The organism is Pseudomonas sp. FW306-02-D09B (genome assembly GCF_058782685.1).
Genome location: NZ_JBYSXY010000001.1, coordinates 55,340 through 113,010, shown reverse-complemented (window position 1 = coordinate 113,010; position 57,671 = coordinate 55,340). Strand labels below are relative to the sequence as shown.

Below are 57,671 nucleotides of genomic sequence, written 5' to 3'. Positions count from 1 at the left end.
TGGCGGCGTCCTTCATGTCGGTGACCACCGGACACAGCAGGTGCGGAATGCCTTCGTAGATCGACAGTTCAAGCATTTTCGGGTCGATCATGATCAGTTTGGCGTCTTCCGGGCCCGACTTGAACAGAATCGACAGAATCATCGCGTTCACGCCCACCGACTTACCGGAACCGGTAGTACCGGCCACCAGCAGGTGAGGCATTTTTGCCAGGTCGACGATGATCGGCTTACCGCCGATGTCGTGACCCAGGGCCAGGGTGACCGGAGACTTGGCGTCATCGTATTCCGGCGTCGACAGCACTTCAGAGAAACGCACGATCTGCCGGTCTTCGTTGGGAATCTCGATACCGACCGTGGTCTTGCCGGGAATCACTTCCACCACCCGCACACTGGTCACTGCCAGCGAACGCGCAAGGTCTTTGGCCAGGTTGGAGATACGGCTGACTTTTACCCCGGCCGCCGGTTGAATTTCGTAACGGGTAATCACCGGGCCTGGGTGAATCGAATCCACCGAGACTTCGACGCCGAATTCCTTGAGCTTGATTTCCAGCAAATGGCCAACCGCAGCCAGCGACTCAGGCGAATAGTTGAGCTGTTTCTTTTCTGCCGGGTCGAGAATCGAGATCGGCGGCAAGGTGCCTTCGACCGCGCTGTCAACGAACAGCGGCGCCTGTTTCTCTTTTTCGACGCGTTTGCTTGGCGGCGGCGCTTTCGGCGGTGCTGGAGCAATCACCGGCGGAACCTGCTTCTCGCGCTCGGACATGTGCTTGCTCAGGGCTTGCTCGCGCTCGATCAGGCGTTCCTTGACCTTGGCTTGCTCGCGCTTGTCGGTCACGGTCGGAGCCACGACTTCGTGCACCCGATCGTCGACTTCACGCAATTGTGCAACCAGTTGCTTGCGTTCGGTGCGCGCAGCCCACCAGCGATTGGCAGCTCCCTGGAACAGTTCGAACAGGTCGAGAGTGATCTTGCCGGTGACGTCCATCACCTTGAACCATGAAAGGTCGGTGAACACGGTCAGGCCGAACAGAAACAGCGCGATGAACATCAGGGTGCTGCCCTGGATATTCAGCGCGTTCTTCGCCAGATCGCCCAGGCTTTCACCCAATGCACCGCCAGCGCCGGCCGGCAAACCGGTCGGGGCGTGGAAATGGATATGCGCCAGGGCTGCGCCCGACAGCACCAGAAACACCAGGCCGATCAGCCGCCAGGAAAACAGCCAGCCGCTCCACTGCCAGGGTTCGTGGCGCTGGCGGAAGATCTGGTAAGTCTTGATCGCCAGCAACAGCGGGAAGATATAGGCGAAGTAACCCAGCACCATGAACAGGATATCGGCGCTGTAGGAGCCGGCCGGCCCGCCGAAGTTCTGTACATCGTCGATTTTGCTGTTATGACTCCAGCCCGGATCGTCCTTGCCATAGGTCAGCAAGGCCATCATCAGGAACAGGCACAAGGCACCGATGGCGATCAGTGCACCTTCCTTGAGCCGGTAGTGCAGATGCTGACGCCAGAGTGGAACTACTGTTTTAGGTGCTGCGGTGGATTTCTTCAAAACGCGTCTTTTCCTGCGCCTGTAGCGCGTCCAACTGTTGATTGACTACAAAAAACTGCCCACTCCGGGCAGGTAACAAAGTTAACGGGCGCAACAGAGACTACTTTTAACACTCTGACATCGAAATCTGAAACCGTCGGAGATGCCGAAGACAGCGATCTTTTATAACGAAGATTTCGGAACATCCTGATACAGACCGGCATTGTACGGGTTTGCCCGCACGATGCCACGCCAGAGCAGCTAAGGTGTAGCATAGCCAAAAGTACGTTGCGTGCGCTTCAATTTGAGCATGCATTCTCTTTTGTGACAAAGGCTTATGAGGTGTTTTTATGAGCGAAGCTAAGCATTCACGCCTGATCATTCTGGGTTCCGGCCCTGCCGGTTACAGCGCCGCCGTTTATGCCGCTCGTGCCAACCTCAAGCCGACCGTTATCACCGGCCTGCAAGCCGGCGGTCAATTGACCACCACCATTGAAGTCGACAACTGGCCAGGCGATGTTGAAGGCCTGACCGGCCCGGCGCTGATGGAACGCATGCAAAAACATGCCGAGCGTTTCGACACCGAGATCGTCTACGACCACATTCACACCGCAGAGTTGCAGCAGCGGCCGTTTCGCCTCACTGGCGACAGTGGCACCTACACCTGCGATGCATTGATTATCGCGACCGGTGCTTCGGCACAATACCTGGGGCTGCCTTCTGAAGAAACCTTCGCCGGCAAAGGCGTTTCCGCCTGTGCCACCTGCGATGGTTTTTTCTACCGCAATCAGGTGGTCGCAGTGATTGGCGGTGGCAACACGGCCGTTGAAGAAGCGCTGTACCTGGCCAACATCGCCAAGGAAGTGCATCTGATTCATCGTCGCGACAAACTGCGCTCAGAGAAGATTCTTCAGGACAAACTGTTCGAGCGTGCCAAAAATGGCAACATTCGCCTGCACTGGAACCAGAACCTTGAAGAGGTATTGGGCGATGCCAGCGGCGTAACCGGTGCACGCCTGCGCGACAGCCTGACCGGCGCGATGAAAGACCTGGAGCTGACCGGCGTATTCATCGCCATCGGCCATAAACCCAATACCGACCTGTTCCAGGGTCAGCTGGAAATGCATAACGGCTACCTGCGAGTTCGCGGCGGCAGCGAAGGCAATGCCACCGCCACCGAGATCGAAGGGGTGTTTGCCGCCGGCGATGTGGCCGACCACGTCTACCGTCAGGCGGTGACTTCCGCGGGCGCCGGCTGCATGGCGGCACTGGACGCAGAGAAGTACCTGGACGACAACTGATAAGACATTCATTGCGGCAGGCCAATGCCTGCCGCTGCCCTCCCCTTCTGCAAGCCTGGATACCATGCTGACCTGGTTACAACGCGACTCCCTGAAATTCCCGCCGCTGGAAAAAGCCATGCGCGACCCCAACGGCCTGCTTGCCGCTGGCGGCGACCTGAGCGCCGATCGGCTGATCCAGGCTTACCGCCACGGTTGTTTCCCGTGGTTTTCGGAGGGCCAACCGATCCTCTGGTGGTCTCCTGACCCACGCACCGTATTGTTTCCCGACGAATTGCATATTTCTCGCAGCCTCGGCAAGCTGTTGCGCCAAAAGCGTTACGACGTGACGTTCGATCAGGACTTCCCGGCCGTCATACGCGCCTGCGCAGCTCCGCGGGAGTACGCCGATGGCACCTGGATCACCGAAGCGATGCAAACCGCCTACATGGAGCTGCACGCTCGCGGATACGCCCACTCGGTCGAAGTCTGGGACCAAGGGGTATTGGTGGGTGGGCTCTATGGCCTGGCCATGGGTCAGCTGTTTTTTGGTGAATCGATGTTCAGCCGGGCCGACAACGCCTCCAAGGTCGGCTTCGCCACGCTGGTCAACCACCTCAAGGACGCCGGTTTCGTGCTGATCGACTGCCAGATGCCGACCGGTCATCTGCACAGTCTGGGTGCCCGGGCGATCCCGCGCCGAGAGTTTGCTGGCTATCTGCAGCAACACCTTGATCAAGCCAGCGGCGCCCCATGGGTTTGCTGAGCGACTTTTGCGCTCGTGGCTTACACTTAATTGAACAGCTATTCCCGAGGGTTGATTCATGACCGAGTTGGCGCGCCTCAAGTTCTATGCCACTCAGCCCCACTCTTGCAGCTATCTGCCCGATGAACAGGCCACCACGCTGTTCCTCGACCCTAGCCAGCCCATGGATGTGCATGTCTATGCAGACCTGTCGGAAATGGGTTTTCGTCGCAGTGGCGATCACCTGTACCGGCCGCATTGCCAAAATTGCAATGCGTGTGTGCCTGCGCGCATTCCGGTTGCACAGTTTTCGCCAAACCGTCAGCAAAAACGCATTTTCAAACGCAACGCCGACCTGCAGGTTCGCCCGGCCAAACCGGGTTTCAGCGAAGAGTATTTCGAGCTTTACCAACGCTATATCGAACAGCGCCACGCCGATGGCGACATGTACCCGCCCAGCCGCGATCAGTTTTCGACCTTTCTGGTCCGCGACCTGCCGTTTTCGCGTTTCTATGAGTTCCGCCTCGAAGGCCGTCTGCTGGCGGTCGCCGTGACGGATCTGCTGCCCAACGGCTTGTCGGCGGTCTACACCTTCTATGAGCCCGAAGAAGATCGCCGCAGCCTGGGCCGTTACGCGATTCTCTGGCAGATCAACGAAGCCCGGCGCCTGGGACTGGACGCGGTTTACCTCGGATACTGGATCAAAAACTGCAAGAAAATGAACTACAAGACCCAATATCGCCCCATAGAGCTGCTGATTAATCAGCGCTGGGTGGTACTGAACTAGGTTCAGCCCTAAAGCCCTTGGCTTAAACCCCACTTTTCGGGCACAATGCACGCCGCTTTTGCCTGGCGCAGTTGCACCGGGCCATTCATTGGATACCGAGGGCTTTACTGCATGTCGAAAGAAGACAGCTTCGAAATGGAAGGCACTGTCGTCGACACCCTGCCCAACACCATGTTTCGTGTGGAGTTGGAAAATGGGCACGTCGTAACCGCGCATATTTCCGGCAAGATGCGCAAGAATTACATTCGTATTCTTACCGGTGACAAAGTGCGCGTCGAGCTGACGCCCTATGATTTGAGCAAAGGGCGGATCACTTACCGCGCTCGTTAATCAAGTCAATACAAAACGCCCGGCTCTGCCGGGCGTTTTTGTTTGTCTGGGATCTTTCGGCTGGGGTGTATATCCGTTGCTGCGGTAACGGCTGCTTATGGTTTCGCTCTTACAGCGACTCACTTTTCCAGACGCCGAAAAGTAAGCAAAAGGCTTCGCCCCGGCGTACGGCACCTCGCCAAGGCTCGGTGTTCCCTCCCTACGGTGCCCATCAGGGGGCATCGCCTACGGTCTGCTTCGCGACGACCTCCTCTCGATGTGTTCGACTTCGTCGAACGGCGCTGCGCGCCTACCCCCTGATGGACACCTACGCTCGGCCTGCCGATGGGGCGAAAGATCAAAAGCAGATCAAGATCAAAAGCCAAAGCCAAAGCCAAAGCCAAAGCCAAAGCCAAAGCCAAAGCCAAAGCGTTTTGTAGGCCCACTGTAATTCGAGTACATCCATCAGAAACCGATCAACAGTCAGGCCGCCATCACAGGCAAGCCAGCCCCCACAGTTTTAATTGGTGTACATCCGCAAGAGATACGCCGGCTGTCAGATCGCCATCGCGAGCAGGCTCTCCCACAATGGATTGGCGTGCATCTGCAAGAGATTGGTCGGCTGTCAGGCCGCCATCGCAGGCAAGCCAGCTCCCACACTTTTGAATGGCGTACATCTGTGAGTGATTGGTCGGCTTTCAGGCCGTCATCGCGGGCAAGCCCGGCTCCCACAAAAAAGGCAAAAAAGGCAAAGCAGCGCATCCCCCCACCACTCAACAGGCCGAGCGTTAGCTCGCCTGCCGCTGTTGATCTTGATCCGCCCGCCCCTTCGGGAGGCCGAGTGGAGGTGTTCATCAGGAGGTTGGCGCGCAGCGCCGTACGGCGTAGCCGGACACATCGAGAGGAGGTCGTCGCGAAGCAGACCGTAGGCGATGCCTCCTGATGAATACCGTAGCGAGGGAACGCCGAGCCTAAGCGAGGTGCCGTACGCTTGGGGCGAGCGTTTTTTTGCTTACTTTTTTTAGGCGCTTGTAAAAAAAGTGAGTCGCCGTAAGGGCGAAACCGCCAGCCGCCGTTACCGCAGCAACGGATATACACCCCAACCCCAACCCCAACCCCAACCCACAGACAGCAAAAAGGCGCCACCAGGCGCCTTCTGCTTTAAAGCAACAGCAACAACCGTCAGGCCATTTCAGCAGTAGTCTCAAAGTCGAAGGTCAACTCGCCATCCTTGATGTCGATGTGTACCACACCGCCATGCTCAGCCAGTTCGCCAAAGAGAATCTCCTCCGCCAGCGGACGCTTGATCTTGTCCTGGATCAAGCGCGCCATTGGTCGCGCACCCATCGTCGCATCATAACCACCGGCCGCCAGCCAACTGCGTGCAGCGTCGGTGACCTCGAGCAGTACACGCTTGTCTTCCAGCTGCGCCTGCAGTTCGGTAAGGAACTTGTCCACCACGCTTTTGATGACCTCATGACTGAGGCGACCAAACTGGATAATGGTGTCCAGACGGTTACGGAATTCCGGCGTGAAGCTCTTCTTGATCACTTCCATCGCGTCAGACGAGTGATCCTGATGCGTGAAGCCAATAGAAGCCCGAGCTGCGGTTTCGGCACCGGCGTTGGTCGTCATGATGACGATCACGTTACGGAAATCCGCCTTGCGCCCGTTGTTATCGGTAAGCGTACCGTGGTCCATGACCTGCAACAGCAGGTTGAAGACTTCCGGATGCGCCTTCTCGATTTCATCGAGCAACAGCACGCAATGAGGCTGCTTGGTGATCGCTTCAGTCAGCAGGCCGCCCTGATCAAACCCGACGTACCCCGGAGGTGCACCGATCAAACGCGAAACGGTGTGGCGCTCCATGTATTCGGACATGTCGAAGCGAACCAGTTCGATCCCGAGCGCCTTGGCCAGTTGCCGGGCCGCTTCGGTTTTACCGACCCCGGTAGGGCCGGCAAACAGGAACGAACCGACAGGCTTGTCAGGCGACTTCAGACCCGCACGGGACAGCTTGATCGCGGTCGACAAGGAATCGATCGCCGCATCCTGGCCGAACACCGTCAACTTCAGATCGCGCTCAAGGTTACGCAGCAACTCTTTGTCGGAGCTGGTGACGTGTTTTGGCGGAATCCGCGCGATCTTCGCCACGATATCCTCGACCTGAGGCACTTCGATGCGTTTCACACGCTTCTCGATCGGCTGCAGACGCTGATAGGCGCCCGCCTCGTCGATGACGTCGATGGCCTTGTCCGGCATGTGCCGGTCATTGATGTAGCGCGATGCCAGTTCGGCAGCGGCGCGCAGGGCTTCATCACTGTATTCGATATTGTGATGGAGCTCGAAACGCCCCTTGAGACCGCGCAGGATACCAATGGTGTCTTCGACCGAAGGCTCCGACACATCGACCTTCTGGAAGCGCCGAGCCAGGGCACGGTCTTTTTCGAAGATTCCACGGAATTCCTGGAACGTGGTCGAACCGATGCAACGGATATCACCCGACGACAGCAGCGGCTTGAGCAGGTTCGAAGCATCCATGACACCGCCAGAGGCGGCACCTGCACCAATAATGGTGTGGATCTCGTCGATGAACAGGATCGCCTGCGGACGTTTTTTCAGCTCATTGAGCAACGCCTTGAAGCGTTTCTCGAAATCGCCACGGTATTTGGTCCCAGCGAGCAACGCGCCCAGATCGAGCGAATAAACCACGCTATTGGCCAACAGATCAGGCACCTGATTGTCGACAATGCGCTTGGCCAGACCTTCGGCAATTGCGGTTTTACCCACGCCTGCCTCGCCGACCAGCAACGGATTGTTTTTACGCCGACGCGCCAGAATCTGCGCGACACGCTCAACTTCCATTTCACGCCCGACCAATGGGTCGATACGACCCTGGCGCGCCAGTTCGTTGAGGTTGCTGGCATATGCATCCAGAGGATTGCCTGAAGAAGAAGACTCACCGCCCTCGTCGTCCTGCATATCTTGCTCACCTTCAGAGTGTTCGCCATGCCCAGGCACTTTCGAGATGCCATGAGCGATGTAATTGACGACATCAATGCGTGCAACGCTCTGCTGTTTCAGCAGGAACACCGCCTGACTCTCTTGCTCACTGAAGATTGCAACCAGCACGTTGGCGCCAGTTACTTCGCGTTTGCCCGAGCTCTGTACATGAAAGACAGCACGTTGCAGTACACGCTGGAAGCCCAGGGTTGGCTGGGTTTCGCGATCCTCGTCATGAAGGGGGATCAAAGGCGTGGTGGAGTCGATGAACTCCTGCAGGTCATGCTTGAGTTTGTCGAGGTTTGCGCCGCACGCACGCAAAACGGTGGCGGCTGCCTCATTATCCAATAGAGCCAACAGGAGGTGTTCGACGGTCATGAACTCATGACGTTTCGAACGCGCCTCCTTGAAGGCGAGATTGAGGGTGACTTCGAGCTCGCGGTTTAACATAGCTTCACCTCATACCCAAGTGGTCGGCGTTAACCGTCCTTCTCGATTTCACAGAGTAGCGGATGCTGGCTTTCCCTGGCGTACTGGTTGACCTGCATGGCCTTGGTCTCGGCGATGTCGCGGGTAAACACTCCACATACTGCCCGTCCTTCTGTATGGACGGCCAGCATGACCTTGGTCGCCAGCTCGCGATTCAGGTTAAAAAACACCTCGAGCACTTCGACGACGAAATCCATCGGTGTGTAGTCATCATTGAACAAAACCACCTTGTACATCGGCGGCGCCTGTAACGCAGGCTTAGCCTCCTGTACAGCAATGCCTGCTGAATCGTCGTCGTGTAAATCAGGGCGATCCTGATTGAATGTTAGTCGAATCTGGCTGATAGCATGCATGGAAAGAAAGGTTCGTTAGTTGAGCTGAATACAGTGGTGGGGGCGGCCCCAGAGCTTTTCAACCCCGACTGCTTGGTCACCTTGACTATCGGCAAATCAGTGTTACAACCAATAGAGCCCACGGTGGGTAAAAAAGGTCCGCACAGCCAACCCCATTTCAGGGTTGATGCGGATTAACTGGATGATACTCCAGTGATGGAGTCTGTTGCAGAGGGATATGAGCATGGCTAGCGGTAAGGTCAAGTGGTTCAACAATGCCAAGGGATATGGCTTCATCAACGAGGACGGCAAGGAGGAAGATCTCTTTGCCCACTACTCGGCCATTAAAATGGACGGCTACAAGACCTTGAAAGCAGGCCAATCCGTGAGTTTCGAGATCATCCAGGGCCCCAAAGGCCTGCACGCGATCAACATCGACTCAGCTACAGTAAAGGCCAATGCGCCCGTACCTGCAACGACCGTCCAGCACGAGCGTGCGTTGAGCTGATACCAGCAAACTTAGAGACATAAAAAAACCGGCCGACTCATCATTTGAGTCGGCCGGTTTTTTATTTAACGCAAATCAGCTTACATGTGCGAGATCAGCGCATCGCCGAACGCGGAAGAAGACAGCAGTTTGGCGCCTTCCATCAGACGTTCGAAGTCATAGGTCACGGTCTTGGCCGAGATTGCGCCGTTGGTGCCCTTGATGATCAGGTCGGCCGCTTCGGTCCAGCCCATGTGACGCAGCATCATTTCAGCAGACAGAATCAGCGAACCCGGGTTTACCTGGTCTTTGCCGGCGTACTTCGGTGCAGTGCCGTGGGTGGCTTCGAACATCGCCACGGTGTCGGACAGGTTGGCACCTGGCGCAATACCGATACCACCCACCTCTGCCGCCAGGGCGTCGGACAGGTAGTCGCCGTTCAGGTTCAGGGTCGCGATCACATCGTATTCAGCCGGGCGCAGCAGGATCTGCTGGAGCATGGCGTCGGCGATGGCATCCTTGACGATGACGTTCTTGCCGGTTTTCGGGTTCTTGAACTGCATCCACGGGCCGCCGTCGAGCAGGGTTGCGCCGAATTCTTCGGCGGCCACTTCGTAGGCCCACTCCTTGAAGGCACCTTCGGTGAACTTCATGATGTTGCCTTTGTGGACGATGGTCAGCGAATCGCGATCATTGTCGACAACGTATTGCAGAGCCTTGCGTGCCAGACGCTTGGTGCCTTCCAGGGAAACCGGCTTGATGCCGATACCGCAATTTTGGTCGAAACGGATCTTGGTAACGCCCATTTCTTCTTTAAGGAACTTGATGACCTTGGTCGCCTCCGGCGAACCGGCCTTCCATTCGATACCGGCGTAGATGTCTTCCGAGTTCTCGCGGAAGATCGTCATGTCGACGTCGCCAGGCTTCTTGACCGGGCTCGGTACGCCTTCGAACCAGCGCACCGGGCGCAGGCACACATAAAGATCAAGCTGCTGACGCAGGGCAACGTTGAGGGAACGGATACCGCCACCGACCGGAGTGGTCAGCGGGCCCTTGATGGAAACCACGTAATCCTTGACTGCATCCAGAGTTTCCTGAGGCAGCCAGGTGTCCTGATCGTAAACCTGAGTCGCTTTTTCCCCGGCGTAGACTTCCATCCAGGAAATTTTGCGCTCGCCGCCGTAAGCCTTCTTAACAGCAGCATCGACAACCTTGATCATGACCGGGCTGATATCAACGCCGATACCATCACCTTCAATGAAAGGGATGATCGGGTTGTTAGGAACATTGAGAGAATGGTCTGCATTGACGGTGATTTTGTCGCCGACTGCTGGAACCTGAATCTTCTTGTATCCCATGCTGAACTCCATTGTTTGGATTGAACATCTGGCTTCGTCCGAGCGTACCCCAGTTGAATCGGCACGCAAACCCTATGTTCCATCGATCTGCCGCAAAGCCGCACAGTTCGCGACGTACAAGCCTGAAAGCAAAGGGAAAAGCGCCAAACTCAAGCACGGTAGACGACTCTACGCCGCACGCACGCCTGCGACCTTTAGACCAATGGACGATATTCGTTGCATATGAACCATCGGCAGATTGCCAGCTACCTATGTATAATGCCGCCGCTGACCGCAGGGTCACATAGGCGAACCTCTCTATTACGAGACTTTCCGCCCGATTAAAGCCGGGCTGTTACCGCAGTCCACCCGCTTGACGCTCGACTGATGCACCCAACATCACCGCGAAGAAACCTCGACATTCGGCTCATGGATGACTTTGAACGAACGCGCTTACCCGGCGCCCCTCGAGTTTCTGCGCACGCTTTAGCAAAGAAGAGAGTTAATCCGAATATGCCCAACCGCTCGAAGATCATCTACACCTTCACCGACGAAGCCCCAGCCCTCGCCACCTATTCACTGTTGCCTATCGTAGAGGCTTTCACCGCCTCCGCTGATATCGCCGTGGAAACCCGCGATATCTCTCTTGCAGGGCGCATCCTGGCCAGCTTCCCCGAGCAATTGGGTAATAAAGCCGTAGCCGACCACCTCGCCGAACTGGGCGCGCTGGCCGTCACACCTGAAGCCAACATCATCAAACTGCCGAACATCAGTGCTTCGGTTCCGCAACTGCAGGCCGCGATCAAAGAACTGCAAGCCCAGGGCTATGCACTGCCGAACTACCCGGAAACCGTCACCAGCGACGCTGACAAGGACGCCAAGTCCCGTTACGACAAGATCAAGGGCAGCGCGGTAAACCCGGTTCTGCGTGAAGGCAACTCCGATCGCCGCGCACCATTGTCGGTCAAGAACTACGCTCGCAAGCACCCGCACAAAATGGGCGCCTGGGCAAAAGACTCCAAGTCTCACGTCGCTCACATGAGCACCGGCGATTTCTACGGCAGCGAAAAAGCTGCCCTGATCGACGCCGCTGACGCCGTGAAAATCGAACTGATCGCCCAAGACGGCACCACCACCGTCCTGAAAGAAAAAACCACCGTGCAAGCCGGTGAGATCCTCGATTGCGCCGTGATGAGCAAAAACGCCCTGCGCAGCTTCATCGCCGCAGAAATCGAAGACGCCAAGCAAAAAGGCGTTCTGCTGTCGGTTCACCTGAAAGCCACCATGATGAAGGTCTCCGACCCGATCATGTTCGGCCAGATCGTTGCCGAGTTCTATAAAGACGCCCTGGCCAAGCACGCTGACGTGCTGGCACAGATCGGCTTCAACCTGAACAACGGCATCGGCGACCTGTACGCCCGCATCAAGGCGTTGCCTGCCGAGCAGCAAGCGGCGATCGAAGCGGACATCCAGGCGGTCTACGCCGCTCGCCCTTCGCTGGCGATGGTCAACTCCGACAAAGGCATCACCAACCTGCACGTGCCGAGCGACGTTATCGTCGACGCCTCGATGCCAGCCATGATCCGTGACTCCGGCAAGATGTGGGGCACCGACGGCCAGCTGCACGACACCAAGGCCGTGATCCCGGATCGCTGCTACGCCACCATCTACCAGGCGGTGATCGAAGACTGCAAGCAACACGGCGCCTTCGACCCAACCACCATGGGCAGTGTGCCAAACGTTGGCCTGATGGCGAAAAAAGCCGAAGAGTACGGCTCCCACGACAAGACCTTCCAGATCAAGGCAAACGGCGTGGTTCGCGTTTCCGACAGCGCTGGTCGCACTCTGCTGGAGCAGTCGGTTGAAGCCGGCGACATCTTCCGCATGTGCCAGACCAAAGACGCGCCGATCCAGGACTGGGTCAAACTGGCCGTCAACCGTGCTCGCGCAAGCGCAACGCCGGCGATTTTCTGGCTGGACCCAATGCGCGCCCACGACGGCGTAGTGATCGAGAAAGTTCAGGCGTACCTGAAGGATCACGACACGTCCGGCCTGGACATCCGCATCATGTCGCCAGTCGACGCGATGGCCTTCACCCTGGCCCGTACTCGCGAAGGCAAGGACACCATCTCGGTGACCGGCAACGTACTGCGCGACTACCTGACCGACCTGTTCCCGATCATGGAGCTGGGCACCAGCGCCAAGATGCTGTCGATCGTTCCACTGATGAATGGCGGCGGTCTGTTCGAAACCGGCGCTGGCGGTTCGGCACCGAAGCACGTTCAGCAACTGCTGGAAGAAAACTTCCTGCGCTGGGATTCCCTGGGCGAGTTCCTGGCCCTGGCCGCCTCCCTCGAGCACCTGGGTGTTACTTACAACAACCCTAAGGCGCTGGTGCTGGCCAAGACCCTGGACCAGGCCACCGGCCAGTTCCTGGACAACAACAAGTCGCCATCGCGCAAAGTCGGCAACATCGACAACCGCGGCAGCCACTTCTACCTGGCGCTGTACTGGGCCCAGGCCCTGGCCGCCCAGACTGAAGACGCAGCGCTGCAAGCGCAGTTCAGCCAACTGGCGAAAACCCTGACCGAGAACGAGGCAACCATCGTTGCCGAGCTCAACGCCGTTCAGGGCAAGCCAGTCGACATCGGCGGTTACTACCACGCCAACGCCGAGCTGATCAGCAAGGCCATGCGCCCAAGCAACACCTTCAACGCGGCGATTGCTGCGCTGGTTTAAGGTTGTAAGGGAACACCAGAACCCCGGTCTCGTACCGGGGTTTCTGTTTTTAGGCGCTTATAAATATCCGGCGTTGAAACCGAATCAAATGTGGGAGCGGGCTTGCTCGCGAAAGCGGTGGGTCAGTCGATATCAATGCTGAATGATGAATCGCCTTCGCGAGCAAGCCCGCTCCCACATTGGATCGAGTTTCCACATTAAAATTTATCCAACCCTGAAATAGAGGAAGTCCCATGGATTGGCTACCCCACATCACCGTCGCTACCATCGTCGAAGACAACGGCCGTTTCCTGATGGTCGAAGAGCTCAAGGCCGGACGCGTGGTACTCAATCAACCGGCCGGGCATCTGGACCCGAACGAAACCCTGACCGAAGCCGCCATTCGTGAAAGCCTCGAAGAAACCGGCTGGGACGTTGAAGCTACCGGCGTAATAGGCATCTACCTCTATACCGCCCCAAGCAACGGCGTGACTTACCAGCGCGTGTGTTTTGCCGCCAAAGCAGTGAAACACCACCCCGACTATCAACTCGACGACGGCATCGTCGGCGCAAAATGGCTGACCCGCGACGAACTCCTTGCGCAACGCGAGCACTGGCGCAGCGAGCTGATTATTCGCTGTATCGACGATTACCTGAGCGGTAAACTCTTCAGTCTCGAACTGATCCGCCCTTCTCTTTAGCCTTGCAGGCTCGGGCCTGATAGAATCGCGTCCTTTTTCAAGACACTCATTAAATCCCTATGCGTGATCCAGCCCCTTCTGACACACAAAAGAAGCGCGTCATTGTCGGCATGTCCGGCGGCGTGGACTCTTCCGTTTCCGCCCTACTGCTGATCGAGCAGGGTTATCAGGTGGAAGGCCTGTTCATGAAGAACTGGGAAGAGGACGACGGAACAGACTACTGCACCGCCATGGACGACCTGGCGGACGCCCAGGCCGTGTGCGACAAGATTGGCATCAAGCTGCACACCGCCAACTTCGCCGCCGAGTACTGGGATAACGTGTTCGAGCACTTCCTGGCCGAATACAAGGCCGGCCGCACGCCGAACCCGGACATCCTGTGCAACCGTGAAATCAAGTTCAAGGCGTTCCTCGACTACGCCATGATGCTCGGCGCCGACCTGATCGCCACCGGCCATTACGTGCGCCGTCGCGACATCGATGGCCGCACCGAATTGCTCAAAGGCCTGGACCCGAACAAGGACCAGAGCTACTTCCTGCACGCCGTGGGTGGCGAACAGATCGCCAAGACCCTGTTCCCGGTCGGCGAACTGGAAAAACCCGAAGTTCGCGCGATTGCCGAGAAACACGCCCTGGCCACCGCGAAGAAGAAAGATTCCACCGGCATCTGCTTTATCGGTGAACGACGCTTCAGCGACTTCCTCAAGCAATACCTGCCGGCACAACCGGGCGACATCAAGACCACCGAAGGTGAAGTGATCGGCCGCCACCATGGCCTGATGTACCACACCATCGGTCAGCGTCAGGGCCTGGGCATCGGCGGCTTGAAAGACGCCAGCGACGAGCCGTGGTACGTGCTGATCAAGGACCTGGAACACAACGAGCTGATCGTTGGCCAGGGCAATGACCACCCTTGGCTGTTCTCCCGCGCCCTGCTCGCCTCGGACATCTACTGGGTCAACCCGGTCGACCTGAGCTCGCCGCGCAAACTCACGGCGAAAGTCCGCTATCGCCAGAGCGACCAGCCTTGCACCCTGGAAAAAACCGCCAACGGCTACCGCGCCACCTTCGATGACCCGCAGCGCGCGGTCACCCCTGGTCAATCGGTGGTGTTTTACGACGGTGAAGTTTGCCTCGGTGGCGGTGTCATAGAAGTCGCCGAACCCTGGAGCAGCAAGGATTCGTGCGCATGAGCCCGACTCAGGAGCAACTGACAGCGCTTGGCGGCGTGTTTCTCGCCGCTGTGCTGGTCGACAAGATTGCCAAGACCGGGCAGGTCAGCGAAGCCGGCCTGACCTGCATGCTTGGCAGCTTGTTGATCATCGACCCCAAGGACACGCTGGAGGTCTACGGCGGCGACGATATCAATCTGCGCGAAGGTTATCGCGCGTTGATCGGCGCCCTTGAACGCGATCCGAGCACCTTGCAGCGCGAACCCTTGCGCTATGCCCTGTCGATGCTCGGTCTTGAGCGGCAACTGGCCAAGCGCGGCGACATGCTTGAAGTGATCGGCAAGCGCTTGCCGCAGATTCAGTCCCAGGTCGAACATTTCGGCCCGGCCCACGAAAACGTGATCGCCGCCTGTGGCGCGCTGTATCAGGACACCTTGAGCACCCTGCGCCAACGCATTCAAGTGCACGGCGACATGCGCAACCTGCAGCAGCCAAGCAACGCCTCGAAGATCCGCGCCCTGTTGCTGGCCGGCATCCGCTCGGCGCGCTTGTGGCGGCAGTTGGGCGGTCATCGCTGGCAGTTGGTGATCAGTCGCCGCAAACTGCTCAAAGAGCTTTATCCGCTGATGCGCAGCAGCTGAACCACACCCGCACAGCCAGCAACACCCTTTTGTAGCCTGTAACGCGTAAGACGCTGGTCAGTTGGCAACGGACCGGCGGATTTTTTTCATGTATGATACGCGCCCCATTTCGTTGCCCGACTGTCCGAGAACACCCCATGCAGCTCTCTTCGCTCACTGCGGTTTCCCCTGTTGACGGCCGCTACGCCGGCAAAACCCAGGCCCTGCGCCCAATTTTCAGCGAATACGGTCTGATCCGTGCTCGCGTCCTGGTTGAAGTGCGCTGGCTCCAGCGCCTGGCCGCTCATCCTGCCATCAGCGAAGTGCCGGCGTTCTCCGCCGAAGCTAACGCCGTGCTGAACACCCTGGCGGAAAACTTCTCTCTGGAACACGCCGAGCGCGTCAAAGAGATCGAGCGCACCACCAACCACGACGTTAAAGCCATTGAGTACCTGCTCAAGGAACAGGCGGCCAAGCTGCCCGAACTGGCCAACGTCAGTGAATTCATCCACTTTGCCTGCACCAGCGAGGACATCAACAACCTGTCCCACGCCCTGATGCTGCGCGAAGGCCGTGATGACGTGATGCTGCCGCTGATGCGCCAAACCGCCGAAGCCATCCGCGAGTTGGCCATCCGCTTCGCCGACGTACCCATGCTGTCGCGCACCCACGGCCAGCCGGCTTCGCCGACCACCCTGGGCAAAGAACTGGCGAACGTGGTTTACCGTCTGGAGCGCCAGATCGCTCAAGTTGCTGCCGTACCGCTACTGGGCAAGATCAACGGCGCCGTCGGCAACTACAACGCTCACCTGTCGGCTTACCCTGAGATCGACTGGGAAGCCAACGCCCGCGCCTTCATCGAAGACGAGTTGGGCCTGGGCTTCAACCCGTACACCACGCAGATCGAGCCGCACGACTACATCGCCGAGCTGTTCGACGCAATCGCGCGCTTCAACACCATCCTGATCGACTTCGATCGCGATATCTGGGGCTACATCTCCCTGGGCTACTTCAAGCAGCGCACCATTGCCGGCGAAATCGGCTCCTCGACCATGCCGCACAAGGTCAACCCGATCGACTTCGAAAACTCCGAAGGCAACCTGGGTATCGCCAACGCACTGTTCCAGCACCTGGCGAGCAAGCTGCCGATCTCCCGCTGGCAGCGCGACCTGACCGACTCCACCGTACTGCGCAACCTCGGCGTCGGCTTCGCCCACAGCGTGATTGCGTACGAAGCAAGTCTCAAGGGAATCAGCAAGTTAGAGCTCAATGCTCAGAAGATTTCTGCGGACCTGGACGCGTGCTGGGAAGTTCTGGCCGAGCCAATCCAGACCGTGATGCGTCGCTACAACATTGAAAACCCGTACGAAAAGCTGAAAGAACTGACGCGCGGCAAGGGCATCAGCCCTGAAGCGTTGCAGACTTTCATCGATGCACTGGACATGCCTGCCGAAGCAAAGGCCGAGCTGAAAAAGCTCACCCCGGCCAACTACATCGGCAACGCCGTGGCACAAGCCAAACGCATCTGATCGACCGCTTGACCCTTTGAGACGCCCGGCAGCGCCGGGCGTTTTTATTCCCGTCTGAAAAGTGCTTTTTTTCAATAGGTTACACATGAATCCTGATACTCCTCTTCAACTTCTGGGCGGCATCACGGCACGGGAATTCCTGCGCGACTACTGGCAGAAAAAACCGCTGTTGATCCGCCAGGCGATCCCTGACTTCGAAAGCCCGATCGACGCCGACGAACTGGCCGGTCTGGCACTGGAAGAAGAAGTCGAATCGCGCCTGGTCATCGAGCACGGCGAGCGCCCCTGGGAACTGCGTCGCGGCCCGTTCGCCGAAGACGAATTCAGCAAGCTGCCTGAACGCGAGTGGACCCTGCTGGTGCAGGCCGTCGACCAGTTCGTGCCGGAAGTCGCCGAGCTGCTGGAAAACTTCCGCTTCCTGCCGAGCTGGCGCATCGACGACGTGATGATCAGCTTTGCCGCCCCGGGCGGCAGCGTCGGCCCGCACTTCGACAACTACGACGTGTTCCTGCTGCAAGGCCACGGCAAGCGCAACTGGAAAATCGGCCAGATGTGCGATTCCGACAGCCCTCTGCTGCAACATGCCGACCTGCGCATCCTCGCCGACTTCGAAGCCACCGACGAGTGGACCCTGGAACCGGGCGACATGCTGTACCTGCCGCCGCGCCTGGCCCACTGCGGCGTGGCCGTCGATGACTGCATGACCTACTCGGTCGGTTTCCGCGCCCCAAGCGCCGCTGAAGTGCTGACCCACTTCACCGACTTCCTCAGCCAGTTCCTGCCTGACGAAGAACGCTACACCGATGCCGACGCACAGCCAGCGATCGACCCGCACCAGATCCAGCATGACGCGCTCGACCGTTTGAAAAGCCTGCTGGCCGAGCACATGAGCGACGAGCGCCTGTTGCTGACCTGGTTCGGCCAGTTCATGACCGAGCCACGCTACCCGGAATTGGTGGTTGGCCCGGAACTGGAAGAAGACGACCTGCTGAGCAGCCTTGAACAAGGCGCCGTGCTGATTCGCAATCCAAGCGCGCGCCTGGCCTGGTCCGAAGTCGACGACGACCTGCTGCTGTTCGCCAGCGGCCAGAGCCGTTATCTGCCGGGCAAACTGCGCGAACTGCTGAAAATGATTTGCGCCGCCGATGCGCTGCACGTCGACAACCTTGGCCAATGGCTGAGCGATGAAGACGGCCGCAACCTGCTGTGCGAGCTGGTCAAGCAAGGTAGCCTGGGATTCGCCGATGAATAAAATTCGCGTACGTGTCGCAGACTGGCAAAAGGATAACGCCGAGATCCGGCGCATTCGTGAAACGGTGTTCATCGCCGAGCAATCCGTTCCACCCGAACTGGAATGGGATGCCGACGACGCGAGCGCCGTGCATTTCCTCGCCTTCGAAGGCGACTTTCCGATTGGTACCGCCCGCCTGCTGCCCGATGGCCACATCGGCCGGGTGTCGGTACTCAAGGACTGGCGCGGCCTGAAGGTCGGCGACAAGCTGATGCAGGCAGTGATTGGCGAAGCCGAGAAGCGCGGGCTCAAGCAGCAAATGCTCAGCGCGCAGGTTCAGGCGACAGCGTTCTACGAGCGCCTGGGCTTTACCGTGGTCAGTGAAGAGTTCCTGGAAGCAGGGATTCCTCACGTGGACATGGTTCGTCATTCGGCTTGAGACCGCGGCGCGGCCATCGCTGGCAAGCCATGCTCCTACAGGTCAGGCGCAATCCTAATGAAATGGCTACCCCCGCCGCCCCCAGTGATCGCTCACTAAGCTTTCACTGGGGGCTCATCGGAGATCGTTGCCATGAACAAAGTAGCTATTGCCGCCATCGACCTGGGAAAACACACCTTCCATCTGCATGCGCAGGATGATCGTGGTCACGAGCTTTACCGCAAAAAATTCAATCGGGTGACACTCATGCAGCACCTGATGAATCTCGAACCCTGCACTGTCGTGATGGAAGCCTGCGGCGGAGCCCACTTCATGGCGCAGGAGGCCGCGAAGCTGGGACATGCGCCCAAGCTCATTGCCCCTCATCTCGTACGCCCTTACGTGAAAAGCAACAAAAACGACTTCGCTGATGCCGAGGCGATCTGCGAGGCGGCGACTCGTCCGACGATGCGTTTTGTGCCGGCCAAAAACCAGGCTCAGCAGGTGCTGGCCATGCTCAACTCCACCCGCGATTCGTTCATCAAAGACCGCACCGCTGCCGTCAATCGGATTCATGCAGCCCTGCTGGAGGTTGGCGTCAGCCTGGCGCCGGGCTTCAAGCCGATCAACGCTCTGCCGGCGCTGCTTGAGGCGAGTTCAATTTCCCAGCCCTTCAAAAAAAACCTGATGAGGCTGTATCAACACTTCAAGCATTTGGAGGAAGAGATCAAGTCGCTGGACAAGGACGTGGAATGCCAAGCCGCTGGAGATGACCTGGCGGCTCGCTTGATGACAATGCCGTGCGTAGGCCCGGTCACCTCCAGCGTCCTGGCTGCCGAGTTGGGCGATGGTAAACAGTTCAAATGCGGCCGAGGCTATTCGGCCTCGATCGGCCTGGTACCCAAGCAACACTCCACGGGCGGCAAGACCGTATTGTTGGGCATCAGCAAGCGCGGAGATCGCAACCAGAGGCGCCTGCTGATCCAATGTGCCCGTGTTTACCTGATACAGCTGGACCGACAGAAAGGCTGGCTGGCGGACTGGGTCCGGCAGCTATTGGCTCACCATCACTCCAACCATGTGGTCTGCGCGCTGGCCAACAAGCTGGCGAGGATCGCCTGGGCGATTGCGGCACATCACACTGAATTCGATGCAGGGCCAGCCGCGATGAACGCCTGACCCTGCTGTCACCCGAGCACCACCCACCTGGTTTTGCGATGCTGGATAACAGATGACGTGAACGGCCAACCGGCCTGACGACAACCCTGAGCTCCTACACGGCTGCAAGGCCGTAAAACTAATTAGGATCGTCGGGTATCGATTCTCATCGAGGCGCGGGGTTGCCACCCCACACAGACGCCGGATAGATGAAAGCAAGCCAAACACGCATCAAAAACAGTATTGCAGAAAAGGGGGTATCCATAGATGTAGGAGCCGAGCTTGCTCGCGATGAGGCCCAAGAGAACACCACAAAACGCCCCGCTATCCTCAGGTAGCGGGGCGTTTTGCTGTCTACGATTCAACTTGCCCCACCGCAGGCCGACAAACTGGCAAACTCAAGCCTTTGATCGCGGAGATAACGGACATGTCCCTACGCACCCTGCTCACCACGCTGCTGCTGACCTGCAGTTTTTCGGTCGTCGCTGCTACCGAGGTGGTGCAGCTCAACAATCGCACCAGCGCCGACCTGCTGCCAGTGGCGCAGAATTTTATCGGCAGGGACGGCAAGGTCAGCGCCTTCGGCAACCAGCTGATCGTCAACGCCGAACCCGACAAGATCGACGAACTCAAAGCCCTGATCGCACAGCTCGACACCGCACCCAAGCGCCTGCTGATCACGGTCGACACCAACGAAAACAACCAGCAAAACAACGCCGATCGGCAAACGCAGATCATCACCTACAGCACCGATAGCCGTGAAGGCGGCATCCAGCAGGTCCAGACCAGCGAAGGCACACCCGCCCTGATCCAGATCGGCCAGAGCGTACCGCTGACCACCACCCAGACCGACACCTACACCAGCCTGCCAAACCAGATAAACACCTCGCGCCAGCCCCAGGCCAATACCTCCGGCCAGCCGCAAAACCCGCTCAACAACTACGCTCACCAGCAAAACCAGACCCAATACCGCAACGTCACCCAGGGCTTCTACGTCACCGCCAGCGTTACCGGCGACATCGTTCACCTGGCAATCAGTACCAACCGTGACCGCATGAGCCAGGAACGTCCCGATGTAGTGAACGTGCAAAGTACCGACACAACCGTCAGCGGCCGCCTGGGCGAGTGGATCACCCTGGCTGGCGTCAACCGCCAGACGCAAGCCGACAAACAGGCTATGAGCCGCAGCTACTCTACTCAGGGACGGGATGACATGACGTTGCGAGTAAAAGTCGACACCTTGGACTAACACACCAAAAACTGACTGATTAGTCGTATTAGACTAAAGATGTAGTGCTTGAAAAATAGCACTACAAAACGTTTGACGAGCCAAAAAAGCGAAGGCATGATGGCCTCGCTCCCGCTAATCAGGGGCCCTGGCAAGGGCCTTCGGATCGCGCTCTAACCTTACCGACCTGAGCCGATTCGTGTCTGTACCGCCCACAAGGTGTGTTTGACGAGGTTGCGACTGGAACGAAGTTGTCCCGAGGGACGGAAGCGTAATAGGTAGCCCGGCAACACACTGATGATCGTATAAAGGCCCACGACGCCCGAATGCGCCCGCCAGTTCGCCCTTACCTGCTCAGCTTTCATCCTCGAGCCCATCGTTCATCCCGTCGCCTTCCCCGCCAGACCCGACTTGACCGCCTAAGCTTCTGGTCAGCGAGCAGCCATCTACGCCCCATTTGAATGTGCGTATCTGGCAACAGGAATTTTCCACCAGACCTATGCGACGAGGTTTATCTCCATGGCACTGACACGCGAACAGCAAATTGCAGCCCTTGAAAAAGACTGGGCTGAAAACCCGCGCTGGAAAGGCGTGACACGCACTTACTCCGCTGCTGACGTCGTCCGTCTGCGTGGCTCGGTTCAACCTGAGCACACCTTTGCAAAAATGGGCGCCGAGAAGCTCTGGAACCTGGTTACCCAGGGTGCCAAGCCAGCCTTCCGCCCCGAGAAAGATTTCGTCAACTGCATGGGCGCCCTGACCGGCGGCCAGGCGGTACAGCAAGTTAAAGCCGGCATCCAGGCGATCTACCTGTCGGGCTGGCAGGTTGCTGCAGACAACAACTCTGCAGAATCGATGTACCCGGACCAGTCGCTGTACCCGGTCGACTCCGTACCGACCGTGGTCAAGCGCATCAACAACTCGTTCCGTCGCGCCGACCAGATCCAGTGGAAAGCCGGCAAGAACCCGGGCGACGAAGGTTACATCGACTACTTCGCACCGATCGTTGCCGATGCTGAAGCCGGTTTCGGTGGCGTTCTGAACGCCTACGAGCTGATGAAGAGCATGATCGAAGCAGGCGCTGCCGGCGTTCACTTCGAAGACCAACTGGCCTCCGTGAAAAAATGCGGCCACATGGGCGGCAAGGTACTGGTTCCAACCCAGGAAGCCATACAGAAGCTGATCGCAGCTCGTCTGGCAGCCGACGTTGCCGGTACGCCGACTATCATCCTGGCCCGTACCGACGCTAACGCTGCTGATTTGCTGACGTCCGACTGCGATCCGTACGACCAGCCATTCGTGACTGGCGAGCGCACCCAGGAAGGCTTCTACAAAGTTCGCGCGGGCCTCGACCAGGCTATCGCTCGCGGCCTGGCCTACGCGCCGTACGCCGACCTGATCTGGTGCGAAACCGCCAAGCCAGACCTGGACGAAGCCCGTCGCTTCGCTGAAGCGATCAAAAAGGAATACCCGGACCAACTGCTGTCGTACAACTGCTCGCCTTCCTTCAACTGGAAGAAAAACCTGGACGACGCGACCATCGCCAAGTTCCAGCGCGAACTGTCTGCCATGGGCTACAAGCACCAGTTCATCACCCTGGCCGGCATTCACAACATGTGGCACAGCATGTTCAACCTGGCGCACGACTACGCCCGCAACGACATGACTGCCTACGTGAAGCTGCAAGAGCAGGAATTCGCTGACGCCGCCAAGGGTTACACCTTCGTAGCGCACCAGCAGGAAGTGGGCACCGGCTACTTCGACGACATGACCACCGTGATTCAGGGCGGCTCGTCTTCGGTGACCGCACTGACCGGCTCAACCGAAGAAGAACAGTTCCACTGATCTGATTCGAACGAACAAACGGCCCTTCCGGACCGAGTAAAAAACTAACCGGAATGCCGCACATCTGACGCCCCGACTGGTTCGGGGCGTTTTTTTGCCCGCAATTTCACGAACACCACAAGCCCTCGTAGGAGCCAGGCTTGCCCGCGATGGGTGCGCCGCAGTTTTTCAGACAAACCGAGTCATCGTTCATCGCGGGCAAGCCTTGCTCCTACAGGAAGGGGGAGCAAGGACGAGCAAAAACATTGATCCAGAGCGGTATTTCAATCGGCAAAACAGGGTAAAACGGCCCCGCGCACTACTTGCAGTAGCCGGCATGTAAGCGCAACTTTCCAGCCACCACCCCGAATAACAGTTCAAAAACCGCCGCAAACAATATTGATTATCATTTGGCGCGATTCATGTTCGTTACAACTCGCACAAAACATTATTGACGAAACCCCTGCTAATGCCCGCAACGCATGGGCTGCAGGCTTTTTGAGGTGCGCTATGTCCTTATTCTTATAAATAATTTCGCTACAGGAATTTTACTTGCACGGTGTTGTGCCATAAAATCACCGCGATTGATTGCTGCGACATATCGTCACTGCTTTATTTCTTTTCAAGCTCAGAGACCTTTGCTCTCTGTTAAGGATTACCAGCATGCCCGAAGCGACAGGACTCATGGCCCACAACTGGGGCTTTGCCATTTTCCTTCTGGGTGTCGGCGGCCTGTGCGCCTTCATGCTCGGCGTCTCCAGCCTCCTCGGGTCAAAAGCCTGGGGCCGCAGCAAAAACGAACCGTTCGAGTCCGGCATGCTACCTACCGGTGGCGCCCGCTTGCGGCTCTCAGCCAAATTCTATCTGGTCGCGATGCTGTTCGTGATCTTCGATATCGAAGCCCTATTTCTCTTTGCCTGGTCTGTGTCCGTCCGCGAAAGCGGCTGGACCGGATTCGTCGAAGCTCTCGTTTTCATAGCAATTCTGTTGGCAGGTCTTGTCTACCTATTTCGAGTGGGCGCCCTTGATTGGGCTCCGGAAGCTCGTCGTAAGCGGCAGGCGAAGCTGAAACAATGAGGCTTTGGCGATGCAATACAATCTCACCAGGATCGACCCCGATGCTCCTAACGAGCAGTACCCGATTGGCGCACGGGAAACCGTCTCCGATCCGTTAGAAGATCAAGTCCACAAAAACATTTTCATGGGCAAGCTCGAAGACGTGCTTAACGGCACGATCAACTGGGGGCGTAAGAACTCCCTGTGGCCGTATAACTTCGGCCTTTCGTGCTGCTACGTGGAAATGACCACCGCCTTCACGGCGCCCCACGACATCGCGCGCTTTGGCGCCGAGGTTATCCGGGCATCGCCGCGTCAAGCGGATTTCATGGTTATTGCCGGAACCTGCTTCATCAAGATGGCGCCGATCATTCAGCGTCTCTACGAGCAGATGCTCGAGCCGAAGTGGGTTATCTCCATGGGTTCGTGCGCCAACTCCGGTGGCATGTACGACATCTACTCCGTCGTTCAAGGGGTGGACAAGTTCCTGCCCGTGGACGTCTACGTGCCTGGCTGCCCGCCCCGCCCTGAAGCTTTTCTGCAAGGCTTGATGCTGTTGCAGGAGTCGATTGGCCAGGAGCGTCGCCCACTTTCCTGGGTCGTTGGCGATCAAGGCGTTTACCGCGCCGAGATGCCTTCGCAAAAGGAACAGCGCCGCGAACAGCGTATTCAGGTAACCAACCTGCGCAGCCCCGACGAAGTCTGATCCAGATCTGTTCTTACAAAGAAACGAGAAACTGGCTTCATTCTTTACGTTGACCGAAAGCGATAAAAAAACCATGACTACAGGCAGTGCTCTGTACATCCCGCCTTACAAGGCAGACGACCAGGATGTGGTCGTCGAATTGAACAATCGTTTTGGCCCTGAGGCGTTCAGCGCCCAGGCCACCCGCACCGGCATGCCGGTGCTTTGGGTTGCCCGTGCCAAACTCGTCGAAGTCCTGACCTTCCTGCGCAACCTGCCCAAGCCGTACGTCATGCTCTATGACCTGCACGGCGTGGACGAGCGTCTGCGCACCAAGCGCCAGGGTTTGCCGAACGGTGCCGACTTCACTGTGTTCTATCACTTGATGTCGATCGAACGTAATAGTGACGTAATGATCAAGGTCGCCTTGTCCGAGAGCGACCTCAGCGTGCCGACCGTGACCGGTATCTGGCCGAACGCCAACTGGTACGAGCGTGAAGTGTGGGACATGTACGGCATCAACTTTGCCGGCCACCCGCACCTGACCCGCATCATGATGCCACCGACCTGGGAAGGTCACCCGCTGCGCAAGGACTTCCCGGCCCGTGCCACCGAGTTCGACCCGTTCAGCCTGACGCAGGCCAAGCATCAGCTTGAAGAAGAGGCTGCACGCTTCAAGCCTGAAGACTGGGGCATGAAGCGTTCCGGCGCCAACGAGGACTACATGTTCCTCAACCTGGGCCCGAACCACCCTTCCGCTCACGGTGCCTTCCGCATCATCCTGCAACTGGACGGCGAAGAAATCGTCGACTGCGTGCCGGACGTCGGTTACCACCACCGTGGTGCCGAGAAGATGGCCGAGCGTCAGTCCTGGCACAGCTTCATCCCGTACACCGACCGTATCGACTACCTCGGCGGCGTGATGAACAACCTGCCGTACGTGCTCTCGGTCGAGAAGCTGGCCGGCATCAAGGTGCCTGAGAAGGTCGACGTCATCCGCATCATGATGGCCGAGTTCTTCCGGATCACCAGCCACCTGCTGTTCCTGGGTACGTACATCCAGGACGTCGGCGCCATGACCCCGGTGTTCTTCACCTTCACCGACCGCCAGAAGGCGTACACGGTGATCGAAGCCATCACCGGTTTCCGTCTGCACCCGGCCTGGTACCGCATTGGTGGCGTCGCCCACGACCTCCCGCGCGGCTGGCAAAAGCTGGTCAAGGACTTCGTCGAGTGGATGCCAAAGCGTCTGGACGAATACCAGAAAGCCGCACTGGACAACAGCATCCTGCGTGGCCGGACCATCGGCGTCGCCGCCTACAACACCAAAGAAGCCCTGGAATGGGGCGTCACCGGTGCAGGCTTGCGTTCGACCGGTTGCAATTTCGACCTGCGCAAGGCTCGTCCGTACTCCGGCTACGAGAACTTCGAATTCGAAGTGCCGCTGGCGGCCAATGGCGATGCCTATGATCGTTGCATCGTGCGCGTGGAAGAAATGCGCCAGAGCATCAAGATCATCGACCAGTGCCTGCGCAACATGCCGGAAGGACCGTACAAGGCGGATCACCCGCTGACCACGCCGCCGCCCAAAGAGCGCACGCTGCAGCACATCGAGACCTTGATCACGCACTTCCTGCAAGTTTCGTGGGGCCCGGTCATGCCGGCCAACGAATCCTTCCAGATGATCGAAGCGACCAAGGGCATCAACAGTTATTACCTGACGAGCGATGGCGGCACCATGAGCTACCGCACCCGGATTCGCACCCCAAGCTTCCCGCATCTGCAGCAGATCCCTTCGGTGATCAAAGGCAGCATGGTCGCGGACTTGATCGCGTACCTGGGTAGTATCGACTTCGTTATGGCCGACGTGGACCGCTAAGCATGAATAGCACGCTTATCCAGACAGACCGTTTCGCCCTGAGCGAAACCGAGCGCTCGGCCATCGAGCACGAGCTGCATCACTACGAAGACCCGCGCGCGGCGTCGATCGAAGCCCTGAAGATCGTCCAGAAGGAACGTGGCTGGGTGCCTGACGGCGCGCTCTACGCCATCGGCGAAATCCTTGGCATCCCGGCCAGCGACGTTGAAGGCGTGGCGACGTTCTATAGCCAGATCTTCCGTCAGCCAGTCGGTCGTCACATCATTCGCGTCTGCGACAGCATGGTCTGCTACATCGGCGGCCACGAGTCGGTGGTCAGCGAAATCCAGAGCAAGCTGGGCATCGGCCTGGGTCAAACCACCGCCGACGGTCGTTTCACCCTGCTGCCGGTCTGCTGCCTCGGCAACTGCGACAAGGCGCCGGCGTTGATGATCGACGACGACACATTCGGTGATGTGCAGCCTGCTGGCGTTGCCAAATTGCTCGAGGGCTACGTATGACCCTGACTTCCTTCGGCCCTGCCAACCGCATCAAGCGCAGCGCAGAGACTCACCCGCTGACCTGGCGCCTGCGTGACGACGGCGAGGCTGTCTGGCTCGACGAGTACCAGGCCAAGAACGGCTACGCGGCAGCGCGTAAAGCCTTCGCCGACATGTCCCAGGACGATATCGTCCAGACCGTCAAGGACTCCGGCCTCAAGGGTCGCGGCGGCGCGGGCTTCCCCACTGGCGTGAAGTGGGGCCTGATGCCCAAAGACGAATCCATGAACATCCGTTACCTGCTGTGCAACGCGGATGAAATGGAACCCAATACCTGGAAAGACCGCATGCTGATGGAGCAACTGCCCCATCTGCTGATCGAAGGCATGCTGATCAGTGCTCGCGCACTGAAAACCTACCGTGGCTACATCTTCCTGCGTGGCGAATACACCACCGCCGCCAAGCACCTGAACCGTGCCGTGGAAGAAGCCAAGGCTGCAGGCCTGTTGGGCAAGAACATCCTGGGCAGCGGTTTCGATTTCGAACTGTTCGTCCACACCGGCGCCGGGCGTTACATCTGCGGTGAAGAAACCGCACTGATCAACTCCCTCGAAGGCCGCCGTGCCAACCCGCGCTCCAAGCCGCCCTTCCCTGCCGCCGTTGGCGTATGGGGCAAGCCGACCTGCGTGAACAACGTCGAAACGCTGTGCAACGTGCCGGCGATCATCGGCGACGGCGTGGACTGGTACAAATCCCTCGCTCGCGAAGGCAGTGAAGACCACGGCACCAAGCTGATGGGCTTCTCCGGCAAAGTGAAGAACCCTGGCCTGTGGGAGCTGCCGTTCGGCGTCCCTGCGCGCGAGCTGTTCGAAGACTACGCCGGCGGCATGCGCGACGGTTACAAGCTCAAGTGCTGGCAGCCAGGCGGCGCCGGTACCGGCTTCCTGTTGCCGGAGCACCTGGACGCACAAATGTACGCCGGCGGCATCGCCAAAGTGGGCACCCGTATGGGTACCGGCCTGGCCATGGCGGTGGACGACAGCGTCAACATGGTGTCCCTGCTGCGCAACATGGAAGAGTTCTTCGCCCGTGAGTCGTGCGGTTTCTGCACCCCGTGCCGTGACGGTTTGCCGTGGAGTGTCAAGCTCCTGCGCGCCATCGAGAACGGTGAAGGGCAAGCTGGCGACATCGAGACCCTGCTGGGTCTGGTCGGCTTCCTCGGCCCAGGAAAGACCTTCTGTGCTCACGCACCGGGTGCCGTGGAGCCATTGGGCAGTGCCATCAAGTATTTCCGTCCAGAGTTCGAAGCCGGTATCGCGCCTACACGCGCCGCCGTCCCGCCTCTGGCAAGGCCGATCGTAGTCGGCGCTTAACGCTTTAAAAAAGGCGAACGGTCCGTGCCGTTCGCCTTTCGTCCGATGACGCCTTTCAAGGCTGTTTGGATTTGGACGGATAACAAGATTCCATTAGCCACGCCCGCTGACACCGGGCCAACGAAGAACTTTGAACCATGGCCACTATCCACGTAGACGGCAAAGAGCTCGAAGTCGATGGGGCAGACAACCTGTTACAGGCATGTCTGTCGCTAGGCCTCGATATCCCTTATTTCTGCTGGCACCCCGCCCTCGGCAGCGTTGGCGCTTGCCGCCAGTGCGCCGTCAAGCAGTACACCGACGAGAACGACAAGCGTGGTCGTATCGTCATGTCCTGCATGACCCCTGCGACCGACGGCAGCTGGATCTCCATCGATGACGAAGAAGCCAAAGTGTTTCGCGCAAGCGTCGTCGAATGGTTGATGACCAACCACCCGCACGACTGCCCCGTGTGCGAGGAAGGCGGTCACTGCCACCTGCAAGACATGACGGTAATGACCGGCCACAACGAGCGCCGTTACCGCTTCACCAAGCGTACCCACCAGAACCAGCAACTGGGCCCGTTCATTTCCCACGAAATGAACCGCTGCATCGCCTGCTATCGCTGCGTACGCTTCTATAAAGACTACGCCGGCGGTACTGACCTCGGTGTATTCGGCGCCCACGACAACGTGTACTTCGGTCGCGTTGAAGACGGCACCCTCGAAAGCGAGTTCTCCGGCAACCTCACCGAGGTCTGCCCGACCGGTGTGTTCACCGACAAGACTCACTCCGAGCGCTACAACCGTAAATGGGACATGCAGTTCTCGCCGAGCATCTGCCATGGCTGCTCCAGCGGTTGCAACATCAGCCCGGGTGAGCGTTACGGCGAACTGCGTCGCATCGAAAACCGCTTCAACGGTTCGGTGAACCAGTACTTCCTGTGCGACCGTGGCCGTTTCGGCTATGGCTACGTCAACCGCGAAGATCGCCCACGTCAGCCGCTGCTGGCCAACGGCGCGAAGCTGAGCCTCGACGAAGCGCTGGATAAAGCCGCTGACCTGCTGCGCGGTCGCAACATCGTCGGTATCGGTTCGCCGCGTGCCAGCCTTGAAAGCAACTACGCGCTGCGCGAACTGGTCGGTGCCGAGCACTTCTACTCGGGCATCGAAGCTTCCGAGCTCGAGCGTATTCGCCTGGTCATGCAGGTGCTGAAAGACAGCCCGCTGCCGATCCCGAACATGCGCGACGTCGAAGACCACGACGCCATTTTCGTCCTCGGTGAAGACCTGACCCAAACCGCTGCGCGCATGGCCCTGGCCCTGCGTCAATCGGTCAAGGGCAAAGCCGAAGACATGGCCGACGCGATGCGTGTTCAGCCTTGGCTCGACGCTGCGGTGAAAAACATCGGCCAGCACGCGCTGAACCCGCTGTTTATCGCAAGCCTGGCTGAAACCAAGCTCGACGACGTGGCTGAAGAATGTGTTCACGCCGCTCCAGACGACCTGGCACGTATCGGTTTCGCCGTGGCTCACGCCCTCGACGCCAGCGCTCCAGCCGTTGAAGGCCTGGACAGCGAAGCCCTCGAACTGGCTCAACGCATCGCCAAGGCCCTGCTCGCGGCCAAGCGCCCACTGATCATCGCCGGTACTTCGCTGGGCTCCAAAGCCCTGATCGAAGCGGCGGCGAACATCGCCAAAGCCCTGAAGCTGCGCGAGAAGAACGGTTCCATCAGCCTGATCGTGCCAGAGGCCAACAGCCTCGGCCTGGCCATGCTCGGCGGCGAATCGGTCGATGCAGCCCTGCAAGCGGTGATCTCTGGTCACGCCGACGCCATCGTGGTGCTGGAAAACGATCTGTACACCCGCACCGACAAAGCCAAGGTCGATGCGGCCCTGACCGCCGCCAAAGTGGTGATCGTTGCCGACCATCAGAAAACCGCTACCAGCGATCGCGCGCACCTGGTTCTGCCAGCCGCCAGCTTCGCTGAAGGCGACGGTACGCTGGTCAGCCAGGAAGGCCGCGCCCAGCGCTTCTTCCAGGTCTTCGACCCGACTTACCTCGATGCGAGCATCCTGGTTCACGAAGGCTGGCGCTGGCTGCATGCCCTGCGCGCAACCCTGCTGAACCAGCCGATCGACTGGACCCAACTGGACCACGTCACCGCGGCCTGCGCTTCGAGCACTCCACAACTGGCCGCTATCGTCAACGCTGCACCGTCCGCTTCGTTCCGGATCAAAGGCCTGAAACTGGCTCGCGAACCGCTGCGTTACAGTGGCCGGACCGCCATGCGCGCCGACATCAGCGTGCACGAGCCACGTACTTCCCAGGACAACGACACCGCGTTCTCGTTCTCCATGGAAGGTTACTCGGGCTCCGTCGAACCGCGTCAGCAAGTGCCATTCGCCTGGTCGCCGGGCTGGAACTCGCCGCAAGCCTGGAACAAGTTCCAGGACGAAGTCGGTGGTCACCTGCGTGCCGGTGATCCGGGTGCTCGCCTGATCGAAAGCCAGGGTGATTCGCTGAACTGGTTCGCCAGTGTTCCGCGTGCATTCAACCCGGCCCAAGGCACCTGGCAGGTTGTGCCGTTCTACCACCTGTTCGGCAGCGAAGAGAACTCTTCGAAAGCCGCTCCGGTCCAGGAACGCATTCCGGCTGCTTATGTGTCGCTGGCCAAGTCCGAAGCCGATCGTCTGGGCGTCAATGACGGTGCCATGCTGAGCTTGAACGTTGCCGGCCAGACCCTGCGTCTGCCACTGCGCATCAACGAAGAACTGGGCGCTGGCCTGGTGGCGCTGCCTGCGGGTATCGCCGGTATTCCACCGGCAATCTTTGGCAAATCCGTTGACGGTCTGCAGGAGGCAGCGCAATGACCTTGTTCACTCCTGAAGTGATCGACATCATCATCGCGGTGCTCAAGGCCATCGTGATCCTGCTCGCCGTAGTGGTCTGCGGCGCGCTGTTGAGCTGGGTCGAGCGTCGTTTGCTCGCCCTCTGGCAGGACCGTTACGGTCCGAACCGCGTCGGCCCGTTCGGCGCGTTCCAGATCGCCGCCGACATGATCAAGATGTTCTTCAAGGAAGACTGGACGCCGCCGTTCGCCGACAAGGTGATTTTCACCCTGGCGCCGGTCGTGGCCATGAGCGCCTTGCTGATTGCCTTCGCGATCATCCCGATCACCCCGACCTGGGGTGTCGCGGACCTGAACATCGGCATCCTGTTCTTCTTCGCCATGGCCGGTCTGTCGGTCTACGCGGTGTTGTTCGCCGGCTGGTCGAGTAACAACAAGTTCGCCCTGCTGGGCAGCTTGCGGGCCTCGGCACAAACCGTGTCGTACGAAGTGTTCATGGGCCTGTCGCTGATGGGCATCGTGATCCAGGTCGGCTCGTTCAACATGCGCGACATCGTTGACTACCAGGCCCAGCACCTGTGGTTCGTCATTCCGCAGATCTTCGGTTTCCTGACCTTCTTCATTGCCGGCGTCGCCGTGACTCACCGTCACCCGTTCGACCAGCCGGAAGCGGAGCAGGAACTGGCCGACGGTTACCACATTGAATACGCCGGCATGAAATGGGGCATGTTCTTCGTCGGCGAGTACATCGGCATCGTGTTGATTTCGGCGCTGCTGGTAACCTTGTTCTTCGGTGGCTGGCACGGTCCGTTCGGCATTCTGCCGCAGATCCCGTTCATCTGGTTCGCACTGAAAACCGCGTTCTTCATCATGTTCTTCATCCTGCTGCGCGCCTCGATTCCGCGCCCACGGTATGACCAAGTGATGGACTTCAGCTGGAAGTTCTGCCTGCCGCTGACCCTCGTCAACATGCTGGTGACCGCTGCGATCGTGTTGCTCAACACGCCCGCCATCGCGGCTCAGTGAGGATAGAGAATCATGAAGTATATTTTTGACATCGTGCATGGCTTCTTCACCCAGCTTCGCAGCCTGGTGATGATCTTCGGCCATGCCTTCCGCAAGCGCGACACGCTGCAATATCCCGAAGAGGCGGTGTACCTGCCGCCGCGCTTTCGTGGACGTATCGTCCTGACCCGCGACCCCGATGGTGAAGAGCGTTGCGTTGCCTGCAACCTCTGCGCCGTGGCATGCCCGGTCGGTTGCATCTCGCTGCAGAAAGCCGAAACCGAAGACGGTCGCTGGTACCCGGAGTTTTTCCGTATCAACTTCTCGCGCTGCATTTTCTGTGGCCTCTGCGAGGAAGCCTGCCCGACCACCGCGATCCAGCTGACACCGGATTTCGAAATGGCCGAGTTCAAGCGTCAGGACCTGGTTTACGAGAAAGAAGATCTTTTGATCGCAGGACCCGGCAAAAACCCTGACTACAACTTCTATCGTGTTGCAGGTATGGCCATTGCTGGCAAGCCGAAAGGCTCCGCGCAGAATGAAGCCGAACCGATCAACGTGAAGAGCTTGCTGCCTTAAGGAAGAAAGATGGAATTCGCTTTCTATTTCGCGTCAGGAGTTGCCGTTGTGTCCACGCTTCGCGTGATCACCAACACCAATCCTGTACACGCCCTGCTCTACCTGATTATTTCGCTGCTCGCCGTGGCGATGACCTTTTTCAGCCTCGGTGCGCCATTTGCCGGTGTACTGGAAGTGATCGCCTACGCCGGCGCCATCATGGTGCTGTTCGTGTTCGTGGTGATGATGCTGAACCTCGGCCCAGCCTCGGTTCAGCAAGAGCGCGTCTGGCTCAAGCCCGGTATCTGGGCGGGGCCGGTGGTACTGGCTGCGCTGCTGCTGGCTGAACTGCTGTATGTGCTGTTCAGCCATTCCAGCGGCACCGGCGTCGGCCACACCACCGTAGACGCCAAGGCCGTGGGCATCAGCCTGTTCGGTCCTTATCTGCTGGTGGTCGAACTCGCCTCGATGCTGCTGCTCGCCGCAGCCGTCACGGCGTTCCACTTGGGCCGCAACGAGGCGAAGGAGTAATTTTATGCCTGCTATCCCTCTCGAGCATGGTCTGGCGGTTGCCGGCATCCTGTTCTGCCTCGGTCTGGTTGGCCTGATGGTCCGCCGCAACATTCTCTTCGTGCTGATGAGCCTGGAGGTCATGATGAATGCCTCCGCACTGGCGTTCATCGTTGCCGGTAGCCGTTGGGGCCAGCCGGATGGACAGATCATGTTCATCCTGGTGATCAGCCTGGCAGCCGCCGAGGCCAGTATTGGCCTGGCGATTCTGTTGCAGCTGCATCGCCGCTTCCACACTCTCGATATCGACGCTGCCAGCGAGATGCGCGGATGAACCTTCTCTATCTGACTTTCGTATTCCCCCTGATCGGTTTCCTGCTGCTGTCGTTCTCACGCGGCCGCCTCTCGGAAAACCTCTCGGCGCTGATCGGCGTCGGCTCCGTCGGCCTCTCGGCGATCGTTGCTGCCTATGTGATCTGGCAGTTCAACGTCGCGCCGCCTGAAGGCGGTCACGTCACCCAGGTGTTGTGGCAGTGGATGTCGGTAGGCGACTTCAAGCCGAACTTCGCCCTGTACCTGGATGGCCTGTCCGTGACCATGCTCGGTGTGGTCGTCGGCGTGGGCTTCCTGATCCACCTGTTCGCGTCCTGGTACATGCGCGGTGAAGACGGTTACTCGCGCTTCTTCGCGTACACCAACCTGTTTATCGCCAGCATGCTGTTCCTGGTGCTGGGCGATAACCTGTTGTTCCTGTACTTCGGTTGGGAAGGCGTGGGCCTGTGCAGCTACCTGTTGATCGGTTTCTACTACAGCAACCGCAACAACGGTAACGCCGCACTCAAAGCCTTCATCGTCACCCGTATCGGCGACGTGTTCATGGCCATCGGCCTGTTCATCCTGTTCCAGCAGTTGGGCACGCTGAACATTCAAGAGCTGCTGGTCAAAGCACCTGAGCACTTCAAGACCGGTGACTTCTGGATCGTCATGGCGACCCTGATGCTGCTGGGCGGTGCTGTCGGTAAATCCGCGCAACTGCCGCTGCAAACCTGGCTGGCGGATGCGATGGCCGGTCCTACCCCGGTTTCGGCACTGATCCACGCCGCGACCATGGTGACCGCCGGTGTCTACCTGATCGCTCGTACCCACGGTCTGTTCGCCCTGGCGCCGGATATCCTGCACCTGGTCGGCATCGTCGGCGGTGTGACCCTGGTGCTCGCCGGTTTCGCAGCCCTGGTCCAAACCGACATCAAACGTATCCTCGCCTACTCGACCATGAGCCAGATCGGCTACATGTTCCTGGCGCTGGGCGTAGGTGCCTGGGAAGGCGCGATCTTCCACCTGATGACCCACGCGTTCTTCAAGGCGCTGCTGTTCCTTGCTTCCGGTTCGGTGATCGTTGCCTGCCACCACGAGCAGAACATCTTCAAGATGGGCGGTCTATGGAAGAAACTGCCACTGGCCTACACCAGCTTCATCGTCGGCGGTGCGGCCCTTGCGGCCCTGCCACTGGTGACCGCAGGTTTCTACTCGAAAGACGAAATCCTCTGGGAAGCCTTCGCCAGCGGCAACCACGGTCTGCTCTATGCAGGTCTGGTGGGTGCCTTCATGACGTCGCTGTACACCTTCCGCCTGATCTTCATCGCGTTCCACGGTGAAGTGAAGACCGAAGCCCATGCCGGCCACGGCATCGCCCACTGGCTGCCACTGTCGGTGCTGATCGTACTGTCGACCGCCATTGGCGCGATGATCGTTCCGCCACTGCACGGCGTACTGCCAGAAAGCGTTGGGCATGCCGGCGGCGAAGCCAAGCACAGCCTGGAACTGGCCTCGGGCGCTATCGCCCTGTCCGGTATCCTGCTGGCCGCGCTGCTGTTCCTCGGCAAGCGTCGCTTCGTCACCGCCATCGCCAACAGCGGCATCGGCCGTCTGCTCTCGGCCTGGTGGTTCGCGGCCTGGGGCTTCGACTGGATCTACGACAAACTGTTCGTCAAGCCGTACCTTGCGATCAGCCACATGCTGCGCAAAGACCCGTTCGACCAAACCATCGGTTTGATCCCGCGGATGGCCAAAGGGGGTCACAACTCCCTGAGCCGTACCGAAACAGGTCAACTGCGTTGGTACGCTGCCTCGATGGCTGCTGGTGCCGTGCTGGTTATCGGCGCTGTCGTGCTGGTAGCGGTCTGATATGAACCTTGCGAACTTGCGAAAGGAAACGAGCCCGTCATGATTTTGCCATGGCTAATCCTGATCCCCTTCATCGGCGGCCTGCTGTGCTGGATGGGTGAGCGCTTCGGCGCTACCCTCCCCCGCTGGATTGCGCTGATCACCATGTCCCTGCTGCTCTCCCTCGGCCTCTGGCTGTGGGCCCACGGTGACTATTCATTTGCTCCGGCGCCTGGCGCCGATCAGACCTGGGCGCTTGAGTTCAAGCATGTCTGGATCGAGCGCTTCGGCATCAACGTGCACCTGGCCCTCGACGGCCTGTCGCTGTTGATGATCATGCTGACCGGCCTGCTGGGTGTCCTCTCGGTACTCTGCTCGTGGAAAGAGATCCAGCGCCATGTTGGCTTCTTCCACCTGAACCTGATGTGGATCCTGGGCGGTGTCGTCGGCGTGTTCCTGGCACTCGACCTGTTCATGTTCTTCTTCTTCTGGGAAATGATGCTGGTGCCGATGTACTTCCTCATCGCGCTCTGGGGTCACAGTTCTTCGGACGGCAAGAAAACCCGGATCTACGCGGCGACCAAGTTCTTCATCTTCACTCAGGCCAGCGGCCTGATCATGTTGGTGGCGATCCTGGGTCTGGTACTGGTCAACTTCAACAGCACGGGCGTGATTACTTTCAACTACGCCGACCTGTTGAAAACCAAGATGTCGCTGACCACCGAGTACGTTCTGATGCTCGGCTTCTTCATCGCCTTCGCGGTGAAGCTGCCGGTAGTGCCGTTCCACTCCTGGCTGCCGGATGCTCACGCACAGGCACCGACTGCGGGTTCCGTTGACCTGGCCGGTATTCTGCTGAAGACCGCTGCGTACGGTCTGCTGCGTTTCGCCCTGCCGTTGTTCCCGAATGCGTCGGCCGAGTTCGCGCCGTTCGCCATGGCCCTGGGCCTGGTCGGGATCTTCTACGGTGCGTTCCTGGCTTTCGCCCAGACCGACATCAAGCGCCTGGTTGCGTACTCCAGCGTTTCGCACATGGGCTTCGTGCTGATCGGCATCTACTCCGGCAGCCAGTTGGCCCTGCAAGGCGCAGTGATCCAGATGCTCGCGCACGGCCTGTCGGCAGCGGCACTCTTTATCCTCTGCGGCCAGCTCTACGAGCGCACCCACACTCGCGACATGCGTGAGATGGGCGGCCTGTGGTCGAAGATCGCCTACCTGCCTGCCATCAGCCTGTTCTTCGCTGCAGCTTCGCTGGGCTTGCCGGTGACCGGTAACTTCGTTGGTGAGTTCCTGATCCTGATCGGCACCTTCGCCAGCGCGCCGTGGGTCACCGTGATCGCGACTGCCGGCCTGGTGTTCGGTTCGGTCTACTCGCTGATCATGATTCACCGTGCCTACTTCGGTCCGTCCAAATCGGACGCCGTGCTGCATGGCATGGATACTCGCGAAATGATCATGGTGGTTGGACTGGCGGCACTGCTGATTTACATCGGCGTCTACCCGCAACCGTTCCTCGATACCTCTGCCGCGACGATGCATGGCGTGCAGCAATGGTTCGGTACCGCCTTCACTCAACTCGCTTCGGCCCGGTAAGAGCGCTATGGACTTTACGATTCAACACTTTATCGCGCTTGCGCCATTGTTGATCACCAGCGCCACGATCATCGTGGTGATGCTGGCGATCGCCTGGCGCCGCAACCACTCGCAGACCTTCCTGCTGTCGGTCGCGGGTCTGAACCTGGCCTTGCTGTCGATCCTGCCAGCCTTGAAAGTCGCGCCTCTGGCCGTGACGCCCTTGCTGCAGATCGACAGCTTTGCCTGCCTGTACATGGCGCTGATCCTGGTCGCCACCCTCGCTTGCGTCACTCTCGCCCATGCCTACCTCGGCGAAGGCGGTACGGGTTACCCGGGCAACCGTGAAGAACTGTACCTGCTGATCCTGATGGCTGCCGCCGGTGGCCTGGTTCTGGTCAGCGCACAGCACCTGGCCGGCTTGTTCGTCGGTCTGGAACTGCTCTCGGTACCGGTCTACGGTCTGGTGGCCTATGCCTTCTTCAACAAGCGCTCTCTGGAAGCCGGCATCAAGTACATGGTGCTGTCGGCAGCCGGTTCTGCGTTCCTGTTGTTCGGTATGGCCCTGCTCTACGCCGAAGCCGGCACCCTGAGCTTCAGCGGCATCGGTCACGCCCTTGCGGCCACTGGCCTGCCAAGCCCGCTGGCGCAGATGGGCCTGGGCATGATGCTGATCGGCCTGGCATTCAAGCTGTCGCTGGTACCGTTCCACCTCTGGACGCCGGACGTCTACGAAGGTGCCCCGGCACCGGTTGCAGCGTTCCTGGCCACCGCCTCGAAAGTTGCCGTGTTCGCGGTCATGGTGCGTCTGTTCCAGATCTCGCCAGTGGCCAGCAGCGGTGTGTTGAGCACCGTGCTGACCGTGATCGCGATTGCCTCGATCCTGTTCGGTAACCTGTTGGCACTGACCCAGAGCAACCTCAAGCGTCTGCTGGGTTACTCGTCTATCGCCCACTTCGGTTACCTGCTGATCGCCCTGGTGGCAAGCAAGGGTCTGGCGATGGAAGCCATCGGCGTGTACCTGGTCACCTACGTGATCACCAGCCTCGGTGCTTTCGGCGTGATCACCCTGATGTCCTCGCCGTACAAAGGCCGTGACGCTGACGCACTGTACGAGTACCGCGGCCTGTTCTGGCGTCGTCCGTACCTGACCGCCGTTCTGACCGTGATGATGTTGTCGCTGGCCGGCATCCCGCTGACCGCAGGCTTCATCGGCAAGTTCTACATCATCGCCACCGGTGTCGAATCTCACCAATGGTGGCTGGTCGGTTCCCTGGTACTGGGCAGCGCCATCGGCGTCTTCTACTACCTGCGCGTCATGGTCACCCTGTACCTGATCGAACCAAACCTGCGTCGCGTCGACGCCCAGCTGCACTGGGAACAAAAGGCAGGCGGCGTGATGCTGCTGGCCATCGCAGTGCTGGCGTTCTTCCTCGGCCTGTACCCACAGCCGTTGCTGGCACTGGTTCAGCAGACCGGCCTGGCGGGTTGATCGCTTAAGCGATACGCAGCAGAAAACACAAACGGCACCTTCGGGTGCCGTTTTTGCGTTTGGGGGACTGCTCTCCCCTTTCTCGGAATATGCCTGCAAAGAGACCGGTGGCAGCTGACATCCGGCTGATGCAACCAAGCGCTAAGGTGAGTGACGGGCTATCAGGAGCATTCAATGAAACAGGATATTTTTTCAGACGTGGTCGAAGGTTTTAAATGCCTGGCGACTGAGCAACAACGCAACATTCTGGTAAGGGGTACTCCCGAATCGCCAGCACCCTCAAAAACCTCTCGACCTTTCACCGCTAACTCGACACATGACAACGCGACCTATTGTCCGCTCACCTTTGCCTACCCCAAAAATTCTGGCTATATTTGTCCAGAATATTGGAGGGGCATCATGATCATCGTTCCGTTAGGTGAAGCAAAAAACAATTTGTCCAAACTGGTCGATGACGCTGCTTCCGGACAGATCATCACGATCGCTAAACATGGCCGAGCCCTTGCCCGCCTTGTTCCCGTGGGAAAACCCTCCGGACGGCGCATCGGAGCGATGAAAGGCAAACTGACCCTGCCTGAAGACTTTGATGCGCCGCTACCGGATGAGATGTTGGACGCATTTGAAGGGACTCCTGGATGAGGGTCTTACTCGATACACATATTCTGCTTTGGACTCTCAGTGATGATCCAAAACTATCCGGCAGAGCCAGAAAACTCATTGAGAGCGCCGCTGAGATTTACATCAGCGCAGCTACTTTCTGGGAGATGGCGATCAAGGTTGGGCTGGGAAAGCTAAGCGTTGATTTGGAAGAGGTTCGAGAATACTGCCTCGAAAGCGGTTTCATAGAGTTGCCTGTCACTTCAGAACACGCCATTGCAGTGAAAGACCTCGAACATCACCATCGCGATCCGTTCGATCGCCTTATTGTTGCAACTGCAATCACAGAACCAATGAAGCTACTCACCGCCGACCCTTTAGTCGCCAAATACACATCACTCGCTATTTTGGTTTAACTGGTTCTATCTCAACAAAGATTACGTCCATCAAACAAAAACCCGCACTAGGCGGGTTTTGTTTTTAGCTCAAGCAGGCTTCAGTCAGCCAGGCGCCAGGTCGTGCCGCCCTTGCCGTCTTCCAGCACCACGCCCATGGCGGTGAGCTGGTCGCGGATGCGGTCCGACTCGGCCCAGTCCTTGTTGGCACGGGCGGTCAGGCGCGCCTGAATCAGCGCCTCGACTTCTGCTGCATCGACCCGGCCTTCAGCGCCGGCTTGCAGGAAGTCATCGGCTTCAAGCTGCAACACGCCAAGCACACTGGCCAGTTCTTTCAGGCGTGCCGCCAGACCTGCCGCCGCGTTCAGATCGCTCTCACGCAGACGGTTGATCTCGCGCACCATCTCGAACAGCACCGCGCAGGCTTCCGGCGTGCCGAAGTCGTCGTTCATCACCTGGGTGAAACGTTCGACAAAGGCTTCGCCACCGGCGGCCGGAACCGTCGGCAGGCCTTTCAGCGCGTGGTAGAAACGCTCCAGAGCGCCTTTGGCGTCCTTGAGGTTGTCTTCCGAGTAGTTGATCGCGCTGCGGTAGTGACTCGATACCAGCAGGTAGCGCACGACTTCCGGGTGGTACTTGTCGAGCACGTCGCGAATGGTGAAGAAGTTGTTCAAGGACTTGGACATCTTCTCGCCATTGATGCGAATCATCCCGCAATGCATCCACGCGTTGGCGTAGGTCTTGCCGGTGGCCGCTTCGCTCTGGGCGATTTCGTTTTCGTGGTGCGGGAACTCAAGGTCGCTGCCGCCGCCATGAATATCGAAGGTCTCGCCAAGGCAGCAGGTCGACATCACCGAGCACTCGATGTGCCAGCCCGGACGCCCGGCGCCCCATGGCGATTCCCAGCTCGGCTCACCCGGTTTGGCGGCTTTCCACAATACGAAGTCCAGCGGGTCCTGTTTCGACTCATCGACTTCGATGCGGGCGCCGATGCGCAGGTCTTCGATTTTCTTGCGCGACAGCTTGCCGTAGCCCATGAACTTGGCGACGCGGTAGTACACGTCGCCGTTACCCGGCGCGTAGGCGTAGCCCTTGTCGATCAGGGTCTGGATCATCGCGTGCATGCCGGCAATGTGGCCGGTGGCGCGCGGCTCCATGTCCGGCTTGAGGATGTTCAAGCGCGACTCGTCTTCGTGCATTGCCGCGATCATGCGCTCGGTCAACGCTTCGAACGACTCGCCGTTTTCACGGGCGCGGTTGATGATCTTGTCGTCGATGTCAGTGATGTTGCGCACGTAGGTCAGGTCGTAACCGCTGAACCGCAACCAGCGGGTCACCAGGTCGAACGCGACCATGCTGCGGCCGTGGCCCAGGTGGCAGTAGTCGTACACGGTCATCCCGCAGACGTACATGCGCACCTTGTTGCCATCCAGCGGCTTGAAGACTTCTTTGCTCTTGGTGAGCGTGTTGTAGATCGTAAGCACGACGGTTCCTTCTCTCTATGCAAAGCCGGTCAAGCCTGCATGATCACTGGCCCCACGAATCACGCAGGGTCACGGTACGGTTGAATACCGGAGCGCCCGGTTTCGAGTCCTTGATATCCGCGACAAAGTAACCTTCGCGCTCGAACTGGAAACGGTCTTCCGGCTGTGCATTGCCCAACGAGGGTTCAGCACGACAACCGGTGAGGACTTGCAGTGAGTCAGGGTTGATGTTGTCCAGGAAACTGGCGCTGTCTTCGGCCTTCTCCGGGTTCGGAGAACGGAACAGACGATCGTACAGACGCACTTCGCACTCGACGCTGGCCGCGGCCGGCACCCAGTGGATCACACCTTTGACCTTGCGGCCTTCAGGGTTCTTGCCCAGGGTTTCAGGGTCATACGAGCAACGCAGTTCGACGATGTTGCCATCGGCATCCTTGATCGCTTCGTCGGCACGGATCACGTAGCTGCCGCGCAGGCGCACTTCACCGGCAGGCTCCAGGCGCTTGTAGCCCTTCGGCGGCTCTTCCATGAAGTCTTCACGGTCGATGTAGATCTCACGGGCGAATGGCAGAACACGCACGCCCATGTCTTCTTTCGGGTGGCACGCCAGTTCGAGGTTTTCGACCTGACCTTCCGGGTAGTTGGTGATCACGACTTTCAGCGGACGCAGTACGCACATGGCGCGCGGGGCACTGTGGTCAAGGTCGTCACGGATGCTGAATTCGAGCATGCCGAAGTCAACCACGCCGTCGGAACGGTTGGTGCCGATCATTTCGCAGAAGTTGCGGATCGATTTCGGCGTGTAGCCACGACGACGGAAACCCGACAGCGTGGACATGCGCGGATCGTCCCAGCCATTGACGTGCTTTTCATCGACCAGTTGCTTGAGCTTGCGCTTGCTGGTGATGGTGTAGTTCAGGTTCAGACGGCTGAACTCGTACTGACGCGGGTGCGCCGGGACTGGCAGGTTGTCGAGGAACCAGTCGTACAGCGGACGATGGCTTTCGAACTCAAGGGTGCAGATCGAATGAGTGATGCCTTCGATGGCGTCCGACTGACCGTGGGTGAAGTCGTAGTTCGGGTAAATGCACCACTTGTCACCGGTCTGGTGGTGATGGGCATGACGGATGCGGTACATGATCGGGTCGCGCAGGTTCATGTTCGGCGAGGCCATGTCGATCTTGGCCCGCAGCACGCGTGCGCCGTCCTTGAACTCGCCGGCCTTCATGCGGGCGAACAGGTCGAGGTTTTCTTCAACCGAACGGTCGCGGAACGGGCTGTTCTTGCCCGGCTCGGTCAGGCTGCCGCGGTATTCCTTGGCTTGTTCAGGGGTCAGGTCGTCGACGTAGGCCTTGCCCGCCTTGATCAGCTCGACCGCCCACTGGTGCAACTGGTCAAAATATTGCGAGGCATAGCGCACTTCACCGGACCACTCAAAGCCCAGCCACTTGACGTCGCTTTCGATGGCGTCGATGTATTCCTGGTCTTCCTTGGCCGGGTTGGTGTCGTCGAAACGCAGGTGCGTCACGCCACCGAACTCCTGGGCCAGGCCGAAGTTCACACAGATCGACTTGGCGTGACCGATGTGCAGGTAGCCGTTGGGCTCAGGCGGGAAACGGGTGACGATCTGCGTGTGCTTGCCCGAGTCCAGGTCTGCCTGGATGATCGGCCGCAGGAAGTTGACCGGCACGGCAGGGCCAGTCTTGGAATTCGAGGTAGGGTCGACAGTGGGCTTGCTCATAGGATCCTTGAACGTACAAGTGCGTGGCCTTCATGGAGGCCTGACAAAACAAAGCCGCTATCATAGCCGATGCGGTCAAGCGCCTGACAGAGCAGGCCCTAAAACAGGTGCGTTTAATGCACCTGATTTGAAAAACAGCCTCGAAATTCGCGGCCATCGCGCTAAACTGCGCACCTTGGTGATTTTTCGCCAGACAGGTATGGGCTCGCACGCGTCACGCAGCGCCCCGAAAGCCACGAATTCCTTGAATAGAGTAGTAATCATGACTCAAGTCAAACTGACCACCAACCACGGCGACATCGTCCTGGAACTGAACGCCGAGAAAGCCCCGATCACCGTGGCCAACTTCATTGAATACGTTAAAGCCGGCCACTACGAGAACACTGTATTCCACCGTGTCATCGGCAACTTCATGATCCAGGGCGGCGGTTTCGAGCCAGGCATGAAGGAAAAGAAAGACAAGCGTCCAAGCATCCAGAACGAAGCTGACAACGGTCTTTCCAACGACAAGTACACCGTCGCCATGGCGCGCACCATGGAGCCGCATTCGGCTTCCGCACAATTCTTCATCAACGTCGCCGACAACAGCTTCCTCAACCACAGCGGCAAAACCGCACAGGGCTGGGGTTACGCGGTATTCGGTAAAGTGGTTGCAGGCACTGACGTTGTCGACAAGATCAAAGGTGTTTCGACCACCATGAAGTCCGGCCACCAGGACGTACCAGCAGACGACGTGATCATCGAGAAAGCCGAGATCATTGAGTGATATTGCTGATTTCAGATTTACATCTGGAAGAGGAACGCCCGGACATTACCCGGGCGTTTCTGGATTTGCTCGCCACCCGCGCCCGCTCGGCGCAAGCGCTGTACATTCTTGGCGACTTTTTCGAGGTGTGGATTGGCGACGACGCCATGAGCCCCTTCCAACGCTCCATCTGCCAGGCCTTGCGCGAACTTAGCGACAGCGGCACGGCAATCTTTCTGATGCACGGCAATCGTGATTTTCTGCTCGGCAAGGCCTTCTGCAAAGCAGCCGGCTGCACCCTGCTCAAGGATCCGAGTGTCGTGCAACTTGCAGGTGAGCCGGTGCTGTTGATGCACGGCGACAGCCTGTGTACCCGCGACGAAAGCTACATGAAACTGCGCCGTTACCTGCGCAACCCCATCAGCTTGTTCATCCTGCGCCATCTGCCGCTGCGCACCCGCCGCAAACTGGCGCGCAAGCTACGCAGCGAAAGCCGCGCGCAAACCCGGATGAAAGCCAACGACATCGTCGATGTGACCTCCGAGGAAGTCCCGCGGATCATGCAGCAATACGGCGTGAAAACCCTGGTCCACGGCCACACCCACCGCCCCGCCATCCACAAATTGCAGATTGGCGAGCAAGCCGCCAAGCGCATTGTGCTGGGGGATTGGGATCGCCAGGGGTGGGCGTTGCAGGTGGATGAGCAAGGGTTTCAGCTGGCGGCGTTTGATTTTGTGAACCCGCAGCTGGCGTTGCCTGACAGTTAACTACCGTACAAAATCCCTGTGGGAGCGGGCTTGCTCGCGAAGGCGGTACGACACTCAACTGAGATGTTGAATGTTAATCCGCCTTCGCGAGCAAGCCCGCTCCCACATTGACCGCATTCTGCTTAATGTCCGCTCGCCTCTGGCCCCGCCTTCGCTGCAAACGGCGGTTTGGCCAGCCACACCAGCAGAATCAAGCCCATAAAGCCCCAGCCCAGCAGCGTGAAGTAATCCACTGTGGAAAGCATGTACGCCTGGCTGGTCAGCAGGTGATCGAGCTGCGCATACGCCGGATTGCCCGCCCCGCCCAAGGTATTCAAGGTATCGCGGGTCGCCGAATCGAAGGTGCTGAGGCTTTCGCTCAGGTAAGCGTGATGCTGATCAGCGCGACGGATCCAGATCCAGGTGGTCAGCGATGCCGCAAAACTACCGCCCAGGGTCCGCAGGAATGTCGCCAGCCCCGCGCCGTCGGCGATCTGATGCGGTGGCAGGTCCGACATCAGAATGCTCAGGGTCGGCATGAAGAACAGCGCTACGCCAATCCCCATGAACAACTGCACCAGTGCCACGTGTTGGAAGTCCACCTCATTGGTGAAGCCGGCGCGCATGAAGCAGCTCAGGCCAATTGCCAGGAACGCCAGCCCGGCCAGCAGCCGCAGGTCGAACCGGTGCGCGTACTTACCGACAAAGGGCGACATCAGCACCGGCAGAATACCGATCGGCGCCACTGCCAATCCGGCCCAGGTCGCGGTGTAGCCCATCTGGGTTTGCAGCCACTGCGGCAGAATCAGGTTGATACCAAAGAACCCGGCGTAACCGAAGACCAACACGATGGTGCCGATGCGGAAGTTGCGATAGGCAAACAGCCGCAGATTCACTACCGGGTGCTTGTCGGTCATCTCCCAGATCACGAACACAGCCAGCGCAATCACCGAAATAGCCGCACCGATAATGATGAAGTTCGACTCGAACCAGTCCAGGTCATTGCCTTTGTCGAGGATGATCTGCAACGCGCCGACACCAATGATCAGGGTCAGCAGACCTATGTAATCCATCGGCTGACGACTGATGACCACCGGACGCTCCTTGAGCTGCTGCTTGACCACCATCACCGCGAACACGCCAATCGGCACGTTGATGAAGAAAATCCACGGCCAACTATAACTGTCGGTAATCCAGCCACCGAGTATGGGACCGGCAATCGGTGCGACCACCGTGACCATCGCCAATAACGCCAAGGCCATCCCCCGTTTCGCCGGCGGATAAACCGCAATCAGCAGCGTCTGGGTCATCGGATACAACGGCCCCGCCACCAACCCTTGCACCACGCGGAAGCCGACCAGTTCGGGCATCGAGGTCGAGATACCGCAGAGGAACGACGCCAGCACGAAGAGGATGGTCGCCCACAGAAACAGCTTCACTTCGCCAAAACGCCGACTCAACCAACCGGTCAGCGGCAGCGCGATGGCGTTGCTCACGGCGAACGAGGTGATGACCCAGGTGCCCTGCTCCGAACTCACGCCCAGGTTGCCGGAAATAGTCGGCAAGGCCACGTTGGCGATGGTGGTGTCGAGCACCTGCATGAAGGTCGCCAGCGACAGGCCAATGGTGCTGAGCACCAGGCTGGGCGGCTTGAAAGACGCGTTAGTACTCATCGCGAATCCTTTGAAACGAGGCAGTCGCTGCGACCGTTACGGCCGCAGCTGAGGGATTGGCGAATCAGCGTTGAGCGGTTTTGGCCGCCAGTGAGCTGTTGTCGTGGATCAAGCGGCTAATCATTGCGTCGGCCTCGGCCAACTGACGGTCGTAGACGTTGGTGCTGAACGAAGCTTTTTGTGGCGATTGCTGCGCCAGCACCGGACCGCTCTGGTCGCGCAGGTTAACGTTGACCATTGTCGACAGACCGACCCGCAACGGGTGCTGGGCGAGTTGCTCGGCGTTGATGTGAATCCGCACCGGCACCCGCTGAACGATCTTGATCCAGTTACCGGTCGCGTTTTGCGCCGGCAGCAAGGCAAACGCGCTGCCGGTCCCGGCGCCCAGGCTGTCGATGGTGCCGTTGTATTTCACTTCGCTGCCATAGAGGTCGGCTTCGATGTCTACCGGCTGACCGATGCGCATGTCACGCAGCTGGGTTTCCTTGAAGTTGGCGTCGATCCACAGTTGATCCAGCGGGATCACCGCCATCAGCGCAGTCCCCGGCTGGACCCGTTGGCCCAGCTGGACGGTGCGCTTGGCCACATAGCCGGTGACCGGCGCGATCAGCGTGCTGCGGGCGTTGGTCAGGTAAGCCTGGCGCACTTGCGCAGCGGCGGCCTGGACGTCCGGGTGAGACGAAACCACGGTGTCGTCGACCAGCGCGCTGGTGGTGGCAAGTTGCTGCTGGGCATTGGCCAGGGCGTTTTGCGCCGAGGTCAGGTCGTCCCGTGCGTGGGACAGTTCTTCCTGGGAGATCGCCCCGCCCGCCGCCAGATTCTTCCGGCGATTGAAGTTGTCCTGAGCCTTCTGCACTTCGGCTTTCTGGGCGTTGACCTGGGCTTTCATGCCGTCAACGTTACTGTACAGGCCGCGCACCTGACGCACGGTGCGGGCCAGATTGGCTTGTGCACTTTGCAGGCCGACTTGCGCGTCGTTCGGGTCGAAGTTGACCAGCACCTGACCTTCGTGGACCAGATCGCCATCGTCCGCACCGATGCTGACAACCGTACCGGTGACCAACGGCGTGATTTCCACCACGTTGCCATTGACGTAGGCATCGTCGGTGCTTTCGCTCCAGCGTCCGTAGAGTTCGTGCCAGCCCCAGACACCCAGGCAGCCAACAATCACCAGGACCGTCAGCACCAGCAGCATGAATTTACGTTTGCCTGGATTGCCCGCGTCTTGGGCGCTTTCAGGCGTTGGGTTGTTTTCGATAGTGGCCATGACAAGTACCTTGAATTATTGATTCAGCGTGGCAGGCGCTGGGGATGGGCTGGCCGCGGCCAGGGTGTCGGCTTGAAAGCCGCCGCCCAGTGCCTGCATCAGTTGAATCGACAGATCGATCTGCTCGGCATTCAGGTTCGCCAACTGACGTTGGGCCTGGAGCAATTGCTGCTCGATGCTGAGCACGTCCAGGTAGTTACCGATGCCGGATCCGTAACGCTGGACCACCGTGTTGTAAGAATCCTGGGCAATGTCGGTGGCGTGTTGCTGCGCACCAATCTGCCGACCGATGTCACGCAACTGGGAAATCGTGTCGCTGACATCCCCCAAGGCTTTCACCAGCGTCTTGTTGTACTGCGCAACGGCGAGGTCGTAGTCGGCGTCACGGGCATCGAGGTTGGCACGCAAGCGGCCGCCATCGAAGATCGGCAACGACACGGTGGGCATAATGTTGAAGAAGCGACTCGCCGAGCCGAACATCGCGTCACCCAACAACGATTCGGTACCGGCGGCGGCGCTCAGGTTGAGGTTCGGGTAGAACTTGGTTTTACCGGCGTCGATGCTTTTGCTCGCCGCCTCGACCCGCCAGCGCGCGGCGATCAGGTCTGGGCGACGACCGAGCAACTCGGCCGGCAGTGTCGACGGCAACGCCACGGCGCTGGCCTGAAGGACTTTCGGTCGGGCAATCTCATTACCACGATCCGGGCCTTTGCCGAGCAGCACGGCCAGGGCGATTTTCGCGCTCTGCAGGGTCTTTTCAGCGTCGATCAACGTCGCTTCGGAGCTGGCTTCCAGGCTTTCGGTTTGCTGATACTGGTATTGGCTATCGATGCCGGAGCTCAGCCGGCGCTTGCTCAGATCGAGCATTTGCCGGGTGCGCTTGAGGTCGTCGTTAGCCAGGTCATAAACGATATGGGCCTGCCCGAGGTTGCTGTAGGCGCGGGCGACGTCGGCCGACAAGGTCAGTTGCGCGGCTTGCTGATCGACTTCAGCCGCGCGGGCCTGGCCCAGCGCCGCTTCCCAGTTGGCACGCTGACCGCCCCAGAGGTCGAAGGTGTAATTGAAGCTGGCACCGATGCTGCGCACCGTGGCGTAGTTGCCGCCCGCTCCGGTCGGGTCCTTGTCACGCGCCAGGCGCGAGCGGCTGACACTGGCGCTGGCGTCGAGGGTCGGCATCCGCGCGGCATCGGCGGCATAAGCGGCGGCGCTGGCCTGGTGGGCACGGGCGTCGGCGATCTGCATGTCCGGGCTGTCGTGCAGGGCTTCGCGGATCAGGCCGTCGAGCTGCGGGTCGCCAAGGCTTTTCCACCAGTCGCTTTTTGGCCAGGCCGCCGGCGACAGGCTGACACCGTTAAGGGACTGCCCGGCCTTGAGGGTTTTCGCATCGAGGCTCACGCCTTGGGTGTTCAGGCCGCTGTAGCTGGCACACCCGGCCAGGCTCATGGCCAACAGCACCAAGCTGACGCGGGTACGCAAGGTTTTACTGCTCATTTGTCACCTACCCGCAGCACGGTGATCGGATCACCGGCCGCCAGCAAAATTTTCTTCAGGATCTGCTCCAGGGTTTTCAACTCTTCTGGAGTGATGGCGCCTGCCAGTTCGTTCATCGCCTCGGCACCGATATGCGGCAGACGGTCGGCCAGCTTCTGGCCTTCCCCGGTCAGTACCAGCCGTACCTGACGGCGGTCGCCTTCGCAGCGTTGGCGGGAGAGAAATCCCTTCTGTTCCAGACGGTCGAGCATGCGGGTCATCGAACCGCTGTCCAGTGACAGGTGCCGGCACAGCTCAGCCGGGGTATCGACGCCAAACTGGGCCATGATGATCAGCACCTTGAACTGCGCGGCGGTGATGCCATGGGGTTCCATGTGCGTATCGATGATCCGGTCCTTGAGCAGCGCGGCGCGCCCGAGCAAGAGACCGAGGTGGCAATTCTGGAATTCGTCTGGCGTGAAATGTTTCATCTGACCACCCATTAGCTGCCTAGGCAGGGAAAGTATGTCCAGATATTACTGCTTAGGCAGCGAATGTCAACGCAATAGTTAGGAGGCTTTGTAATTAGCTGATAAATGGCAGTGAGGAAGTGTTGCCTGATTGGACATTGCGGTGGCTGATACACCGCCTTCGCGAGCAAGCCCGCTCCCACAGGGATCACACTGAACCTGTGGGAGCGGGCTTGCTCGCGAAGGAAGCGACGCGGTCTTTGCGAAGGGACGGGAGGCTTAGAAATCCCGTTTGTAGAAGATATCCAGCGAACTGGCGATGCCGCTGGCGGCTTCCAGGTAGACCATTTTGCTCAGTTTGTAGCGCAAGGCGATGGTGTTGGCCGGTTCGAATACGCCGACGCCGTAACGCAAACTGAGTTTCTCGGAGAGGTTGCCGCTGGCCACCACGCTGGTGGTGGTGCCGCTGCCCTGGGTGTCGAGCTGGAAGTCCTGAATGCCCAGATCCTTGGCCAGACTGCCGGTCAGATCGGAACTGCCCATCAAGCCCAGTCCCAACGCAGCTTGAGCCAGCATGTTGTTGTCTTCGCCGTTGCTGGTCAGCGGACGCCCGAGCACCAGATAGGACAGTGCCTGTTCCTGGCTCATCGCCGGTTCCGAGAAGATCTGCGTGGTCGGCTGCTCGGCGCTGCCGCTCAGGCGAATACCGGCGATCACGTCGTCGGTCTGGCGCACCGCTTCGATGTCCAGATACGGCTGATCGATGGGCCCGGCGAACAGCAGCCGCGCTCGCCGTACCGTCAGGCGCTGGCCGTACGCACGATAACGGCCATCGTTGAGCCAGAGCTCGCCGCGGGTGTCCATGTTGTCACCGATGTGCACATGACCTTGCAGGTTCGCCGTCAGGCCGAACCCGGTAAAGCTGAGCTTGTCCTCACCGACCGCCACATCGATGTCCATTGCCATGGCCATCGGCGGTTTGCCCGCTTCGGTCTGGTGACCGACGATCACCGTGTCATCGGAGACCTTGACCGTTGATGGCGGCAACTCACGCACGGTGATTTCGCCCTTGGGCACCTGCACCTTGCCGACAATCGCCAGTTTGTCGTTGTTGATCGAGATTTTCAGGTCCGGCGCCACTTCCAGCACGGCGTACGGCTCGACCGTGACCGGCAGTTGTGTGCCTTTGAGGCTCAGATCCACCACCAACGCCTGACCCCAGGCAACATGCCCGTTCAAGCTGCCCTGCCCGGCCTTGCCGCTTTTCCAGCCGCCGTTGAGCTGCACACTCTCACCGGCAATCTGCGCCTGAAGCTGCAACGCCTCGAAACGCGTCGGCAGTTGCGGCCCGGAGATCTCACCGTCGCTGAGGGTCAGGTTGCCATTGACCTGCGGCGCCAACAGCCCGCCCGACAAACTGCCGCTGCCATTCAGGCGCCCGGTCAATTTCTCGACCATCGGCACAAACGGTCGCGCCACCGACAGGTCCAGACCGCTCAAACGGAATGAGCCGCTCAGCGGTTTGCTCTTGGGTAATGGATTGATCTGCGCCTGCACCATCAGCTCGCCCAACTTGCCACCCACGAAGTCGAGCTGCGTGTCGATGCGTTTCGGGGTCAGGGTGCTGGTCAGTTTCAGCGTCTGGTAAGGGAAATCCAGCCACTGATCCTTTTCCTTCATGCGCAGCGTACCGCCGCTGGCATCGACCATGATCTGGCCTTTCGGGCCGCTGGCCGGCAGGTCGAGTTGCACATCGGCATTGAGCTTGCCGTGCCAGGCAAAATCTTTCGGCAGCCATTGCGCGAGGCTGTCGATCGGAAACTGCTTGAGGTGGTAACGCAGCTTCGGTTCGGGCATCAGCCGCTGGTCTTCGCCGCACAGGCTGGCCTGCCCGGACATCCAGCAATGCGCGCCGAAGGTCAGCTTGCCGTCGGCCAGGCGTTCGATTTTTGCCGGATTTTGCAGCTTCCAGTCCTGGCCGCCAGCCTGTATGTCGCCACTGGCCAAACGGCCGCGCCAATTGCCTTTATCCAGATTGCCGTCGAGGCCCAGCGCCAGTTTCAGTTGCGGGCCCAGCAGGTCCAGTTGCAGCTTCTGGCTTTTGATATCGCCCTGGCCGCTGGCGGTCAGCGTGCCCAGTTGAGTGTCGCCGGCCTGAATACCGCTGCCCTTGAGGTCGATCTTCGCCCGTTGCGCGTTGTCGAGACTCGCGTCAAGGTTCAGGCTTTGCAGGCGATTGTCGTCGAACGCCAACTGCACGCCTTGCAGGCTGAGTTTGCCTTGCGGTGCCTTGAGGTTGCCGGCGACGTCGACCCGACCGTTGAGCTGACCGCGCAACTGCGGCCAGAGCTGGCCGAGACGTGGTGCCTTGATGTCGATCTGGCCGGCGAGTTTCTGTTGCAGACTGCCGCTGCCATCGATGCGGTTATCGCCCAGACGAATGTGCAGCGCGCTGAGGTTCCAGCGCTCGCCCGCGCCATCGGCCTTGACTTGCAAGACGGCCGGCTGACCGCGCAGCTTGCCCTTGAGGTCGAGATCGGCGTTGAGGCTCAGTTGTTCGTTTTTCATTTCACCCTTGCTGCGCAACGGACCGGCGAGGGTCCCCGGCAGCTCCGCCAGCCAGTACGCCGGGTTGATCGCCGACAAATCCAGCGCAGTATCCCAGGCAATGCCATCGGCGAACTGCAGGTTCAAATGCCCTTCGGCCTTGCCCTGCCCGGCCGCCAGTTTGAATTCCGGCAGGAAGATTTTCGTCAGATCGCCGCTGAACGGACTGCTCAGGCTGAACGCTCCGGCCGGACCATCCAGCGCCGCCTTGAAGTTGCCCAGGTAGTTGCCGTCGCGGTAGGACACTTGACCATTGAAGCTGCGCAGCGCCACCTGGGGTTCGGCGATCAGCGGGTACAACCGATGCCACGGGAAGTCCAGCCAATCGATTTTCGCCTCGGCACTCAGCCCCTCGGACCAATCGAGCTGGCCGCTCAGCTTGAGGTTTTGCGTGTCATTGGCGCTCAGATCGAGCCCGGCGATCTGCGCGCCCTTGGCGTCGACCTTGCCTTGCAGCAGCAACGCGACCGGGCCCTGCTCCGCTGGCAATGTCGCTTTGCCGAGCAACTGATAACCGCTTTTCAGGTCACCGTTGCCGGTCAGTTCCAGCTGATTGAGCTGCAAGGTGTCCGGCAAATCCGCGCTGGCCTTGAAGCCATCGGCGGTAATCCGCACCTTGGCCGGCAGGTTTTCCACCAGCGGTTGCAACTCACCCGTCAGTTGACCTTGCAGGTAACCGCTGCTGTCGGCGCGCAGGTTCAGGGTTTTCAACAAATCGCCGTCGACTTTCAGCGCCAGCGCCCACGGTGCTTTACCCGGTGCCGGCAAGGTCAGCTTGCCTTCGACGCTGAGCGGCCAGTTGCCGGTTGGTTGCAGCAGCCCGGACAAATCCAGGCTGAGGTCGTCGCGTTGCAGATGTACGGAGTCGATCTGCAAGCCCTTGGCCGTCCAGTGCGCGGCCAGTTGCAGGTCTTTGAGCTGCTCGCTGCCGTTGAGCAACAGGCTGCCGATCTGCACCTCGCCCAACTGGATCGCCACCGGCAATTTCAACTCGGGCAGGCTGATCGGCCCGCTGCTGGCTTCGCTGCTCGGGGCAAATTGCAGAATGACTTGCTCAGCCTTCAATTGCTCGATGCACAGGGTCATGCGCAGCAGGCACAGTGGCGACCAGGCGAACAATGGCTTGTTCAGCTCGACCCGACTGCCCGTTTGCTGCCAGAGCAAGTGATCGGCACTCCATTGGCCGCCCAGGCGACCCTGGAAATTCTCCACGCTCAAACCCGGCACCTGGCCCAGCGTCCAACGGCTGCCCGCTTGTGTACCGAGCAAGGCGCCGATGCTCAGCAACAGCAACGCCACCAGCGAGAGCATCGCCAGCAGCGCTATTTTCAAACCACGCTTCACAGCTCAGGCCCCATGGAAAAGTGCAAACGAATACCACCGGGATCATCCAGCGCATGGGCCAGGTCGAGGCGGATCGGCCCGACCGGCGAAACCCAGCGCACGCCGACGCCGACCCCGGTCTTGAGGCTCGGCAGGTCCAGCGTGTTAAACGAGTTGCCCTGATCGACAAAGGTTGCGATACGCCATTTTTCGGCGATGGAATATTGATACTCGACGCTGCCAGCCACCATGTAACGCCCACCCACGCGCTCGCCAGCGGAGTTTTCCGGCGACAGGCTCTGATAGTCGTAACCGCGCACGCTCTGATCGCCACCGGCAAAGAAGCGTAATGACGGCGGTATGGTTCGATAACCATTGGTGGCACTGCCACCTAACTGTGCACGAGCGAGGAACCGATGGTTGTCCCACACCGTGGTGATGCCTTTGACCAATGCAGTGCCATACACCACGTTATTGTCCGAACCCACCCCTTGCTTGGCCACCTTGCTCTCGAACTGCAAGCGGTAACCGTTGTGCGGGTCGATGCGGTTGTCACTGCGCAGATAGGAATAACTGATGCCGGGCATCAACAAGGTACTCAGGCCCGAATCGTCGCCCAGGCGATATTCCTCGCGCTGCCATTTCAACGAGATCACCCGCTGCCAGCCGCTGGGCAATTTGCTGTGCCATTCAGGGCCTACGGTCAGCAATTTGCTCAGGCTGTCAGTGTTGGCCAGTTCTTCATTTTGATAACCACCGGCAAAGCGCAGTTTGTCGGTGAGCGGCGGATCCAGTGGCACGTCGTACCAGAGGCCGACGTTCTGCCGTGGCGCCGAGACTTCCGCTTCCCAGCCATAACTGTGGCCTTCGGCGTTGACCCAGTGCCGGGTCCAGTTGGCCTTGGCCCGTGGCCCGACGTCCGTCGAAAAGCCCAGACCCAGGCCCATGGTGCGCGGTTTACGCGTGTCGAGTTTGACCGCCACCGGAATCACATCATTGGCCGCAGCAGTCGGTGCCGCATCCACCCGCACCGCGTCGAAGTAGCCGCTCGATTGCAACGCCTGATTGAGTTCGGCGATCAGTTCGGAGTCATACGGTGCGCCGCTCTTGAACGGCACCATGCGTTGCAGCAGGTCTTCGTCGAACGGTGTATCGCCGGTAAAACTGACCTTGCCCAAGGCATAACGCGGGCCACTGTCGTAAATCAGCTCGATGTCGGCGACACCGGCCCGAGGGTCGACCAACAGTTTCTGGCTGGTAAAGCGCCCACTGAAAAAGCCGAAGCGCGAAGCCTGATTCTGGATCAGCCGCTTGGCGTCTTCGTAATGGCCGTGATTAAGCACAGCACCGGATTTGAGCAGGTCGCTCTTGGGTACACGAAAGGATTTGAGGCTCGCGGCCGGGCCGTCGACACGAATGGTCACGTTGCGCAAATGCACCGGTTCGCCGGGGTCGATGTTCAACACCAGCGTTGGCGACTTGCCGTTTTTGACTTCGCTTTCTATATGAGGCTGGTAGTAACCCAAGGCCTGGGCGGCCTTGCGGGCCTGCTCTTCGGCACCACGACGAAAGCGCAACAAGGCTTCCTCATCGCGATCGCCGAGGCCGCCGATATAGCCCTCTATATTGGCCTTCAGTTCATCGTTGGACGGTTTGATCCTGACGTCCAATTCACTTTGCGCCAGGGCCGCTACGCTGCTGAACAGCACGAGCAAACCGCTGGTAAATCTTCCTGGAAACTTCATAGGCGCGGATGCTATCACGAGCGTAGGGGCGTGATAGAGCGAACAATCTGAACAAAAGTTCGACCTCAACTTGTTGCGCTATGTAACACCTGCGGATTGGCGTGGAAAAACACGTGCTCGAGAACAGGCCCTACAGCAACTTCGCCAATCTCTTCATAACCCTGGCGCTTATAGAACTCCAGATAACGCGGATTCCCAGTGTCGAGTACTACACCTTGGGAATGCTCGTCGACGGCGCACCAGTTATGCACGGCTGTGAGCAACTGCTCGCCGAAGTGCCGACCTTGAAACTCCGGATGAATCCCCAGCAACGGCAAGACATGCACCGAGTCCGATGGCAGGCAGGCCGCCACCGCCGCGTGATACTCCAGATAACGCCGGGTGCAACGCAACCCGGCGCTCAGCACCATCCGCAGGCGCCAGGCCCAACTTTCGGTGATGCCCAGACGACGTTGCGGCGGCGCGATCAGCGCAATGCCGATCAACCGGTCATTGATCAGCAGACCGATCGCCGGCAATTCCTGCACAAAATGCTGTTCAACCAGTTCCCGTATCGTGGCCCGCACCCGGTGTTCATAGCCAGGGCGTTCAGCCTCGAACAGGTACTTGAAGACTGGCTCGTGTCGATAGGCGTGGTACAGCAAGGAGCGAGCTTCGTGCGAATAGCCACTGTCGAGCCGGTGGACATCAGCAATGGCAGTTGAGGTTTCAGGCATGACGGTCTATCTCCCCTGAGCGGGGCTAAAATGGCCCCGTTCTTACAAGTACGAACCCGCTACAAAGCTGATCGTTCCCACACTAAAGGACATTAGCAGTGCATCTGCCCTACTGCCATGCTGGCTGACTTCGTACATGTCAGCTAGCATCGCACTTTTGCCAGGACTGCCGACCATGAAGATCGTCTCGTTCAACATCAATGGCCTGCGCGCCCGCCCCCATCAACTGGCGGCACTGATCGAGAAGCACCAGCCGGACGTCATCGGCTTGCAGGAAACCAAGGTCGATGACGTCCAGTTCCCGCTCGCCGAGCTTGAGGCGCTGGGCTATCACGTGAGCTTCCACGGCCAGAAAGGTCATTACGGCGTCGCCCTTATGTCACGTCAGGCACCGCTCGCGTTGCACAAGGGCTTTGCCAGCGATGAAGAAGACGCCCAGCGCCGCTTCATCTGGGGCACATTCGCCGATGCCAACGGCGTACCGGTGACGATCATGAACGGCTATTTCCCACAGGGTGAAAGCCGCGACCACCCGACCAAGTTCCCGGCCAAGGAGCGCTTCTACAACGACTTGCAGACGCTGCTCGAAACCCAGTTCAGCAATGACCAGCCGCTGGTGGTGATGGGCGATGTGAACATTTCCCCGGAAGACTGCGACATCGGCATCGGCCCGGACAACATGAAGCGCTGGCTGAAAACCGGTAAATGCAGCTTCTTGCCGGAAGAGCGCGAGTGGATGGCCCGTTTGAAGAACTGGGGCCTGGTGGACAGCTTCCGTCACCTGAACCCGGACGTAACGGATCGCTTCAGCTGGTTCGACTACCGCAGCCGTGGCTTTGAAGACGAGCCCAAGCGCGGACTGCGCATCGACTTGATCCTCGCCTCCCAAGGGCTGCTGCCACGGGTCAAGGCCGCTGGTGTCGACTACGAACTGCGCGGCATGGAAAAACCCTCGGACCATGCGCCGATCTGGCTTGAGCTGAGCTGATTTCCAAAGACCAACACAAACTAATGTGGGAAGGGCCGGGCGACGTTCGCTTGCTCGCGAAGACGGTATGACATTCAACAGAGATGCTGAATGTTAATCCGCCTTCGCGAGCAAGCCCGCTCCCACATTGGATAACGTCATATTTCAGCAACCTTTCTGTCTTATTCTCCCGACACTTCCTGTGACCTTGAAAGGTGTCGGCCTGATGCTGCGCGTCCTGTTACCGCTGCTGCTCTGCGGTTTGCTTCCGCTCTCTGCCACCGCCGCTGAGCTGCCGATACCCGAGCATGGCCCTGCCCTGCGCATTCAAGGCTCCAACACCATCGGTGCGACCCTCGGCCCGGCGCTGGTCAAAGGGTTGTTGCTGGAACAAGGGTTGCTGAAGGTCCATAGCGAAGTCTCGGACAGAGACAACGAACAGCAAATTGTCGGCCAGACGGTCCAGGGTCGGCGGGTGGTCGTGGACATCGCCGCCCACGGCTCCAGCACCGGGTTCGCCGCACTGAAAAACGCCAGCGCCGACCTGGCGGCGTCTTCGCGCCCGATCAAGGACAGCGAACTGGTCGACCTCGAAACCCTCGGCGACCTGAAAAGCCCGAACGCCGAGCAAGTCATCGCCATCGACGGCCTGGCGATCATCCTGCACCCGAAAAACCCGCTGACGCAGCTGAACACCGAACAACTGGCGCGGATTTTCAGTGGTGAAGTGAAAACCTGGGAAGAACTCGGCGGTACCGGTGGCCCGCTGAACCTTTACGCCCGGGATGACCATTCGGGCACCTATGACACCTTCAAGGAACTGGTCCTGAGCCATCGCGGGAAAGCGCTGGCCGGTTCGGCAAAACGCTTCGAATCCAGCGAGCAACTGTCCGATGCGGTCAGCCAGGACCCGCAAGGCATCGGCTTCATCGGCTTGCCTTACGTGCGTCAGGCCAAAGCTGTGGCGATTGTCGATGGCAACTCACAGCCGATGTTGCCGCTCAACAGCCTGATCGCCACCGAGGACTATCCGCTGTCGCGTCGGTTGTATTTCTATTTGCCGCCTGATGGCCAGAACCCCTGGGCCGACGCGCTGGTGAATTTCGCCCAGAGCAGTAAGGGTCAGGCGATTGTTGCCGCCAATGGTTTTATCGCGCAGACCGTGCAAGCCATGAACGTCGCGCCTAACCCGCAGATGCCTGACGACTACCGGGCAATCATCGA

General features: G+C 59.3%; 47 protein-coding genes (2 of these 47 running past the window's edge). 34 read left to right on the top strand and 13 right to left on the bottom strand.

Annotated features, from left to right (window positions below):
- A protein-coding gene (ftsK, locus tag AC3WK5_RS00520; RefSeq protein WP_103316443.1) for a DNA translocase FtsK crosses the window boundary here: on the bottom strand, positions 1-1,552 show its 5' portion. 854 nt of this gene lie to the left of the window's left edge; 1,552 of the gene's 2,406 nt are visible here — the first part of the coding sequence; it begins with the start codon at positions 1,550-1,552; its stop codon lies beyond the left edge, outside the window.
- A 329-nt stretch (positions 1,553-1,881) separates the two neighbouring features.
- Between ftsK and trxB the strand changes: the two genes are divergently transcribed.
- From trxB to infA, 4 genes are all read left to right on the top strand, one after another.
- Complete coding sequence (trxB, locus tag AC3WK5_RS00515) at positions 1,882-2,832, top strand: thioredoxin-disulfide reductase (RefSeq protein WP_103316444.1); 951 nt, start codon at positions 1,882-1,884, stop codon at positions 2,830-2,832.
- Positions 2,833-2,896: 64 nt separating this feature from the next.
- Complete coding sequence (aat, locus tag AC3WK5_RS00510; RefSeq protein WP_054597842.1) at positions 2,897-3,577, top strand: leucyl/phenylalanyl-tRNA--protein transferase; 681 nt, start codon at positions 2,897-2,899, stop codon at positions 3,575-3,577.
- 58 nt (positions 3,578-3,635) lie between these two features.
- On the top strand, positions 3,636-4,343 hold the full coding sequence (locus AC3WK5_RS00505; RefSeq protein WP_054597843.1) for an arginyltransferase: 708 nt from the start codon (positions 3,636-3,638) through the stop codon (positions 4,341-4,343).
- 111 nt (positions 4,344-4,454) lie between these two features.
- Positions 4,455-4,673, top strand: a complete 219-nt coding sequence (gene infA / locus AC3WK5_RS00500; protein ID WP_002553999.1) for a translation initiation factor IF-1 — start codon at positions 4,455-4,457, stop codon at positions 4,671-4,673.
- Positions 4,674-5,834: 1,161 nt separating this feature from the next.
- Here the strand turns inward: infA and clpA are convergent.
- The gene (gene clpA, locus AC3WK5_RS00495; protein ID WP_054597844.1) at positions 5,835-8,105 is read right to left on the bottom strand and encodes an ATP-dependent Clp protease ATP-binding subunit ClpA; all 2,271 of its coding nucleotides are present in this window, start codon (positions 8,103-8,105) and stop codon (positions 5,835-5,837) included.
- Positions 8,106-8,134: 29 nt separating this feature from the next.
- Positions 8,135-8,497, bottom strand: a complete 363-nt coding sequence (gene clpS, locus AC3WK5_RS00490; RefSeq protein WP_015094394.1) for an ATP-dependent Clp protease adapter ClpS — start codon at positions 8,495-8,497, stop codon at positions 8,135-8,137.
- Between the two features lie 223 nt (positions 8,498-8,720).
- Between clpS and cspD the strand changes: the two genes are divergently transcribed.
- A complete protein-coding gene (gene cspD / locus AC3WK5_RS00485; RefSeq protein WP_177474826.1) occupies positions 8,721-8,984 on the top strand; it encodes a cold shock domain-containing protein CspD in 264 nt (87 codons plus the stop codon).
- Positions 8,985-9,064: 80 nt separating this feature from the next.
- On the opposite strand, the gene icd is transcribed toward cspD, so the two are convergent.
- Positions 9,065-10,321 (bottom strand): NADP-dependent isocitrate dehydrogenase, encoded by a 1,257-nt coding sequence (icd, locus tag AC3WK5_RS00480; protein WP_054597846.1) that lies wholly within the window; start codon positions 10,319-10,321, stop codon positions 9,065-9,067.
- A gap of 492 nt (positions 10,322-10,813) precedes the next feature.
- Here icd and AC3WK5_RS00475 point away from each other — a divergent pair, with 492 nt between their 5' ends.
- From AC3WK5_RS00475 to AC3WK5_RS00355, 25 genes are all read left to right on the top strand, one after another.
- Positions 10,814-13,039, top strand: coding sequence for an NADP-dependent isocitrate dehydrogenase (locus AC3WK5_RS00475; RefSeq protein ID WP_103319864.1), 2,226 nt, complete (start codon positions 10,814-10,816; stop codon positions 13,037-13,039).
- Positions 13,040-13,272: 233 nt separating this feature from the next.
- On the top strand, positions 13,273-13,719 hold the full coding sequence (locus AC3WK5_RS00470; protein WP_103319867.1) for an NUDIX hydrolase: 447 nt from the start codon (positions 13,273-13,275) through the stop codon (positions 13,717-13,719).
- 59 nt (positions 13,720-13,778) lie between these two features.
- Complete coding sequence (gene mnmA / locus AC3WK5_RS00465; protein WP_054597849.1) at positions 13,779-14,912, top strand: tRNA 2-thiouridine(34) synthase MnmA; 1,134 nt, start codon at positions 13,779-13,781, stop codon at positions 14,910-14,912.
- Positions 14,909-15,532: a high frequency lysogenization protein HflD gene (hflD, locus tag AC3WK5_RS00460; RefSeq protein WP_054597850.1), complete on the top strand. Its 624-nt coding sequence runs from the start codon at positions 14,909-14,911 to the stop codon at positions 15,530-15,532. The genes mnmA and hflD overlap by 4 nt, the downstream gene beginning before the upstream one ends.
- A gap of 137 nt (positions 15,533-15,669) precedes the next feature.
- Positions 15,670-17,040, top strand: a complete 1,371-nt coding sequence (gene purB, locus AC3WK5_RS00455; protein WP_103319869.1) for an adenylosuccinate lyase — start codon at positions 15,670-15,672, stop codon at positions 17,038-17,040.
- Positions 17,041-17,125: 85 nt separating this feature from the next.
- Positions 17,126-18,292: a ribosomal protein uL16 3-hydroxylase gene (locus tag AC3WK5_RS00450; RefSeq protein WP_054597852.1), complete on the top strand. Its 1,167-nt coding sequence runs from the start codon at positions 17,126-17,128 to the stop codon at positions 18,290-18,292.
- Positions 18,285-18,710 (top strand): GNAT family N-acetyltransferase, encoded by a 426-nt coding sequence (locus AC3WK5_RS00445; protein ID WP_103319872.1) that lies wholly within the window; start codon positions 18,285-18,287, stop codon positions 18,708-18,710. The genes AC3WK5_RS00450 and AC3WK5_RS00445 overlap by 8 nt, the downstream gene beginning before the upstream one ends.
- A gap of 132 nt (positions 18,711-18,842) precedes the next feature.
- A complete protein-coding gene (locus tag AC3WK5_RS00440) occupies positions 18,843-19,868 on the top strand; it encodes an IS110 family RNA-guided transposase (protein WP_103319875.1) in 1,026 nt (341 codons plus the stop codon).
- A 406-nt stretch (positions 19,869-20,274) separates the two neighbouring features.
- Positions 20,275-21,096, top strand: coding sequence for a secretin N-terminal domain-containing protein (locus AC3WK5_RS00435; RefSeq protein ID WP_103319877.1), 822 nt, complete (start codon positions 20,275-20,277; stop codon positions 21,094-21,096).
- 498 nt (positions 21,097-21,594) lie between these two features.
- A complete protein-coding gene (gene aceA / locus AC3WK5_RS00430) occupies positions 21,595-22,920 on the top strand; it encodes an isocitrate lyase (RefSeq protein ID WP_054597855.1) in 1,326 nt (441 codons plus the stop codon).
- Between the two features lie 642 nt (positions 22,921-23,562).
- On the top strand, positions 23,563-23,976 hold the full coding sequence (locus AC3WK5_RS00425) for an NADH-quinone oxidoreductase subunit A (protein WP_007905050.1): 414 nt from the start codon (positions 23,563-23,565) through the stop codon (positions 23,974-23,976).
- A gap of 10 nt (positions 23,977-23,986) precedes the next feature.
- Positions 23,987-24,661, top strand: coding sequence for a NuoB/complex I 20 kDa subunit family protein (locus AC3WK5_RS00420; protein WP_019689823.1), 675 nt, complete (start codon positions 23,987-23,989; stop codon positions 24,659-24,661).
- Positions 24,662-24,734: 73 nt separating this feature from the next.
- The gene (gene nuoC / locus AC3WK5_RS00415; RefSeq protein WP_054598365.1) at positions 24,735-26,519 is read left to right on the top strand and encodes an NADH-quinone oxidoreductase subunit C/D; all 1,785 of its coding nucleotides are present in this window, start codon (positions 24,735-24,737) and stop codon (positions 26,517-26,519) included.
- A gap of 2 nt (positions 26,520-26,521) precedes the next feature.
- Positions 26,522-27,019: an NADH-quinone oxidoreductase subunit NuoE gene (nuoE, locus tag AC3WK5_RS00410; RefSeq protein WP_007970445.1), complete on the top strand. Its 498-nt coding sequence runs from the start codon at positions 26,522-26,524 to the stop codon at positions 27,017-27,019.
- Complete coding sequence (nuoF, locus tag AC3WK5_RS00405) at positions 27,016-28,371, top strand: NADH-quinone oxidoreductase subunit NuoF (protein ID WP_019689821.1); 1,356 nt, start codon at positions 27,016-27,018, stop codon at positions 28,369-28,371. Before nuoE ends, nuoF begins: the two co-directional genes overlap by 4 nt.
- 137 nt (positions 28,372-28,508) lie before the next feature.
- On the top strand, positions 28,509-31,223 hold the full coding sequence (gene nuoG / locus AC3WK5_RS00400; RefSeq protein ID WP_103319879.1) for an NADH-quinone oxidoreductase subunit NuoG: 2,715 nt from the start codon (positions 28,509-28,511) through the stop codon (positions 31,221-31,223).
- The gene (gene nuoH, locus AC3WK5_RS00395; RefSeq protein ID WP_019689819.1) at positions 31,220-32,227 is read left to right on the top strand and encodes an NADH-quinone oxidoreductase subunit NuoH; all 1,008 of its coding nucleotides are present in this window, start codon (positions 31,220-31,222) and stop codon (positions 32,225-32,227) included. The genes nuoG and nuoH overlap by 4 nt, the downstream gene beginning before the upstream one ends.
- Before the next feature lie 12 nt (positions 32,228-32,239).
- The gene (gene nuoI / locus AC3WK5_RS00390; RefSeq protein WP_203226134.1) at positions 32,240-32,785 is read left to right on the top strand and encodes an NADH-quinone oxidoreductase subunit NuoI; all 546 of its coding nucleotides are present in this window, start codon (positions 32,240-32,242) and stop codon (positions 32,783-32,785) included.
- Positions 32,786-32,794: 9 nt separating this feature from the next.
- Entirely contained in the window at positions 32,795-33,295 is a 501-nt protein-coding gene (gene nuoJ, locus AC3WK5_RS00385) for an NADH-quinone oxidoreductase subunit J (protein WP_019689817.1), read from the top strand.
- A 4-nt stretch (positions 33,296-33,299) separates the two neighbouring features.
- Positions 33,300-33,608 carry an NADH-quinone oxidoreductase subunit NuoK gene (nuoK, locus tag AC3WK5_RS00380; RefSeq protein WP_054597859.1) on the top strand — a complete coding sequence of 103 codons (309 nt, stop codon included), beginning with the start codon at positions 33,300-33,302 and terminating at the stop codon, positions 33,606-33,608.
- On the top strand, positions 33,605-35,458 hold the full coding sequence (nuoL, locus tag AC3WK5_RS00375) for an NADH-quinone oxidoreductase subunit L (protein ID WP_103319882.1): 1,854 nt from the start codon (positions 33,605-33,607) through the stop codon (positions 35,456-35,458). The genes nuoK and nuoL overlap by 4 nt, the downstream gene beginning before the upstream one ends.
- A gap of 39 nt (positions 35,459-35,497) precedes the next feature.
- Positions 35,498-37,030, top strand: coding sequence for an NADH-quinone oxidoreductase subunit M (nuoM, locus tag AC3WK5_RS00370; RefSeq protein ID WP_054597861.1), 1,533 nt, complete (start codon positions 35,498-35,500; stop codon positions 37,028-37,030).
- 7 nt (positions 37,031-37,037) lie between these two features.
- Positions 37,038-38,501 (top strand): NADH-quinone oxidoreductase subunit NuoN, encoded by a 1,464-nt coding sequence (gene nuoN, locus AC3WK5_RS00365; protein WP_019689813.1) that lies wholly within the window; start codon positions 37,038-37,040, stop codon positions 38,499-38,501.
- A gap of 174 nt (positions 38,502-38,675) precedes the next feature.
- Entirely contained in the window at positions 38,676-39,140 is a 465-nt protein-coding gene (locus AC3WK5_RS00360; RefSeq protein WP_237142943.1) for a type II toxin-antitoxin system Phd/YefM family antitoxin, read from the top strand.
- The gene (locus AC3WK5_RS00355) at positions 39,137-39,514 is read left to right on the top strand and encodes a type II toxin-antitoxin system VapC family toxin (RefSeq protein ID WP_103319884.1); all 378 of its coding nucleotides are present in this window, start codon (positions 39,137-39,139) and stop codon (positions 39,512-39,514) included. Before AC3WK5_RS00360 ends, AC3WK5_RS00355 begins: the two co-directional genes overlap by 4 nt.
- An 80-nt stretch (positions 39,515-39,594) precedes the next feature.
- Here the strand turns inward: AC3WK5_RS00355 and cysS are convergent, their stop codons facing one another.
- Complete coding sequence (gene cysS, locus AC3WK5_RS00350; RefSeq protein WP_019689810.1) at positions 39,595-40,977, bottom strand: cysteine--tRNA ligase; 1,383 nt, start codon at positions 40,975-40,977, stop codon at positions 39,595-39,597.
- A 43-nt stretch (positions 40,978-41,020) separates the two neighbouring features.
- Entirely contained in the window at positions 41,021-42,718 is a 1,698-nt protein-coding gene (locus AC3WK5_RS00345; RefSeq protein ID WP_103319887.1) for a glutamine--tRNA ligase/YqeY domain fusion protein, read from the bottom strand.
- 262 nt (positions 42,719-42,980) lie between these two features.
- Between AC3WK5_RS00345 and AC3WK5_RS00340 the strand changes: the two genes are divergently transcribed.
- Both AC3WK5_RS00340 and AC3WK5_RS00335 read left to right on the top strand, forming a co-directional pair.
- The gene (locus tag AC3WK5_RS00340; protein ID WP_054597864.1) at positions 42,981-43,484 is read left to right on the top strand and encodes a peptidylprolyl isomerase; all 504 of its coding nucleotides are present in this window, start codon (positions 42,981-42,983) and stop codon (positions 43,482-43,484) included.
- Positions 43,481-44,230, top strand: a complete 750-nt coding sequence (locus AC3WK5_RS00335) for a UDP-2,3-diacylglucosamine diphosphatase (RefSeq protein ID WP_103319889.1) — start codon at positions 43,481-43,483, stop codon at positions 44,228-44,230. Before AC3WK5_RS00340 ends, AC3WK5_RS00335 begins: the two co-directional genes overlap by 4 nt.
- Before the next feature lie 122 nt (positions 44,231-44,352).
- Here AC3WK5_RS00335 and AC3WK5_RS00330 read toward each other — a convergent pair whose 3' ends face one another.
- From AC3WK5_RS00330 to AC3WK5_RS00300, 7 genes are all read right to left on the bottom strand, one after another.
- The gene (locus AC3WK5_RS00330) at positions 44,353-45,882 is read right to left on the bottom strand and encodes a DHA2 family efflux MFS transporter permease subunit (RefSeq protein ID WP_103317215.1); all 1,530 of its coding nucleotides are present in this window, start codon (positions 45,880-45,882) and stop codon (positions 44,353-44,355) included.
- 64 nt (positions 45,883-45,946) lie between these two features.
- Positions 45,947-47,149 carry an HlyD family secretion protein gene (locus AC3WK5_RS00325; protein ID WP_103317218.1) on the bottom strand — a complete coding sequence of 401 codons (1,203 nt, stop codon included), beginning with the start codon at positions 47,147-47,149 and terminating at the stop codon, positions 45,947-45,949.
- A 15-nt stretch (positions 47,150-47,164) separates the two neighbouring features.
- Positions 47,165-48,640, bottom strand: coding sequence for an efflux transporter outer membrane subunit (locus AC3WK5_RS00320; RefSeq protein ID WP_103317220.1), 1,476 nt, complete (start codon positions 48,638-48,640; stop codon positions 47,165-47,167).
- The gene (locus AC3WK5_RS00315) at positions 48,637-49,110 is read right to left on the bottom strand and encodes a MarR family winged helix-turn-helix transcriptional regulator (protein ID WP_054598367.1); all 474 of its coding nucleotides are present in this window, start codon (positions 49,108-49,110) and stop codon (positions 48,637-48,639) included. Before AC3WK5_RS00315 ends, AC3WK5_RS00320 begins: the two co-directional genes overlap by 4 nt.
- Positions 49,111-49,368: 258 nt before the next feature.
- Positions 49,369-53,040: a translocation/assembly module TamB domain-containing protein gene (locus tag AC3WK5_RS00310; protein WP_103317221.1), complete on the bottom strand. Its 3,672-nt coding sequence runs from the start codon at positions 53,038-53,040 to the stop codon at positions 49,369-49,371.
- Entirely contained in the window at positions 53,037-54,764 is a 1,728-nt protein-coding gene (locus tag AC3WK5_RS00305; RefSeq protein WP_054597870.1) for an autotransporter assembly complex protein TamA, read from the bottom strand. The genes AC3WK5_RS00310 and AC3WK5_RS00305 overlap by 4 nt, the downstream gene beginning before the upstream one ends.
- 65 nt (positions 54,765-54,829) lie before the next feature.
- On the bottom strand, positions 54,830-55,480 hold the full coding sequence (locus AC3WK5_RS00300) for a GNAT family N-acetyltransferase (protein WP_103317223.1): 651 nt from the start codon (positions 55,478-55,480) through the stop codon (positions 54,830-54,832).
- A 175-nt stretch (positions 55,481-55,655) separates the two neighbouring features.
- On the opposite strand from AC3WK5_RS00300, the gene xthA reads away from it, so the two are divergent.
- Together xthA and AC3WK5_RS00290 are read left to right on the top strand one after the other, a co-directional pair.
- Entirely contained in the window at positions 55,656-56,468 is an 813-nt protein-coding gene (gene xthA, locus AC3WK5_RS00295) for an exodeoxyribonuclease III (protein WP_103317224.1), read from the top strand.
- A 202-nt stretch (positions 56,469-56,670) separates the two neighbouring features.
- Positions 56,671-57,671, top strand: the 5' portion of a protein-coding gene (locus AC3WK5_RS00290; protein ID WP_103317402.1) for a substrate-binding domain-containing protein. It continues 340 nt past the right edge of the window; only the first 1,001 of its 1,341 coding nucleotides appear in the window; it begins with the start codon at positions 56,671-56,673; its stop codon lies off the right edge, out of view.

Excerpts from the sequence above, each read along its gene's own strand:
- trxB (WP_103316444.1), top strand. The coding sequence starts at position 1,882 with ATGAGCGAAGCTAAGCATTCACGCCTGATCATTCTGGGTTCCGGCCCT.
- aat (WP_054597842.1), top strand. The coding sequence starts at position 2,897 with ATGCTGACCTGGTTACAACGCGACTCCCTGAAATTCCCGCCGCTGGAA.
- AC3WK5_RS00505 (WP_054597843.1), top strand. The coding sequence starts at position 3,636 with ATGACCGAGTTGGCGCGCCTCAAGTTCTATGCCACTCAGCCCCACTCT.
- infA (WP_002553999.1), top strand. The coding sequence starts at position 4,455 with ATGTCGAAAGAAGACAGCTTCGAAATGGAAGGCACTGTCGTCGACACC.
- clpA (WP_054597844.1), bottom strand. The coding sequence starts at position 8,105 with ATGTTAAACCGCGAGCTCGAAGTCACCCTCAATCTCGCCTTCAAGGAG.
- clpS (WP_015094394.1), bottom strand. The coding sequence starts at position 8,497 with ATGCATGCTATCAGCCAGATTCGACTAACATTCAATCAGGATCGCCCT.
- cspD (WP_177474826.1), top strand. The coding sequence starts at position 8,721 with ATGGCTAGCGGTAAGGTCAAGTGGTTCAACAATGCCAAGGGATATGGC.
- icd (WP_054597846.1), bottom strand. The coding sequence starts at position 10,321 with ATGGGATACAAGAAGATTCAGGTTCCAGCAGTCGGCGACAAAATCACC.
- AC3WK5_RS00475 (WP_103319864.1), top strand. The coding sequence starts at position 10,814 with ATGCCCAACCGCTCGAAGATCATCTACACCTTCACCGACGAAGCCCCA.
- AC3WK5_RS00470 (WP_103319867.1), top strand. The coding sequence starts at position 13,273 with ATGGATTGGCTACCCCACATCACCGTCGCTACCATCGTCGAAGACAAC.
- mnmA (WP_054597849.1), top strand. The coding sequence starts at position 13,779 with ATGCGTGATCCAGCCCCTTCTGACACACAAAAGAAGCGCGTCATTGTC.
- hflD (WP_054597850.1), top strand. The coding sequence starts at position 14,909 with ATGAGCCCGACTCAGGAGCAACTGACAGCGCTTGGCGGCGTGTTTCTC.
- purB (WP_103319869.1), top strand. The coding sequence starts at position 15,670 with ATGCAGCTCTCTTCGCTCACTGCGGTTTCCCCTGTTGACGGCCGCTAC.
- AC3WK5_RS00450 (WP_054597852.1), top strand. The coding sequence starts at position 17,126 with ATGAATCCTGATACTCCTCTTCAACTTCTGGGCGGCATCACGGCACGG.
- AC3WK5_RS00445 (WP_103319872.1), top strand. The coding sequence starts at position 18,285 with ATGAATAAAATTCGCGTACGTGTCGCAGACTGGCAAAAGGATAACGCC.
- AC3WK5_RS00440 (WP_103319875.1), top strand. The coding sequence starts at position 18,843 with ATGAACAAAGTAGCTATTGCCGCCATCGACCTGGGAAAACACACCTTC.
- AC3WK5_RS00435 (WP_103319877.1), top strand. The coding sequence starts at position 20,275 with ATGTCCCTACGCACCCTGCTCACCACGCTGCTGCTGACCTGCAGTTTT.
- aceA (WP_054597855.1), top strand. The coding sequence starts at position 21,595 with ATGGCACTGACACGCGAACAGCAAATTGCAGCCCTTGAAAAAGACTGG.
- AC3WK5_RS00425 (WP_007905050.1), top strand. The coding sequence starts at position 23,563 with ATGCCCGAAGCGACAGGACTCATGGCCCACAACTGGGGCTTTGCCATT.
- AC3WK5_RS00420 (WP_019689823.1), top strand. The coding sequence starts at position 23,987 with ATGCAATACAATCTCACCAGGATCGACCCCGATGCTCCTAACGAGCAG.
- nuoC (WP_054598365.1), top strand. The coding sequence starts at position 24,735 with ATGACTACAGGCAGTGCTCTGTACATCCCGCCTTACAAGGCAGACGAC.
- nuoE (WP_007970445.1), top strand. The coding sequence starts at position 26,522 with ATGAATAGCACGCTTATCCAGACAGACCGTTTCGCCCTGAGCGAAACC.
- nuoF (WP_019689821.1), top strand. The coding sequence starts at position 27,016 with ATGACCCTGACTTCCTTCGGCCCTGCCAACCGCATCAAGCGCAGCGCA.
- nuoG (WP_103319879.1), top strand. The coding sequence starts at position 28,509 with ATGGCCACTATCCACGTAGACGGCAAAGAGCTCGAAGTCGATGGGGCA.
- nuoH (WP_019689819.1), top strand. The coding sequence starts at position 31,220 with ATGACCTTGTTCACTCCTGAAGTGATCGACATCATCATCGCGGTGCTC.
- nuoI (WP_203226134.1), top strand. The coding sequence starts at position 32,240 with ATGAAGTATATTTTTGACATCGTGCATGGCTTCTTCACCCAGCTTCGC.
- nuoJ (WP_019689817.1), top strand. The coding sequence starts at position 32,795 with ATGGAATTCGCTTTCTATTTCGCGTCAGGAGTTGCCGTTGTGTCCACG.
- nuoK (WP_054597859.1), top strand. The coding sequence starts at position 33,300 with ATGCCTGCTATCCCTCTCGAGCATGGTCTGGCGGTTGCCGGCATCCTG.
- nuoL (WP_103319882.1), top strand. The coding sequence starts at position 33,605 with ATGAACCTTCTCTATCTGACTTTCGTATTCCCCCTGATCGGTTTCCTG.
- nuoM (WP_054597861.1), top strand. The coding sequence starts at position 35,498 with ATGATTTTGCCATGGCTAATCCTGATCCCCTTCATCGGCGGCCTGCTG.
- nuoN (WP_019689813.1), top strand. The coding sequence starts at position 37,038 with ATGGACTTTACGATTCAACACTTTATCGCGCTTGCGCCATTGTTGATC.
- AC3WK5_RS00360 (WP_237142943.1), top strand. The coding sequence starts at position 38,676 with ATGAAACAGGATATTTTTTCAGACGTGGTCGAAGGTTTTAAATGCCTG.
- AC3WK5_RS00355 (WP_103319884.1), top strand. The coding sequence starts at position 39,137 with ATGAGGGTCTTACTCGATACACATATTCTGCTTTGGACTCTCAGTGAT.
- AC3WK5_RS00345 (WP_103319887.1), bottom strand. The coding sequence starts at position 42,718 with ATGAGCAAGCCCACTGTCGACCCTACCTCGAATTCCAAGACTGGCCCT.
- AC3WK5_RS00340 (WP_054597864.1), top strand. The coding sequence starts at position 42,981 with ATGACTCAAGTCAAACTGACCACCAACCACGGCGACATCGTCCTGGAA.
- AC3WK5_RS00330 (WP_103317215.1), bottom strand. The coding sequence starts at position 45,882 with ATGAGTACTAACGCGTCTTTCAAGCCGCCCAGCCTGGTGCTCAGCACC.
- AC3WK5_RS00325 (WP_103317218.1), bottom strand. The coding sequence starts at position 47,149 with ATGGCCACTATCGAAAACAACCCAACGCCTGAAAGCGCCCAAGACGCG.
- AC3WK5_RS00320 (WP_103317220.1), bottom strand. The coding sequence starts at position 48,640 with ATGAGCAGTAAAACCTTGCGTACCCGCGTCAGCTTGGTGCTGTTGGCC.
- AC3WK5_RS00315 (WP_054598367.1), bottom strand. The coding sequence starts at position 49,110 with ATGAAACATTTCACGCCAGACGAATTCCAGAATTGCCACCTCGGTCTC.
- AC3WK5_RS00305 (WP_054597870.1), bottom strand. The coding sequence starts at position 54,764 with ATGAAGTTTCCAGGAAGATTTACCAGCGGTTTGCTCGTGCTGTTCAGC.
- AC3WK5_RS00300 (WP_103317223.1), bottom strand. The coding sequence starts at position 55,480 with ATGCCTGAAACCTCAACTGCCATTGCTGATGTCCACCGGCTCGACAGT.
- xthA (WP_103317224.1), top strand. The coding sequence starts at position 55,656 with ATGAAGATCGTCTCGTTCAACATCAATGGCCTGCGCGCCCGCCCCCAT.